Raw genomic sequence first — 57,671 nt, 5'->3', positions numbered from 1 at the left:
GCAACGCTGGAGCTAGACTTCGCAGAAGAACTGGAAGACCCTTCGGCAGGCTCAGGGGCCTTGGAGCTGGAAGATTTTGCAGAGCTGCTAGACGCAACAGAAGAGGAGGACTTTGCAGAGCTAGAACTTGCAGGTGTAGCAACAGCGGGCTTAATGGCAAGGCCATCGCAACGAACATCGTCAACGTAGAGATAGTCGGGAGAAGGCTGAGTTCCCTTCTGGTCGCCCTTCACTTCCCAAGTGAACTTGGCGATGCGCTTCTGAGAAAGAACCACTTCGTCTTCGGTCCAAGTGGGCTGCAGGAGCATATCCCAGGAAACATTCACCTGAGTCCAGGATGTAGAAGCAGACTTCTTGATGTAATGGTATGCATAATCCTTCACCGCAGTATCTTCAGCCTTGAAATTATGGGCAGCGCCCTTATACTTGTAGCTGATCGTCTTACAGCTGGAAAGATCGTAGGCAGAGTCATCAGCGTTCAGCTTTACGCCCATAGCCACATAGGGGTCATATTCGTAATCACCCTGATCCAGCTTGATGCCAGTCAGAGCGCCCATATACTTGCTGCCATTATCGCTGGTAACAACAACCTGGTAACCCGTGGAGTTGCCCTTCTTATCCGTAGTAGTCTTATTGGTGATGGAGGACTTTGCGCCATCATCCTTATCGGTATAAGCATACCAGACGCCACCGGTATAAGACAGGGAATCGCCATCTTCAAAGTCATCAATGTAATCAGTATAACCTGCAGGAACTTCAATACTGGAGCTAGAAGCAGCGGAGCCTCCAATCACAGGGATTAGTTCACCAGATGAACCTGAGCAAGCCGTGTAGGAAGTAGGCAGCTTGCTGAAGACATTGGAATTTACCCACTGACCGCTTTCGGAATAGTTCCAGGCGGATCCGTTGAAATAGGAAGCCGTTTCACCCTTAGCGGAAACAGACCAGTTTGCACCGGAAAGCTTATGCTGGTTCATCCAGGAAAGCCAGGTTTCATTATAGCTGGTGGTAAAGCCACCATTGCCGCTGGGAGCAGAAGTACCCCATTCCGTAACGAACACGGAAAGGCCACCGTTCATTGCCTGAACCGCATTGGCACCTTCCTTGGAGGTTGTATGGCGATAGGGGTCTTCGCCAGCGTAGAAGTGGAACGTATAGGCAACGTTCTTGTCGTTAATGGGATTGTCGAGAGCTTCGTTAGGATACTGGTCCCAGGCGCGAGTACCCACCACAATCAGGTTGTCGGAATAGGTACGGATAACGCTAATCACCTGATCCGCATAGGTCTTGATGGAAGACCAGCTGGTACCTTCAAGAGGTTCATTATAAATTTCGAAAATCACGTTATCGTACTTACCATACTTTTCAGCCATGGTCTTGAAGAACGTCTTTGCGTTTTCTACACCTTCGTGAGCATGGTGAGAATGGTAGTCGATGATGACATAAATGTCGTTATCGATAGCGGCCTGGACCACATTGTTCATGAGGCCCTGGTGATAATTCGTCTTGGTGAAGTAGTTACCTTCGCTCCAGTCTTCGTCCACGCCCATGGGGGCACGAATAATCTGGATATTCTGCTTCTGGACGAGACCATCTACGATATCCTTGGTCCAGTACTGACCACCATCAGCCTCGGAAATGGACCAGAAAAGGCTCATCCCCTGAACCTGGACTTCATTACCAGAAGTAACACCCTTACAGGCGCCGTAAATCTGGCCCTTACCGTTTGCGTTTTTACCAGCCTGAAGCTGACCGTACTGGCTCACAGGACCTACGCGGCCGAAAGCCATAGAAGAAAGGGCAAGAATTGCCATTCCTAATCCAAACATCTTCTTCATAAACAATTCCTCTTGTTTAATCCAATCGTTTCATCCACCAAAAAAGAATTTATATCCGAGCAACAAGAGCAACACCACCCGCAAAGTGAAAATCGTACACAACTGTGCCCACTGTGCTACAATTTCCAAGCCCAAAAGAAACAAAAGACCCCGCTTTCAAACCAAGCGAGGATCCAAAACAAGAGCAAGAAGAAGAAAGACGTCGGGGGAAAAGGGTCCAGGGGAAGGGGGGACGCTTCCCCCTTCCCCTGAATACAAGAAAGCCCCGCTTTTTTTAGCGAGGCGTTCTAAAGGGATTTCTTGTATTCCCTTAATTAGTTCTCATTATTACGCATTTCGGTCTGTTCGCGGTCCATGGTGTGCTGGAGGTATTCCTTGAAGTCACGATCGATGTTCACGCCATCGAAGTCGACATCATCGTTTTCCAACACGAACACTGCAGACGGGTTATCCAGCCAGCCCACGATGTCCTGGTCGTCCAAGGTCATGGACTTATCGCCAGCCTTCTGAGCAACGTATTCAATCTTAGACTTAGGAACCCAACCCTGACCGCAAGAACCCTTAACGAGCACGTCGGTATCAGCTTCCTTAATAATGGTCATTTCATCATTAAAGCCTGCGGTGCAGACTACAGAGGAACCGCCTTTTTCCTTGGTCAGTTCAACGTCGCCGAGCTTGGACTTAACCTTATTTGCAGCAAAGGACATGCTTACCAGCACAGCGAGAGCAATAAAGAGCACCTTTTTCATATCAATCCTCAGAAACAGGGTAAAATTTCAAAATGCAATAGGAATATACCTTTTATTTTTGCTTTTCGTCAAATTTTCTTTTAAATTTTTGCTCTATGAAGAAGATTTTACTTGTTTTAGCGCTTATTTTGGCCCTGGCAGCGGGTGCTTTCCTGTTTTACGTACAGCCAAACATGGACAAAACCTCCAATAACCAGGAAATTGTCCTCATTCAGGTCCCCAAAGGCAGCTCCCCCACCAAGGTTTTTCACATCCTCAAGGATAACGGAATTTGGGACGACGAACTGGCCTATAAGCTTATCAGCCGCAAGCTTAAACCGGCTCTGAAGGCTGGTTGGTTCGAAATCCCCCCGGAACAAACTCTTCCTCAGGTTTTCGCCATCATTGAAAGCGGCAAGAACGCCGTGAGAAAGGCAACCATCCCCGAAGGTCGAGCCTCCTGGGAAATGCCCGCCTACCTGAAGAAGGCATTCCCCAAGCTGGACGAGAACCGCTGGAACGCCCTGGTCCAGGACAGCAAGTTCGCCAAGTCCTTGGGTCTTGAAGCCAACACTCTGGAAGGCTACCTCCTTCCCGACACCTACCCCTTCCCCATCGACGCTACGGAAGAAACCATCCTGAAGCAGATGGTGGCAGCCAACCTGAAGCTCCGTGATGAGCTCAAGGAAAAGTCCAACGGCTCCATGTGGTCCACCCTAGGCAGTTGGCATAAAGTGCTGACACTTGCCAGCGTGGTGGAAGAAGAAACCGGCATTCCCTCTGAACGCCCTCTCATCGCAGGAGTGTTCCACAACCGTCTGCGCATCGGCATGCCTCTAGGCGCCGACCCCACGGTCAGGTTCATCTTCAAGAATTTGACAGGCCCTATCTACAAGAGCCAGTTGAACAGCGACAGCCCTTACAACACCCGCAAGTTCAAGGGCCTGATGCCCGGTCCCATTTCCAATCCTGGACGTAAGGCCATTGAAGCAGCACTTTACCCCGCTACTACGGACGCCCTGTATTTTGTGGCCAAGGACGATGGATCCATGACCCACTTCTTCAGCAGCACCCTGGCTGACCACAATAAGTATAAAGACGTAGCCGCCAAGAACCGCGGAGAACGATAGGCACAAGGGGACGGCAGTCCCCTTGCATCATTTAGTACACGTTATACAGTTGTATACAAAAGCATTCTTTTTTTAGCTAGCAGGAGAAATCCTGCATTTCTAATTTTAGGGCATGCAGAAGAATGTGCAAGTTAAAGATCGTTCCCTTTTAAGCCTTTCCTGGCCTCTATTTCTTACCTTCGGTATTGCAACTTGCCAGCCCATGATGGACAGCTGGTTCCTGGCCCGTACATCAGAAACGGCAGCGGCAGGTGTGGGTGCGTTGGGTCCCATTCTTGGCGCAATCTTCATGGCCATTACTGCATTCTCACAAGCAGGTGCCAGCATTGCCTCCCAGTTCATGGGAGCTGAACGTCCCCGCCAGGCTGGCACCACCCAGACCATGGTCCTGCTGGGAAGCCTCCTTCTGGGGATTGCCATCATGTTCATCACCCTCCCGCTGTCCCATAACATCGTCAGCTGGATGGGACTTACAGGAGATGCGGCTACCTACGGTTACGAGTTCCTGTACATCGTCTCCTTCGGGTTTGCCTTCAGGTCCCTGCAGACCACCCTCACGTCCTTGATTGCTACACACGGACTGACCGTCTGGAACCTGGTGGGAAACATCATTACCATCATTTCCAACGCCATCATGAACATCATCTTCCTGAATGGCTATCTGGGATTTCCCAAGATGGGCGTCAAGGGCGTGGCCATCGCCACCATGCTCTCCTGGCTGATTTCCAGCATCGTCCTGTATATCATTCTGAAGTTCAAAATCCACCATAAAATTCGTAACACGGACTTCAAGCGTTCCCGCGTGATTCTGCCGGACTGGATCCGCATTGGTGTTCCCGCCGCAATCGAGCCGGTAAGCTTTCAGATTTTCCAGGTGGTACTGACCGCCATTATTGTGCACCTGGGTATTACCGCCATGACCGCACGTATCTTTAGCGCCAACTTCGCCATGCTTGCGGTCATCCTGAGTGTGGGACTCAGTAGCGGAAACCAGATCCTGGTGGCCCATCTGGTAGGCGCTCACGATTATGACAAGGCCAACAGAAGGCTCCATCAAAGTCTTGCAGCCGGATGTAGCAGCGGTTTTATTGTCGCACTGATTGTGGCACTATGCGGAACAAAACTCATGTCCTTCTACACACTGGACCCTGAAATCCAGCGGCTTGGGCAAATCTGTCTTTGGTGTGATGTAGTGCTGCAGCCTTTCAAGGCGGCAAACATGACGATTACGGCAGCACTCCGCGCATCCGGAGATTCCAAGTTCCCTGCAATCGTTGGTTCCACCATGATGTGGACCTGCGGCTTAGGCACCGCATTGTTCCTTGGCTTTGTATTGGACTTGGGCCTTGCTGGCATTTGGCTTGGCATGGCGGCAGACGAATTCTACCGATCCATCGTGAATTACATCCGCTGGCGCCGAGGCAACTGGAAGACCCTTGGAGTCGTCTAGAATACTAGGCTAGTGTTCTAGAATTCGTATTCTCCAACGCGAATGAAATAAGTGTATTCCTTGAAGTTCTTCAGATCCTTCAGGTTGTTCTGATCCACAATACGGTTCATGCCAGCATAGATGCTGATGGACTTATAGTTGAATCGCAGGGCCGGTTCCAGAACAAACTTGTTGGGACGCAAGGTGGCGTAGGGATTCTCATTCAAATCATGGAAATAAGCGCCAAAGATCCAAAGGCCTAGATTCTTGTTGTGGAAAGAAACGCTTCCTCGCAGAAGTGCGTATCCGTGAGAAGAGAGTTCCGGATCGTTCCACTGGCTGGACCAGGGTGTTGCATTGGCGTGAAGCATGTACACCAAATCCAGCGGGGCATAGCCAAAGGACGCGGGAACCACATAGCCGTAACCATCTTCATGATAGCGTTCAAATCCGGCAGAGGCACTTGCAGTAAACGTCACGAATGGCTTGGGAGAACCTGTATAGCGAGCATCCAGAATGAACTTCCAGTAAATAGGAATCACGTCATTCACGCCGAAGTCAAAACTGACACTCTGTAAGCCGGCAATGCCCTCCAGGGAGAATCCTTCCGTAGAGAACCACCGGTTGTCTTCGCCCCGCTTGAAGCTATAGTGGAACGCAGGAGAAACAGGATATGTCTTGATGGGATCTCTTCCATAAAGAGACGTATCCATTTCAAAAATTCTCTTGCCGAAAAGGAAATCCACCGATGCAGTCTGTTCGCGATTCAAGCGATACACCAGGGACATGGTAAAGTCGTTTCGTTCCTCGCTGTTTATCCTAACGGTAGAATCGATATCGTTATTAAAAGACTTCAGCGGGCGCAGCTTCATCAAGTCGTAGCCAAACTGAACCGCCCAATGTTTATTCCAAAGTCTGGAAATATCAAGGCGAGGGGTAAATCCGTAGGAGGAACTGCCCCAGAATCCCTTCAAGGCCAGTTGAATTTCCATCTGGTCAATGTAGTTGACGGTAGCTTCCAGATAGCCGTTAGCGCCAATGGCATTGGATCCGAAAACGCCTGCAGCAAGATCAAAGGTAGGGTGAACCGCAGTGCCCACCAGCAATTCCCCATTGGGCATCATGGAGAAACGCAAGGAGTCATAGGCAGGATTTTCCGCAACGCTGAGGGCATAATTTATGGGCGCCACAAACCCCGTATCCGATTCCGTCCAGTGAGACTGTGCAGCGGTCATCACCTCCGCAGAAACTCCGTCAAAGGAGGGCGTAAAGCGGAACCAGGGAAGTGCCGACGGGTTGTGACGTTTAGAGTAATCCACCTTACGGCCAGCCAGTCGATCCATTTCGGGAAGCTTACGTTCCAGTGCGGTAAAGCCCGCCTGGATCCAGGCATTGCGGGAAGTATCCTGAACCATATGGGCGCGAATGATTACGCCAGGTTGAGTCGAAAGAGTAGCGGCAGCCTGCTTAAACAGCACTCCCTTGCGGGCATCGCCCTTGTATTCACTACGGAGAGGTTCCGCAACCGCAATGAGGGAAACTTCATCGGCGCGGTCTTCCAGAGGGACTGCATAGTGGGGGCAAATTTCCCCTGATATTGTCCCGGCAGAATTTGCTTCATCCCACAGGGGAAGGCTATTAATGACCGTCTCCACCTTATTATCTAGGACGTTTCCGTCACAGCCTTGTACCGAGAAAGGAATCACCTGCTTACCGCGCTGGCGGTAAAGCATTTCCTGAAAGCGAAGGCGAGCGATTGAACGTTGAAGATAGACGGAGTCCATTTCCAGAGGGAGCAGATTTCGCTTGACGTGACCCGCGGAGTCCACCTGAAGGGTGAAACGCTGACGCAAGGAGGAAATTCCCTTGGGGGAAACGGCAATTGGTTGACCTTCCTTGGAGTGCATTTTCTCGAGGGAAAGATCATTCCCCACGTAAGAAACAATAGACGGATGCAACAGGAGGCGCTGGATTTCATCTACTGCGATACCGCGGCTCCAGAGGGAACCTACCCAGGCGCCCCAGGACGTACCTACAATGGAATCTACGGGGACGCCGTATTCCTCAATAGCGTACAAGACCCCGAGATAGAACCAAGGGGAACGATCACCGCCCCCAAGATACAGGACGGATTTTATATCACTGGCGGAACGAGGTGCGGATTCATTTAAGGAGGCAGAATCCGCAAGAGAATCTGCGGGAGATTCCGTCACGGATTTTACAAGTGCGTCCAGAACCGGAACGTTTGCCGGCGCCGCAGAATCGGTCACCGCAGGTGTTTCTGCAAAAGCGGGTACAGCAAGAAGGGCTGCCGCAGCAACCCTCTTTGCAAAGGAAGTTAGACTATCCCAATACCGCAGGATTGGATACATACTTACCTGCCTCATCCTTGGAGACATAGCCGGACTGTACGAGGGAAGCCAGGCAGTCATCCATCAGGAGCATTCCCTCGGATGCAGAGGCAGATATAATGGAAGGCAGAGAGAACAGTTCGCCGGCGCGAATGCGGGAGGCCACATTCTGGGAACCGAAAAGAACTTCCCAGGCAGGGATGCTGGATTCGGCACCAGGCAGAAGACGCTGCACCACCACCGCCTTCAGGACAGAGGCAAGCATATTGCGTGCAAGGTCACGTTCTTCGTCGGCCACGTCTGCAAGCAATGCTTCCAGGGCGCCCACCGTATTGCCGGCAGTAACCGTAAGCACCACAAGCGCACCAGCTTCAGCCGCTTCCAGAATCGGAATCAGCGGGAGGCCTTCAAAATCGCCCATCCAGATCAAGTCAGAACCGCTACGAAGCGTCTGAGTCAACTTGTCCGTTACACCGCCATAGGAATCCTTCAGCAGCAGGCTTTCGCCGGTCTTGATGGGAAGTTCATTCACGGAAGAAAGATTGCTCACGCGAAGAATGGCAGACTGGCAAAGTGCGGATACATAGGCAGAAGCCGTAGTCGTCTTACCGCTGCAGGCAGGACCAGCAAAAACCACAATACCGCTGTTCAACCCAAGCAGGCTATCCATAGTGGCAGGGGCGCCCAGGGAGCCAAAGTCCGGACATTCTTCCAGCAGGGGGCGGAATACGGCGGCGTTGCCAAGTGCAGTCCTATTGTAGCGGACGCGCCAACGGGAACCGCTCCAGGGGCCCGCAAGTACGGAACCGCTTTCGCCATCCATGGAACCGACAAAACTACGCAAGGTGCCGGGCTCAATAGCGGGAGCATCTGGAATGGCGCACACCTTTCCGGAAAGGCGAACTGCGGAAGCAGCACCTTCGGAAACAATCAATTCACTGGCACCCACGTTCAGGGTGTATTCCAACAAGGATTCAATTTCTGTTGCCATAAATCCTCCCTACTTTGCAGGTCGATAGGAGGCAAAGCGCCTCGAATCGCAAGAACGTTTCCAGGCTTCCATGCCATCGATATAACCAGATTCCACGCACTTCTGCAGAGAGTCATCCAGAGTGATGCCCTGATCCTTCTGGCTACTGATGGCAGCGGTAATCTGGGAGATGCCGCCACGACGGAGCAGGTTCGCCATGGGAGAAGTCATACGCACTGCTTCAACCGCAAGAACCTGACCCTGGTTCTGCACCACAGGTACCAAGTGCTGGACCACAATGCCCTTCAGCTGGTCTGCCAGAGTGTTGGCAAATGCCACGCGGTTCTTTTCGGGAACGGAGCTCATGAGCCTAGACAGCAGGGAGTGAACATTGTTACCCGAGGCCACCGCAAATACGAGAGCGCCAGAGTTTGCAGCGTTCAGAAGGGCAGAAAGTTCCTCGTAGGTTTCCACATGGTCAAATAGAATCACGTCGGCGCCAGACTGCATGGCCAGAGAAATACCTTCCAGTCCCGTATGAACATGAAGTCCAACTTCACGCTGGGCAATGGCCCCATTGGGATTCTGGAGAATTCTTTCAATAGGCTTTTCAATGGTCTGGATATAGACGTTACGATTTGCCGCAATGGTTTCTGCAAAAGCAGTCATGGTGGTCGAGCGACCGCTAGCGGCAGGACCTGCAATCAGGACCAGACCGCTGTTCAGTTCCGTAAAGCGGTTGCAGAAAGGCGGCAGATACAAATTGTCGATGGAGGTGGATTCCGTAGGGATCACACGCACGGAAATGCTGGGAGTGGTATCATCCCAAGTCACCGTCACGCGGGCGCGACCTACGCCGGGAAGACCAATGGTCTTACTGAAATTCTTACCGACAACCACCTTATAGCCGTCAGAAAATCCCTTGGCGGCTTCGTTCAGACGGTCGCTAATTCGGGACAAGTCCAGAGACTGTTCGGATGCCACAAAGAGAACGCCGGACTGACGCATCACCACCGGGCGATCCGCAAACAGATAAATGTCCGTGGCATTGAACTTGCGGGCAAACGCAATCAACTGGGAAAGATTGGTCATGGGGCGAATGGTTTCAGGCGCTTCCACGGGAGTACCTTCTCCCGTAGCAAGAGCGAAACGTCGAGGCAACTTGCCATCTTCTTCATCACTTGCTTCAGCGCTTGCGTCCACCTGGACCGTGCCCATGCTGGTAGTTTCAAGACCTGCAACCGTTTCCACTTCCACACTGGAAGTCGAAGTGGAGTCTCCATAGGGATTGTTCCCCTCGATCTGGAATGCAGGCTGTTCCGGTTCCTTGGGAGCAGCAGGTGTAGCCTTCGGAGTCGCCGCTACAGAACTGCGAGCAGGAGCTGCCGTCGGGGCAGTTGCCGCGGGAGCCGGAGCCGGTTCTGCAGGAGCAGAGGCAGCCGCCTTGGCTTCAATATTCTTGACAAACGCAAGGACCTTGGCGTAAACGCCAGCGGAAATAAGCCCCGCTTCAACAAGTACCTGACCAATATCCTTTTGTTCAGAAGCCTGAGCCCAATGAGCGTTAATCTGGTCCTCGGTAACCATCTTGTTGTGGACCAGGACCTTAGCCATATATTGGTTTCTCATAGGAAATCCCTCCTGCTAAACCACCAGCTAGCAATTGCCAGGAACACGCCCACATAGCCTAAAGCGTAGACAGTATTCCAGAACAAGTACATATCCGGCAGAGCAACGCCGTGAACCACATAGTTGGTCACGTTGTAACGGTAAAGACCCGGGAAAACCGCATGAATGACAACAGCGGCCTTTTCGAAAATAGCACTGGAAGACTGATCCATTTCGCCCATTCGTGCAGCAAAGCGGACCTGTTCCAGAAGCTGGTTGCTCAAGTGGCCAGCCATGTAGACGCCCAAGGTAAACAAGGCGCTCAGCACGGTGCTGCTAAAGCTACTGAACAGCAGGGCCACAGCAATGACAACAGCCATTTCGCAGAAAATGAGATACACAGCAGTCAGCAAACTTACTGTAGGTTCAGACCCCGTAACCCACAAGGTCGCGTAAAAGATCAAGGTCAAAAGTACCAGATGAACTGCAACCACAGCAAGCAGACCAAGGTACTTACCCACAATGAAAGTGGCTCGAGAAATAGGCTTGGACAGCAAGGTCAAAACCGTACGTCTCTGGATTTCCTTCTGCACCAGGCTAATGCCCACGAAAATGGAAATCAGGAGACCAGACAGGCTCATGATGGAAAGTGTGGTAGACTTGATCACGTAAGCGCGGTCAAAGACGGACCATTCCCCAAGGACGATGCTGAACAAGGCAAGAGCCACAGCAAAGAAGCCGATGTTGTAAAGAATCTTGTCGCGAATGGATTCGCGGAAAGTATTCAGGGCGATGATATTGATATGCTTAAGCGTCTGCACGGGCAATCTCCTCCGTCAAAATGTCTTCGAGACTGGGGCGCTTGTGCTCCATGCGTTCGATGGAAATATTCTTGTCCAGGCAATACCTGAGCAGACGATCGCGGGCGGCATCGTCCTCGCAGATACATTCCTGCGGGTGGCCGGCGGGAGTCACGCCCTGGGGCAGATCCTGCAGGAGAATTCCCTGGCGGGTACGTACGTGGTATTCCACGCCGCAAGCGTTGGTAATTTCGTCTACGGTACCTTCACGGACAATGCGACCATCCACGATCATAGCCACACGATGGCTGATGGCTTCCACATCACTCAGCAGGTGGCTGGAATAGAATACGGTCACGCCCATCTGGTTCAGTTCCTGAATGGCACTACGGACATCGCGACGACCCACCGGGTCAAGACCACTCATGGGTTCATCCAGAATCAACAGCTTGGGCTTACCGAGAATAGACTGGGCAATACCCACTCGCTGCATCATGCCCTTGGAATAGGAACGGAGACGGCGGTCAATCCAGTCCTTGTTGGCGTGAAGCAGTTCCAGAGCCCACTGGATTCGCTTGTCCAATTCTGAACCCTGAAGACCCACTAACTTACCGTAAAACTTCAACAGTTCGCGGCCTGTCAGATAATCATAGAAGTAGGGTTGTTCCGGAGAATACCCCACAAAAGTACGGCTCTTCACTTCGCGAGGGCTCACCCCGTTCAGCAGCACCTTGCCGGAATCATAGCGCAAAAGGCCCGTCAGCACCTTAATGGTGGTAGACTTTCCAGCACCGTTAGGACCAATAAAACCAAAAACCTGGCCCGGTTCCACCTTGAAGCTCACATCCTTCAGAGCAAGCTTCGGCTTCATGAAGAAGCCAGACCGGTACGTCTTATGCAAATGTTCAATCTGAATCATTAGTTTTCGCCATCCTTGTGGAGGCCACCAAAGGCTCTTTCCTGAGCCTCTTCAATTTCGCGACGGCGGCGGTCCGCACGTTCCTTCTTGTTAATAAAGAAATAGGTCACTGCACCGGCCGCATAAATACCAATGCCGGTATAGAAAAAGGGATTAATCGTAGTTGCTCCGGGGAACAAGTTGGCAATCAAGCCCTGACCAAACAGACTTACAAGAATCAAGATAAAGCCCAAAGCTCTACAAACGTAAGTCGCAATAACCAATTTTCGCATGTGTATACCTCAAAACGACGCTCCCATAGGAGCGCATTTCCTTTTTTACGAAAAATACACTTTTCCAAGGAAATAGTTAACTCAATTTTACGAAATTAGGGCTAAATAAGCACGTATTAAAAAGAAAGGGCCCCGACATACGTCGGGGTCCCAAACTTTTAAGTTGACCTATGGTCTAGAACTTACTTTGCAGCTTCTGCGGGAGCGGCTTCAGCCTTAACTTCTTCAGCCTTGGGGGCTTCAGCAGCAACGGTAGCAGCGGAGTCAGCCGGCAGAGCAACGGTGCTATCTGCAACAGCGGATTCTACAGCAGCGCTTTCAGCTACGGGAGCGGCAGCGGCAGGTGCTTCAGCGGCAACGGGAGCTGCAACAGGAGCAGCTTCGGTGGGCTTCACAACGGGAGCGCCGAAGAACTGAACCTTAGCCAGGATGATCATCATGACCCAGGAGAGAACCAGGCCGAGGAGACCCATCACAACGCCGGTAATTGCCATACCCTTGGTATCGGTGTAACCGGTAGCGTGGGCAAGAGCGTTAGGCGGAGTGGAGATCGGCATGGACATACCGAGAGAAGAAGCGAAGGCAACAGAAACCAGGAGAGCAGTAACGCCACCGAGACCGGTGAGGTTGTCCTGGCAAGCAATGCCAACTGCGCAAAGAATAGGAACGAGAAGAGTTGCAGTAGAGGTATGGCTCATGAAGTTAGCCATGAACAAGCAGATGATACCGCAACCGACCATGAGGGCGATGGGAGACCAGCTTGCAAACGGGATGGTCTTGATCAAGTGAGCGGCAAGACCAGTAGCGTTGAGGCCAACACCCAGTGCGAAACCACCAGCAACCAGCCACAGAACGTCCCAGCTCATTTCGTTCAGGTCCTTCTTGGTGATAACACCAGTCAGGGCGAACACGGCCATAGGAATCATAGCAATAGCGTTATCGTTGATGCCATGGACACCCTTACCGGTAACCCACAGGAGAACGCAGAGAACGAAAGTGATGTAAACGATGATTGCCTTGGGGCTAGTATCGAACTTGCCAGCACCTTCAATGTTCAGAACCATCTGCTTCATCTTGATGGGGTAAATCTTCATGAGAAGAACCCATGCGATCACCATGAGGATGATAACGTACGGAACACCGAAAGCCATCCACTGACCGAAGGAAACCGGGTTTGCAGCCAGGTCGCCGCGAGCGATAGCGTCGTTCAAAGCACCAAGAGCGATAGCGTTAGGAGGAGTGCCGATCGGGGTACCCATACCACCGATGTTTGCACCAAGAGGAATAGCGAGAGCGAAAGCTGCTTTACCGCGGTCATCTTCGTCGAAGAGCTTGAGCACCGGAGCGAGGATGGCGAGCATCATAGCTGCGGTAGCGGTGTTGCTCATGAACATGGAGAACACTGCAGTGATGAGCATGAGGCCGAGAAGCACGAACTTCGGATTCTTGCCGAAGGGCTTCAGGAGCACGCGAGCCAAGTTCAAGTCCAGCTTGTACTTGGTAGCGGCAGCAGCCAGGAAGAAGCCACCCAGGAACAGCATGATGATCGGGTTAGCAAAAGTAGCCATCACAGACTTGTGGCTAATCATGGTAACACCGTCAACACGGAACGGAGAGAGGGCGGAGTCAGACATGGTGATGATCATAAGAACGATCACCAGCATGGAGGTGGACCAAATCGGGAACGGTTGGAGAATCCAGAAGAGAGCGGCCATGACGAATACGCCAATGACGCGGATTTCCAGCGGGTTCAGGATGCCCATGGGGCTTGCAGCGTCGAAACCGAGGGATTCGTACGGCAAGTAGAGAGCAACGATTGCGAGAATCGATGCGATGATGAATTTGATGAATTTAGCCTTTGTCATAGTGCGCGCAAATTTAGTAAAAGGCGAGCGTCGCGACAATGGTGCTTGCGCAAATTGTCATGACCGAGCCGCACTAAATGCAAGCGTAGCTTGCCAATTAGAATAAGTGGTACACTATGGCAATGTTTGTAACAATAAAAAAGACTTCCGATTTTTCGGAAGCCTTTTTTATTTAAAATTGGCGTTTTTCAGCTAATTTCGGCTATTTTGCCAGAAATTTACCCGCAGTCTGCTGACTTGCCACACGAACTCGGACATAATACAGACCGGATTTCGGGAGGGTCAGTCCAACTTCGTTCCTGCCAGAGGTCGCCTTGCCACGGCTGGAGGAGACCTTTTCGCCGTTCAAGCCAGCCACTTCTGCAATGTAGCCGCTGCCGGACAGTTCTGCAGGAACGTTGAAGGAGACATTCACCCTGTTACCCTGCTGAACCATCTTCAAGCCAGAAACGGACTTTGCCAGCTGAGCTTCGGACTTGACCACCTGAACCTTCACGCTCTTGGAGACGCTCTTGAGGGCCACCGGCAGCTTTTCGCCTGCAGAAAGTTCCACGGTGCGATCATCTACGGTAACAAACAGGCGGTAACCGAAGACTTCCACACGGTCCAGACCTTCGAAGCTCAGGTAGCCCCTACGGTTACTGGTGGCGGAAACTTCCAGATTCCAGGTATATCCATCTTCGGAAATCTGCTTCATGGACTTGGCCAGACGCTTGCGGCCTTCCATAATGGAGAGGCGAACATGGTTGCCCATACCTTCAGGAGGTTCCTCCATCATGTCAGTTTCACCTGCACCCAGCACGTTCCAGGAGTCAGTTTTACCCATTTCATCCTGAAGGACCGCACGAATAGACCAGTCAAACTTGTTGTTGGCCTTTGCGAGAACGCGACGCTTTGCAGCAGCCTTAACAGCGGTGGTATCAAACACAGGAGTCTTATCCAGAGCCAAAGAAGTATCGGAATCCACACGGACCCAGATTGCTTCGTAAGGCTTCAGGAACCAAGGCCTTGTGGTATCGTAGTCACACAGTTCAGAATTCCAGCGCCAGCTTTCCAGAGTTGTATCCGGATTGGCAATGGTCCAGCCATAGGGATTTGCCACCAGGTTCCATCCGCTATAGACATTGGAAACCTTCCATACTGCAGAATCAGGGACTTCCAGGTCTTCACGAAGTTCAATGGAGCGGCCTTCCAGAGAGCTGTACCAGCCACCCGTCACAGCATCCACTTCATCCCTTTCGCCATAAGCCTGATATTGCCAGTATTCACCTACGCTGGAAGATTCATCCCACCAGTAGAACACGGCATCTTCATCATTCCAATCCACAGACTTCTTGTCTATCACATCAAGAGCGAGCATCTGCCAGCCATCCATGGAGGCTGCGGCAATTTCACCAGTCACCACGAAAGACGTATCATAGGAAGCAGATTCCGCGGTATCATAAACCCTTACAGAAAGTTCATACTTGCCGGGTGCCAAGCCAACAGTATCCCAGGTGAATTCGTAAGGAGTCTTCTTTACGGAGTCTACAGAAATCGTCGTATCCCCGTTGCGAACCAGGATTACTTCTGCCAAGGCTTCGCGTTCCGCATTAAATTCGCTGGTAACGAAGTTCATGTGGGCAGCGCTTCCAGAGATACGGAATTCCGGATCCTGAGCAAAGGCAATGGAAATCGTATCTACGATAGTCGTATCGGTATCCACCACAGAGGTGTCCCCGTAAATAGTAAAGCTAGTATCAAAAGGAGCGGATTCCGTTTCATCAAAAACCTTCACGGAAATCTTATAGGATGCAGGAGCCAGGCCTGTAGTATCCCAGGAGAATACGTAAGGAGTCGTCTTGACGGTATCCACAGTCAAGAGAGTATCATCATCCGCAATAAAGAGCTTTTGAACAACAGCATGTCGATCCGCATCAAATTCACTGGTAGTGAATGCCAGGCTAAGCGTATCATTGGAAAGCTTAAACTTGGGCGTTTCAGCGAATTCAATCGGAGTCTTGTTGATCAAGACAAATTCAGCCTTCAAGACACTGGCATACAACTTCTCGCTGGGTAGGACATCGCCATTCGCAAGCTTAAGGGTATCGCCCTTTCGGCCACCGCGTGCATCGTCGTTGAAGAAGAGAATTGTTTCAGGAGCTTCGTAACCATCAGCGGCAACAATGTTGACCACATACCAGGTATTTTCAGCAACATGACCAGGGAACAGCATGCTCATGGATTCACCGAAGGCACGAGTACGAACCACGGAATCCTTGCCATCAGCATTCTTTGTCATCTGGACAATTGCAACACGACCGCCCTTGGCCCCAAGAACAAGACGGTTGTATTCACCAGCCACAGTATCCTTTTCAGAAGTTTCATTATCACAAGCTGCAACACCGCCCCAGACAGCTGTCAAGGTATTTTCGCCTTCCTTAACGGTACTGAAATCTTCCACATTAAAGGAAGTCAAGACTTTTTCGGAAGACCCGACTTTCCATCCAATCAAGCAGCTTTCACTGGTATAAAGGCCACTAGGATATGCAATGTTTTCAGATTCTACAGTATATTCACGTTTTTCAAGAGAAACACCATCATCAATAGCGCCTTCCTTAACGGCATTTTCAAAAGCAATCAGATAGGGAATCGGAGCAAAGTCTACCTTAAACTGAATGTTTTTCATTGCATAAGGTTCCAGCGCAACAACATCACCATCATTGAAAGAATAGGACTTAGACTGGCTTACTTGATCCACCAGCGTATCGAAGGAATATTCAGCAGTTTCTATTGCATAACCCTTCTCAACAGCGATCCTTGCCGTAAATTCATACACAGCACCATAAATGCTGGGAATCAGCATTTCGCCATTGGATTCGCCCACCGTAAAGCTATGGGAAATAGAGTCTTGTTTCCAAACCTTGTCATCCTTATCGCCGATAAACTGAACTAGACGAACCGCACTTGCAGCATCCTTGTTAAGGGAAATTGTTGCATTGGTCGCAGTTTCCTTTTCAAGAATCATATAGAGCGTATCGGTCTCCGTATAAAGGCCTTTTTCCATATTATCGGAAATGGGAGAATTATACATTACCGGAGAATCATTCTCACCCAACGTCCTAGAAGTATTCCAGCCCTTCGATGTCCCTGCAATAGAATAAATCAAGGGTACAGGAGTCTGATAGGTAACAGCATCAATAGTATAGATAGCTGTATCACGCCAATCCTTAGGATAGAACCATTCAGATCCAAGTTCACGAGTGAACTGGAAATGGTAAGGAATAGGCGCAAAGTTTGCCACCAGATAATGCTGATCCATACCACTTTCAATCGTAAGTGTGGTATCGGATTCACCAAACACCAAGTTTCCAACAGCAGCAGCTTCAACAGCAGGAGCCCTAGCCATCATCGGCTCAAGTTCTTCCTCTGCAGAAACAACAGAATCCTTCAAGAAGTTCAACCGGTAACCATTATTAGGTTTAGCCGTCACATGGAATGTCATGGATTCATCAATATTAGGAATATCCATGCTTCGGTATTCCCTTGCATAAGATTCACCTTCTGCATAATATGCATCTTCACCAAAGGAATGCGTTACCTTTTTGGATTCGTCATTAACAACATAGGTCTGGTACAATTCCACAGTTCCATTTAAATACACCAACGGAGTTCCTTCATCTTCCTTAGGTTCGCTATCAGGAGCCTGAGCAATCAAGAATAGAGAACGAGAAGTTTCTTCTTCCTTTTCAGTCCAATTGCCATAGGCATTGAACGCCCCGTTCGTAACAACCACCGTATCAAGAAGGTCAGAAGTAAGCCGACTATACTTATTATTAGATCTTTCAGACTGAGAATAACCCGTCCATCCAGCAAAATTGTAATGTGTAGAATATATCGTCGGAAGTTCATTTGACTCCAGAGAATATGTTCCACTATTTTTCCAAGAATTTGCAAAGAAAATCTCATTTTCTGCAGGATTTTCTACTTCAGGAAGGTGAGTTTCGTTAGGGATAAAACTTATAGTATAATTGTTTACCGACCCCTTAGGCGTAATATGCATATAAACTAGCGGACTACTAAATCCATTATTTACAACCCTGGAGAAAGCATTGATGAGACTCGCCATATCAATGGTTTCATTAGATTCAAGGCTGATAGACCACTTCCACACATTATCGCTAGCCTTTGCCATCAAGGAATCTGTCAAGCCATTTACAGAACCGATATTACGATCTGCTTCGGCCGCAATAACCTTATCCTTACAGAAATCCTTCGCAGAGGATTCATCGTAACAGCCATTGAAGTCCTCATAAGTATAATTACCTTCAAAGCCAACCAATAAATCAACCTTCCAGCCTGTAGTTGTAAAACCAGATGCTGTAGCAAGACCTATTTCAGAAGTCATCCCAGCATAATCAATGTCTGTAGGACTTGACGATCTTCCTCCAGAAATATCAACATGGGATCCTGCAGATGTAAAACCATATGTTGTCACATAAGCTTTAATCACAGATTCTGAATTAGCAAAATAAACTTTCGGTAAAGCCTCAACCGTAGGACCATCACTATCCTTTTTATAGATCAAGCGAATCGTATTTGAATATCCCGTAAAATCACGCGTTGCAAGTCCTGAAATCAATCTGGCAAAAGAGGAAACCACCGTTACATCAACGCTACCTTCAATCGGGTAACCTTCGCAAACACTCTCATCTTCACAGTCAATGATAAAACCATTTAATCTATAATCTCTGGTAACACCACCCACAGTTCGGATAGGCGGAACAAGATGTGCATCATTAAAACTCGTTTCATCAACTCTCGGCGTATAGAAATACAATTCACTGCCATCGTCATCAAACTTGTAATAATCAGATCCATCGTATGTATACCCATACGAGACGTTAAACTTCTTGTTTTCGAACATCGTGTAAGTCTGATCACCCGATTCAAGTTCCGTGCTCTCAGAGATTTCATTCGTCATTAGGTAGTCCCAATCCAGTTGTTTAAATGAGGCAACAAATTTCGGATCTATGACTTTATCATTGGAAGTAAATGCATTAAATTGATTTTCTGTCCCCGGGGAAATATAAGCAGCCATATCAGTTTTCTGAGTGGCAGTCATCTGGTCAGCAACTCGACTATAATCAACAGTCAACATATAAGGTGCATACGGAGTCATAAGTTCGTCATCAATATAGCGAGGATAGTTTACTCCATCACTCCACCACGAGTCATTCAAAACTATTGCGTCATTGGACGCCCCACCTCTTTTATTATATACACCAGAATTCAAGGCATGGGCAAAGGCAAAAGTCTTCATCGCTGTTTCGGGAAGAACTCCGTTATACAAGTATCCACTTTCCTGCAAAAATGCACCTGTAGTAAACACCCAATCTGCATCAGTTGCATCAAGGCCGCTTATAGCGTTACGATAATTAAAACAAATACTGGGAAAATCATAATCTATCGCATCCGCATAGACCTTATTCCAATCTTCAACCTCGTTATCACTTTCATCATCGTAACGACCAATAACATCGGAAACATCAACATCCTTCGTCCCAACATGGAAGTTTCCCGCTACAGAGAGGTTGTCATCCACAACACGTATATGTCCCGCAACAAAACCAGCCTGAGCCCCATTTGGAACAATAATGTCACTCTTTATGACATTATGGAAAACAGCCAAATCCTGATTTCCATGCATAGCATTTCCAATCAGCCCACCTACTGCAGCCTTTACAGTCGCAGAGACTTTAACAGTGCCTAAAACTTCATTACGATATACCCCAAAAGGGTAACCACTTTTCGAATAAACCAAGCCAGTTTCACCACCAACCAAGCCGCCAATTTGAGTCGAATCCGTAGCAGTAGAGAGGTCTGATATATTAGCGGTCACATAATCATTCTTCGCATCAATAGTAAGACTGTTTTTCAAAAAGCCAAAAAGGCCTCCCACAGCATGAGCACCATCGTTATATGCGGTTCCAACACTAAAATTAACAGTAACAGAATCCTTTTGAGACTTCATACTATAAAAATCGGATCCATAACCAACAAGTCCACCTACATACATTGTCTGAAGGGACGTTTCACCACAAGAGGAAACTGTTTTCCAATCTATTGTAAGAGATCCCTTGTTATTTTGAAACATCAAGCTTTTATCGGTAGATTGCCCCATAAATCCACCAATGTTATTATACTCTTCACATGTAGAAGTTATGGAAACCGTTGATTTCACGTTCTTCACATACGCATAACCCTCCAATGACGAACTACCAAACAAGCCTGCCATGCTGCTTCCACGTCCAAGAGTAACCTCAACAGACCCTCCCTCATATTCAAAGCGATCACTGGAAGCAATAGCATTACCAACAACGCCACCTTCAATTCGATTTTTGAAACCCCCAGATACATTTTCAGGACCATTAATGCTTTCAAAAACATAGGAAACACTTGTAGCATTATTCACGCCCACAGATACAGCCGTAAGGTTAATGTTACTGAATGAGTAAACATTAGAAGTTGCCGCTGCAACACCACCTAATTTTGAAGAACTAGAAATAGCAAGCACCGTTTTTGTCACACCGGTGTATTCAGGGAATACAGCGTCAGGCGTCGCCACATCAGTACTAGTCACTGTCACATTTTTAAAGGAACCACCGTTTGCAAAAGCCACCACAGAACCAACGTCCATACCATAGACTTTAGAGTTCTTTACAGTAACGTTTTCAAAAGCAACATTCTCACTCTTGGCAACAACTACAGCAGCAGTCGCTTCCGTAGCGTCTTGATTATCATCAAGTTTCGCCATTACATACGCGTTATCAAAGGTCACATCCTTAATAGACCCGTTTTTGAATTCCTTGAAGAAAGCAATATCGCTCTGACCTCTTTCCCCAATCAAACAAAAATTCTTGATAGTATGATTTGCGCCATCAAAATTATATCCAGCATTAACCCAGTCACTGGAGTAGAGTTGCGCATCATCAGTAGTAGAATTGGTACATGAGGCAGGGTCTGACGGGAGAGCATCGAAGGTGATGTCAGACTCAAGAGTAATGCTAATGCTTTTGACATCGCTCTCCTTCATGCTAATTTCATCACGGATAGCGAAAATCACATCACTCCAGGTTTCATACTCACCAGTCGCAGACTGGTAAACCGAGCAGTCAAAACTATAATCACCGTCCACTTCTTCTACAGATTCACACGCCACGTTAAACGGATCAGCAGCCTGACCTACACCAGCCAGTCCGAGGAGCAGTAAACCCATCAATTTCGAGATCTTTTCCATAAGAGTCTCCTTTGTAAACTTTTATTCCCAATGTGGGGATTTTAATAGCAATTTAACTATTTGTAAGAAAATTTTAAAGTATTCGGCAGAGTTCTATGGTGTTTTTTCGCGGGTGAATTTCATATGAAAAAGCCGCCCTTTCGGACGGCTTTCTTGGAAATTCAATTCCCTACTATTTTGGTTTACTTAACCATGACCTTTGCGGAGGCCATCTGGCTGCCGATCTTCATCTGGATGAAGTAGAGACCAGACTGGGGAACCTTCAGGTTCAGGCTATTGGTGCCTGCGGTTGCCTTGAAGCTGCCGGAAGCAATCTTCTTGCCGTTCACAGCAACCAGGGCGTAGCTTGCATTTGCGCCAGCCAGGCTTTCGGGAGCATCGAAGCCGATCTGGAGGCCATCGGCAACCTGAGCCACAGCAAAGCCGGTCAGCTTGTTGGAAGCAAGAGTTGCGGCAGGTGCCACACGGACAGTAGCCACGGTAGAATTCTTGGTCAGAGCAACCTTGACGGGGCTTCCGGCCTTCACTTCCTGAGTCTTGCCATTGATGGTCACGGTCATGGCAAGTCCAGCCTGATTCAGGGCTTCCACGCCATCGAAGGAGAGTTCAGCGTCTCTAGCAGTTGCTGCAGAAAGCTTCATATCCCATTCGTATTCGTCAGCAACAGCCTTCACGCTCTTGGAAAGCTTATTCTTTCCGTCCATAATGGCCAGGCGGATGTAATCGCCCATACCCATGGGAGCCTTATCCAGAGTTTCTTCCTGGGAGCCTGCGCCAATCATGTTCCAGGAGTCAGCCTTTCCAGAACGATCCTTCAGCACGGCAAGCACGCTCCAGTTCTTGGCGGAAGCCTTGCGAGCGGCGCCCTTACGAAGAGCGGCAACCTTCTGGGCAGAAGTCAAGTTCTTTTCTTCTGCGCCGAAGTAAGGAGTTGCATCCACAGTGACACGAGTCGGACGCTTGACCTGGACCCATACGGCTTCGTAGGGTTTCAGTTCAGTTGCAAGGTCATAGGCGCCAGTTTCGGCATTCCAGCTACGGACCTGAAGCACGTCTTCATTCTTCAGCACACCATTGAGGCTAACGGACCAGCCAGTAGGATTGGAAACCATGTTCCAACCAGAGTAGAGGCTATCCAGCTTCCATTCGAATTCAGAAGTAGCAACACCTTCGCGGAGAGCAATGGACTTACCCACGGAGGAGCCATACCAGAAGCCACGAGCAGATTCAAATTCGCCACCATCAAAGGCGCGATACTGCCAGTAGTCGCCAATAGCATTGCCTTCATCCCACCAGTAGATGCTCGTGCTAGAAGCAAGCTTTGTCAGATCCTTTGCATCAGCCAGAGAAATCATGTTCCAGCTCTTGGGAGCTACTGCGATTTCGGAAGCAACTTCAAACGTTTCTGCCTTTGAGGAAGCAGTCTTCACACCATTGGTAACCACCAGCTTCACGGAATTCTTACCCACAGGAGCCGGAGCGATTACAAAGGTATTTTCAACGCGTTCAGTTTCCAGGGAGTCTGCAATCGGATACTTCTTGGATTTACCCTTTTCATCAACCAGAACTGCATAGACTTCGGTCTTGCGAGCCACATTGCTCAGGTCTACAGCGTAAGTCAGAAGAACTGCGTTACCAGACTGCTTCAGAGATTTCATCATTGTCACAGATACATCTTCAGCAACAACAATTTCTTCGCTGGAGCTAGATTCCGGCTGTTCGATTGCGGAACTGCTAGAACTGGATTCCGGTTCAGAGGAACTGCTGGAAGCCACAATTTCACGTTCAGTAAACTGAGCCTTATAAGTTACAGGGGCCGTCAGATTCGTGGTAAATTCTTCATCCCAGCCGGTAAACTCATAAGTGAACTTTTCAGTTGCATCACGGGAAACAATCTTTGTTCCAACCACTTCCTTAACGTTGGTGCCATAAGGCAGCCAGGAAGTTTCGACGTCACCATCGGAAATCACATAGGTAACCAGGATGCTTGCGTCAGCAGTGATCGTCGTAGCCTGAGTAATCACGGCAGAAGTGTCCTTCCAGGAATTCAGTCGAACGCCTTCTTCAGCTTTGTATTCAGGCGGAGTAACCTTTTCACCGTACTTCACGGAAGCAGTTCCAAGGTCCCCTCCATTGTAATCCTTGAAGGTTACAACATATTCGTTCACAACGGAGTCAAACTTAGCCACATAGGTAATAGAGTCTGTCAGGACATCAAACTCCTGATTCCAGCCTTTAAAGATATAAGTGTACTTTTCCGTAGCCGGACGGGATGCGGTCTGTTCACCAACGTCAGTCATGTCGGATCCGTTGGGAACCCAGACTTCCTTCTCCGTCTCGCCGACAACGTAGATCACCTTAAAGCTGACTTCAGCAGTAATGGTCGTTGTCTGGGTGATTACAGCAGATGTATCCTTCCAGGATTTCAGCTTTACGCCATCCTTTGCGTTATAGACAGGAGGAGTAACCTTTTCGCCATACTTCACCAGAGTTTCGCCAAGAGGAGAGCCATCGTAATCCAGGAAGGTTACAGTGTATTCGTTCACAACGGAATCGAACTGAGCCACATAGGTAATGGAATCCGTCAGGACATCAAATGCATTATCCCAGCCAGTAAAGATATAAGTGTACTTTTCCGTAGCCGGACGGGATGCAGATTTTTCCCCAGCATCCTTCATGTTCGTACCGTTGGGCAGCCAGGTTTCCTTTTCTTCCCCAGCCACGACATACTTTACCTTGAAGCTCACATCAGCAGTGATTGTTGTCGGCTTGGTAATAACAACGGAAGTATCCTTCCAGGAATTTAGCTTTACGCCATCCCTACCCACATAGGGAATAGGTTCAGCCTTCATGCCATACTTCACCAGAGTTTCGCCAAGAGGAGAGCCATCGTAATCCAGGAAGGCTACAGTGTATTCCTTTCTTGTAGAATCATATACTGCATTAAACACCAAGTCCTTTGCAGGCATGGTAGCGAACACTTCGTCATTATCGGCCTTCCATTCCTTAAAGATATAAGTCATAGAATCATTTCCGGCCATAGTTCCTGCAGCAGGCAAATTAATTTCAGAGCCATACTTCACACCAATAGAACTATATGCTTCAGAGCCGTCCTGATTCATGAATGATACGGTATAAGTGATCGGTTTATACGCAGGACGAATTTCCAAGTCACTCTTAACACTCTCATATTCGTCAGTATCCCATCCAGCAAACTCCATGCCTTCCATGACATCGATGTATTCAGCATAGTCATCCTTATTGGGGGGGTATTCATAGGAACCATAGGGAACATTCTCATGAGAGACTAGCATCCATGTGAAGTCCTTTGTATACTTGTTATATCCAAAGAACGTAACCGTAAATGTCTGCTTGTTCAATACAGCATGTACATTCATGTCAGAGGTAACGTTTGTCAGATATTCAGCCTTATCCCATCCTACAAAAGTATACCCTTCAACAACAGGATTTTCCGGAAGATCAACAGCTTCTCCCTCAGCCGGGAATCTCTTTGCATAGCTAGTAGTTTCCTCATCATCAAGGTAGAATGTGACAGTATAGGTAGTCACATTGGTAACGGGCTTATCATTTTTACCCACAAGGAACGGCATTCCATCGTTGGAACCTGTTTCATAGTCCCATACATAGGGATCTTCCCTTGTACCGCTCAAGGGATCGTTCATCAACTTTGCAAAGCTCTTGCTTTGCATTTCAGAAGCCAAAGCGGTACCATTCTTGTTAGCATTTTCACCATAGGTGCTGGTCTCTCCATTGCGAATGGTGTAGGAAATACTTTCCTGAGTCGTCCAATCCGTAATTTCAGAGCCAATACTGCTTATATCGCTTTGGGTCAGGAAACCGAAAGCATCCACATCAGTGTCGGAACCAAAGTGATAGTTGGAAATGAACTTGTAGCTAGAGCCTAGACGACCTAAGCCCAGCAAATAGCCTACCTTAGTGAGGGTTCCGCTACCATTTACCACAATGTCACCCACCGTGCTGGTTTTCTGGATAACCATTTCAGCAACAGTATTTTCATAACGACCCACAAGGCCACCTACAAACAGGGAGTCGCCAACAAACTTGGATTCAGCCTGAACATTGATATTGCCATAAATGCTGATTTTTTCAGCATTGTTGATTTCTCGGCAATAGCCGCAAAGACCACCCAGACGAACACCCTTCTTCACGGATCCAGCAGGAGCTGATTCAGCCTTGGCACTATATGTAATCAGGTCACCTCTTTTAGAAGTTTCGGGATTCTTAGCGGAAACAGAAATATCCTTAAAACCAATGGGTTTGCCACCACTAGCTCCAAGATACAGACCAACAACACCACCTGCATAGATTTCGTTTAAGCTATCCTCCACGGCAATGCTCCCCGTAAAGGACAATACAGAAAGATTAATTCCCTTATTGTCACCTACATTCATGGAGCCAACAATACCACCTACAAACAGGGTATCATTAGTGGTCTTAATCTTGGAAACAATCTTTACAGAGGAAGTATCTTCCTTGAGAGCCTTGGCTTCCGCAGCAAAGCATGCAGCACCAGCAATGCCTCCCATGTAGGCCTTGGCATGAAGCCCCGACACAGCTACATCAGAACCAGCCAATTCCATAGAGCCCTTGGATACGGACTTTTCGATAGCCAGATAATCCTTGTCAGTAGCAGCACTTGTACAATTGCTACTGAAGCCCAGGATACCACCTGCAAAATAGCGATAGTTTCCAGCAGTAGTCAAGGAATCCTTAAGGGTAATATCAGCAACACTACGAGCAATATTGAGCTTTGTTTGGGAAACCACAGAATCGCGTCCCACCAAGCCGCCAATCGCAATATCATCCAAAGAAGAAGCATTGCCAATTTCGCCGGTAAAGGAGCTGTTTTCCAGTTTCAGAGTGCAAGTATCAGCAGCAATCTGCGAATTGTTCACATAAAGGATGGAAGAATAACCAACGATGCCGCCCATGGCGCTACCGCCAGAAATGTTGGTTTTTTCGTTATCTTTGCTAATTACGTGAATGCCAGTATAGGTATCCAGGCTAGCGAATATCATACCTACAGCGCCACCCAAGGCAGAGCGATGACCAGTCGCATGATCTTGAACAGTCACCAAGGCGGTATCAGCTTTCAAGGAAGCGTCGGCTTTGACCGCATTACTACGGGTAGATACACCCGCAATACCACCCAAGAACACACCATAAGGAGTTGCAAGATCAATCGTGCTGGATCCAGCGTAACCTGTGGTAATAGGCAGAGAGTTAGTAATGGAAACATTTTCTGTAGCACGAGAATTTGCCACGGTAGCATTAGACACCAAACCAACGATACCACCAGCAAAGGGTGCGTCAATAGAGACGTTGGAAACGGCAATGGAACCTACATTGGCGGAATCAATCACACCAGCCAAAGTTCCTACCGGGTAGTAATCCTTACCGTCCTTGCTAGTACCCTTAACGGCAATTTTTACCCCGTCGAAGTTAATATTGAGATAATTACCCTTTTTGATTTCAGAGATAAATCCCACTGCTCCGGTCATTTTGTCGGTTTCGTAGCAGAGATTCTTAATGGTATAGCCGTTACCCTTAATTCCCTTATCCACCACGGTCGGCAGAGGCTTATGAGGATTGACGCACTTTCCATCCTCATCAAAACCGGCCAAATCCAGATTGGAGCCAAGATTAAGATCCGTAATACTCCAAACACCCTGAGCGTCAATCCAGCTCGTCTTCAACAGAGAATAAAGATTTTTCGGAGTATCCTTAGCAGAAGCGGTACACCAACCAGACTTCAGCTCAGCTCCAGTCTTGCCATTGGTAACACCCATCGTATACCCAACCCCGTAGCCGGTGTTAGGATAAGGATTGGTATAAGCATAAGTAGTTAAGGTTTCTCCTAGAACGGAAACCTTTTGCGAGGCTACATTACAGGAATTAGCATCCTGAGTCAAATAATAAACACCACCGACAGAAATGAGATTGTAATATCCACTTCCGTTAACAGCGGATGCTGCACCGGCCAAGAGCAGCAGGGAAGCCCCAATAGTAGACAATCTTAATTTCATAGTATTCCTCATGGAAACAATTTTTTACAAAATAAAGATATGCTTTTTTCCGCAATTTATCACGTGACGAACGTCAAATGATATTCCATTGTGACATGGAACAACCCCAAAAGCCCCCTGCAACCCGCACAATTCCAAACAAATCGCCAATCCATTGAATATCAACAAGTTAGCAGGTTTGAATAATATCACATTTTTGTAACAAATACCTTGCAACCTGCAGGAACTAATATTAAATTGTAAACAGAACTTTAAATATCAACCATCCATCAAGGAAAATTATGTTCAAGAAGATCCTTATCGCAGCCCTCATGGTTGCAAGCTTCTCTTTCGCACAGATTAACTTTGGCGTACACGCCGCTGCAAATATGAGCACCCTTTGGGGTGACGATGCTGAAAACGCTGAAACAGGCATTGGTTTCAGTGCAGGCCTTGGCATGAAGATTTCCCTTCCCCTGTTGCCCATCACCGTAGCACCGGAAGTATTGATCGATATGCGTAACATGACCGACGATAACGACGCAACTCTCACCGAATGGGCATTGGAAGTTCCCGTTCTGGTCCGTCTCTCTCTCCTCCCCATCCTCTATGTGGAAGCAGGTCCCACCTTCGCACTCAACCTGAGCGTTTCTGGAGAAGACGATGATGGCAACGAAGTTGAATTCAACGACGACTACTTCAATACTTTTGAATTCGGCCTGGCATTCGGCGTTGGTACCGGCATCGTTCCCTTCGTAGACATCGACTTCCGCGTGAACCTGGGTCTTACCAACATGGTTGCCGACATCGAGAACCCTCTTGGCAAGGACGTCGAAGTTAACGCAAAGAACCTCCAGTTCGCTCTGGGCGCAACCTACTGGTTCTAATTTTACCAAATCCCTCAGAATTTTAATCCCAACATCTAAGGAGACATAAAAAATGATTAAGAAAATCGCACTTGCAGGCGCTCTCGCAGCAACCGCATCTTTCGCAACTTGGGACAAGTTCCCCGTTCTCGAAGCAAACAAGGGCCAGGCCAAGGTTGGCGTGAACTACATGATGCAGGGCGACTGGAGTGGCCTCGACATCTATGCAGGCGCTCGCTACACTGTCGTTCAGGGCTTGGAACTGGGCTTGAAGATTCCGTACCGCGTTATGTCCGACTATGATGGCAACGATGGCGCTGATGGCCTCCGTAACCTTCCGCTTATGGTTCGCTACCAGTTCATGCCCACCATGAACGCATTCGCCGACTTCATTCTCCCTGTTGGCGAAGAAGAAATTGACGGCGACGGCCTCGGCATCCACGCTGGTGTGCAGTTCTCTACCGGTCTCAACCAGATGATCTCCCTCGGTTCTGAAGCTGGCTTCAAGTTTGAAACCGAAGGCGACGACAAGTATACTCCGGCTTACGAAGTAAATGTTGGCGCAGAATTGGATTTCGCAGTTATGCCGCAGCTGACCCCGTACGTTGGCCTTGATGCAAACATCAAGGTTACCGATACTGAAGCCGGCAATATTGAATTCGATGATTCCGGCGATCTGGGCCTCTGGATCTACGTTGGTGCTGGCTACGCAGCTACCGAACAGATCGGTCTTGACCTTTCCTTCGGTTTCGGCGTAGGTGAAGACTACTACGGTAAGGACACTCCGATGTCCATCGACTTCAACGCTTCCTTCAAGTTCTAACAATTACAGAACTTAAGAAACGTAAGTTTTACAAGAAGCACTCGGCAATAGCCGGGTGCTTTTTCTAATTTGTTGGCATTGGAATTTATGGAGATTCATATGCTCAAGAAAATCGCAATTGCAGCAGCAATGGCTGCCACCGCATCTTTTGCAACCTGGGATTACTATCCCGTACAGGACGCAGGCAAGGCTTCCTTCAAGGGCGGCATTTATTATGACGCCGACGATGACTGGAGCCAGATGGGACTTAAGATTGGCGCACGTTTCAGCGTTATCAAGGGTCTGGAAATCTCCCTGCAGAATTTCGGTTACCAGTTCTGGGGCGAAACCGATTGCAGCGGCTGTGCCAACGGAGGCAACGGCCTGACGGACATGACCCTCGGGGTTCGTTTTGAAGTGGCCCCCATGGTAACCGCATTCCTGGACATCAACCTCCCCACCGGCAACGACGACTACGACGGCGTGGGCACCACCCGACCCACCAACGACGAACTTTCCCTCTATGGCGGTGCACAGTTCTCTCTGCCCACCGGTGTGCAGGGTTTTCAATTTGGCGTGGAAGGAGGTCTCTACTGGGGATTTGAACACGACAACCATGAACGCGGTCTGGACATCCATATGGGTGCAGAAGCCCGCTATGAAATTCCTACTGTAAAGGGTCTTGCTCCTTATCTGGGCCTCAAGATGAAGTATCGTCTGACCGAAAGTGAATACGAGAACGATCGTGACTCCCATGACTACGGCTATGACGATAACGGCACCACCCAGTTTAACCTGTGGCTGGGCGCCCAGTACGCCATTAACCCCATGATTACCGTGAAGGCACACCTGATCTTCCGTAACGAAGATTACGAAGGCGCCAACAACGACGGCAACATCCATCGTATGGACGGCGAAGCCACCGGCCTTTACATGGGCTGCGAATTATTTTTATAATGACGTAGGGGGGGGGCACCCCAAGACCCCCGAAAAAAAAGGACGAGCCTTCACAAGTCTTTGACTTGTTTAGCTCGTCCTTTTTCTATTTGAGGGGTGCTAAAGCACCTCCTCAAAGGATTATTTAATATCATAGGCGGGAATGGGCAGGTTTGAGCCTTCCTTCATGGCCTTGTCGAGGGCTGCGGACTTGGCGGGATCCAACCACCAGTAAACAGGGATGGCATCTTCGCGGTTGAAATTGTCCAGCACCTTTTCGGGCATGCCGTAGCGGTTCCAGTACAGGATGCGATGATGATCGCACTGCCACATGAGAACGTAGGGAACGATTTCAGAAAGGCGGTTATCCAGAGCCTTCAGGATTTCGTTGCGTTTGGCCAGATCGAATTCGGTCTTCTGCAAGTTAATGAGGCTATCCACCACAGCATCCTGGAGACCACTCAAGTTGTTGGTTCCCTTCTGGAGGGCAGTTTCAGAGGACCAGCTGGCTTCCGGATCGCGGAGACGGCCAGCGCCCCAGTTCACCCAGTAGAGGTCAAAGTCAGCATCGTCCAAACGCTTGCGGAGAGTGCTCTGGCTCATCTTTTCGATGGTAGCCACCACGCCCACCTTCTTCAAGTCTTCCTGGAAGAGAGTCAGGTGACGGAGGTCTTCACTGCTGGTGATGAAGTTAATCTTGAAAGGTTTGCCATCCTTTTCCAGAACGCCTTCGGCATTGACTTTATAGCCAGCTTCAGCAAAGAGGGCGCGTGCCTGGTCCGGATTGTAACTGTACATGGTTGCCGTCGGGTTGGTATTATTCGGCCACAGATCCGGATAGTAGCTGTTCTGCAGGAAGTACTGACCATACATGTACTTTTCGTTCATGGCTTCGCGATTCAGCAAGTAGTTCAAAGCCTTACGGACGCGAACATCCTGATATTCCGGCTTGCGCAGGTTAATCGCCATACCCTGGAACCCGATGGGTTCCTTGTTATAAATGCGCTGCTTGACGGCCCAACCCTTCTGGACGGCATCAAAATCAGTCTGCTTCATCCAGATGCTGCTGGTATAAATGGCGTAGGCGTTAAAGTCCTGCTTCTTGAAAGCTTCCAGAGCCTTGGTCTGGTCGTTCATGAAGCGGTAACGAATCTTCTGGAAGTTGTACTTACCGCGGTTCCAGTTCTTCTTGAATCCCCACCAGTCTGCACGGCGGGCCAATTCCACGTAACGATCTTCACGGAATGTCTTGATCTTGTAGGGTCCGCTGACCACAGGGAATTCGTAACGGATCTGGTTAAAGTCCTTGCCCTGCCAAACGTGCTTGGGGAAAGCCAGCATGCCGGCAGCTTCCCAGAAGTTACCCCAGTGAGTTTCCTTCGCCACCATCTTGATGGTCTGGGCATCGACCACTTCCGGACGGTCAAAGCGGGAGAGCCCCACCTTGAAAATGGGCGTGAGGTTCTTTTCGTCCATGATGACATCGTAGTAGAACTGGACGTCTTCGGCGGTGACGGGCTTGCCATCACTCCACTTGGCGCGAGCATCCACATGGAAGGTAAAGGTCCTGCCATCCTCCCCCACGGTCCAGCTGTCAGCCAGGACGCCCACTTCACGGTCTTCCGTGGTGTGGAGGGAAACCAGAGGTTCGTACATCATGCCCATGAGTTCTGCGGAGAAACTGTTGTAGTCTTCCCACATGTTAAAGGACTTAGGCATGGCGGAGCCCCACAAGGTAATGGAACCGCAGGGGCGAGCATCCTTGGAGGCAATGGGGTCAAATTCGCCGGTAGCTTCGGGATCATCAGCAAGAGCCGGGCAATCCGCTTCGGAAACGGAGGCACCCTTTTTCTTAGATTCCTTGGAATCGTTGCAAGCAGCCAGACCAAAAGCAAGAGTTGCTACGGCAACCAGGCCAATCACATTCTTATACATCTTCATAATCAGTCTCAAATAAAAACGTTTTCGCCAAAAGATCCTTCGACTACGAACCTTCGGTTCTTCGCTCAGGATGACATAGTCAGGCTAAACAATTAAGGAAGTCCAGCGTGGCGAGCTGCGGGTTTAACCTTTGCGGGAGCGGGTTTGTTTGCTTCTTCGGCAGCGGCAGCGGCGTCTTCGGCCAGGAGCATTTCCAGGCTTACGCGGGCAGCTTCCTGTTCTGCGGTCTTCTTGTTGGGACCTGCACCGCGGCCATAAGTCTTATCGTTGATATGGACTTCCGTGGTGAATTCCTTCTGGTGTTCCGGACCGGTCTCACCAATGAGGACATACTCCGGAGAAGTACGGCGCTTGCCCTGCAAGTATTCCAGAAGGGCGCTCTTGTGGTTCACGAAATCGTTTGCCACAATAATGTCCTTGATGCGGGGGAAGTGGAACTTATTCAGGATGGCACGAACTTCTTCCAGACCGCCATCCAGATACACAGCCCCGAGAACTGCTTCGTAGGCATCCGCCAGGATGGTTTCCTTACCGCGACCGGACATTTTCATCTCGGCCTTGCCGATGCGGATGTATTCGTCCAGGTCCCATTCCTTACTGGACTGGGCGCAGGCATGACCCGATACAATGGCACTCTTGCGCTTGGACAGGTCACCTTCGGGGTCGTTGGGATAGTTTCGGTACAGATACTCGGTGGTCAACATGTTGAGCACGGAGTCGCCCAGGAATTCCAGACGTTCGTTGTTATTCTCGTAGGGCAAATCCTTGCCCATAAGGAATGAACGGTGGACCAGAGCGTGAGCCAGAAGTTCCGGATCTCTGAATCTGTACCCAAGCTTTGCCTCAAGCCCGCCTTCGGACTTCTGGCGAAACCAGAGCTTTAAAACCTTATGCAATAAGTTTTCGTTTTCCAAATTTGTCTCCTATGAGTCAGCAGGAACATCCCGCTTGTGATTATAAAGGAAAGTTAAAAAATATGCGTCACTGGATCCTTCACTTCGTTCAGGATGACGTCTTAAAAAAACAGCCAGATTCCCGGTCAAGCCGGGAATGACATCTAAAAAATAAAACGGCCCCGGTTAGCACCAGGGACCGTTTTCAATTCCTCAAAATCGGGAAGCTTAAAAATTAAGCCTTCTTGGATTCGATGAAGGCAACAACGTCGGAAACCTTCTGGAACTTTTCTGCATCGGAGTCGAGGATTTCGACTTCGAATTCGTCTTCGAGAGCCATAACCAGTTCGACGCGGTCGAGAGAGTCAGCGCCGAGGTCGTTGCTGAATTCGGATTCAGGCTTCACATCTTCAGCCTTGACTTCCAGCTTGGCAACGATAACGTCGGTTACCTTCTTAAAAATTTCTTCGTTCATTGTATACTCCATTTTTGGATTAAGTGTTTGTGTTAAAATTTAATAAAAAATCCTTAAGCGTTCAAGCCCCCGTCAACGCCCAATACCTGTCCGGTAATGTAGGATGCGTCGTCGGATGCCAGGAATGCTACAGCCTTAGCCACGTCTTCCGGGTTGCCAATGCGCTGCAGGGGGATAGATGCGGCGTACTTTTCCTTAGTTGCGTCGTCCATCTTGGCGGTCATGTCGGTGCCGATAAAGCCAGGAGCCACTGCGTTCACGGTAATGCCGCGGGAAGCGAATTCCATAGCGTTGGACTTGGTCATACCGATAACGCCAGCCTTAGCACCGGCATAGTTGGCCTGACCAGCCTGACCGCGGATTGCGTTAATGCTGGTAATGTTCACGATACGGCCGGTACGCTTGCCCATCATGGTGCGAGCTACGGCGCGAGTGCAGAGGAACACGGAGCGGAGGTTGGTCTGGATGACAGCGTCGAAGTCTTCGTCCTTCATGCGCATCAGGAGACCGTCGCGGGTAATGCCGGCGTTGTTCACCAGGATGTCCACGGTACCCATGTCAGCAATGATCTGCTTGAAAACTTCCTGAACAGTTTCGGAGTTGCCCACGTCGCAAGCATAGCTCTTGACCTGCACACCCAGTTCGGCGGAGAGCTTGGCAGCCAGTTCTTCCTTGACGGAAGTGGAGAGGATTGCCACATCGGCACCCTGGCTAGCCAGTTCAGTTGCAATAGCCAGACCGATACCACGGGAGGCACCAGTGACAATAGCCTTCTTACCAGTTAATTTACCCATAATTTGTTCCCTCTGTTAATTAGGCCTTGAGAGCCTGAAATGCTTCGATAGTTTCTACCGGAGTGACCTTCACGTCGCGGCTGATCTTGCGCATGAGGCCCATGAGGACCTTGCCGGAACCCACTTCGACGCCCTGAGTAACACCCAGGGAAATAGCCTTGTTCATGCAGTCGTTCCAACGGACCGGAGATACCAGCTGGCGAACCAGCAGGTCTGCGATTTCCTTGCCGGAGGTGACAGGTTCGGCAATCACGTTAGCGATGACCGGCTTAGCCACATCGTTGAAGGTAGTCTTTGCAATAGCTTCTGCCAGACCCGGCTGAGCGAACTGCATCAGCGGAGAGTGGAAAGCACCGGACACTGCCAGAGGAATAGCCTTGATACCAGCAGCGGCGCAGTTTTCCACCAGCTTTGCAACGCCTTCCTGAGCGCCAGACACAACGATCTGACCCGGGCAGTTGATGTTTGCAGGAACCACGACGCCAGCATCCTTGACGGCTTCGCAAAGTTCCAGAATTTTGTTTTCTTCCTGGCCCATGATAGCGGCCATGGCACCCGGGTTCTTGGAACCAGCGGAAGCCATCAGTTCGCCACGAGTGCGAACCAGGCGGAGACCGTCGGCGAAGCTGAATCCGCCGGCAGCGTAGATAGCAGAGTATTCACCCAGGGAGTGACCTGCCACGTAATCAAATTCAAAGCCTTCTGCCTTGAGGATTTCCATGACCATTGCGGACACGGTGAAGAGAGCGGGCTGAGTATTGTCAGTGCTCTTGAGGACATCTTCCGGACCTTCAGCCATCAGCTTGGACAGAGAGAAGCCGAGGATTTCGTCTGCTTCCTGCATGATCTTCTTAGCAGGTTCAAAAGTAGAAGCGAGGGTCTGGCCCATACCGACGTACTGTGCGCCCTGGCCAGGGAAGAGAAGAATAGTCTTGGACATTGTTATTCCTTAGTGTAAACAATTGTTCGTTTTTAATCGGTACAAACTTACAAAAATATTAGCGGACTTAAAAGACCAAAGGGTAAAAACCTACTTACAAAAAGATAACGAAAGACTTACACCGAAGGACAAACGTAACTTATTGAGAATCAACAAGATAGCACGGTCCGGAATTTTGAAGGGACATGAAAAAAGACAGGATTTTGGTCCTGTCTTTTGCAAACTCGAATTGCTAGATCCCCGGTCAAGCCGGGGATGACAAAAAAGTTTTTATGCCTGAGCGGGAGCTTCGGCGGCTTCGTCCTTGATTTCGGCGAGACGTGCGTTCACGTTCTTAGCCACACCGAGGCGAGCATACTTAGCGGCAACTTCCACAGCCTTTTCGATAGCCAGAGCGTCGGAACGGCCGTGAGCGATAATGCCAGTACCATTGAGGCCCAGGAGCAGAGCGCCACCGGTCATGCGGTAGTCCCACATGTTATCGAAGTTGCGACCAGCTTCGGTATCGATGGAACCGAACATCTTGTGGTGCATTTCGTAGAAGCCTTCGATCATCTTGAGGATGACGTTACCGGTAAAGCCGGAGGTCACAGCCACGTCGGCCTTGGACATGATCAGGTCTTCACCTTCGATGTTACCGATGAAGTTCACGGGAGCGTTCTTGAGGAGCTGATAGGTTTCCTGGAGAACTGCGGGGCCCTTGTGTTCTTCTTCGCCCATGTTCACCAAGCCAACCTTCGGCTTTTCGCGACCGAAGTAGGTTTCAGCAAATGCAGAACCAGCGATGGCGAAGTCAACCAGAACGGAAGCGCGTTCGTCAACGTTAGCACCAGCGTCCACGAGAACGATGGGCTTTTCGGCGGTGGGAATCACGCAACCGATAGGCGGACGAGCGAATTTGTCTGTAGTCTTACCCAAGAGCATAAGGCAGCTAGCCATCATGGCGCCGGAGTTACCAGCACTGACGGATGCGTCTACCAGACCCTTCTTCTGGAGGGCAACGCAAGTGACCAGACCAGAGTTGGGCTTCTTCTTGAGGACCATGACAGGATGTTCATCCATGGCAACCGGCTCCGGTGCATCGACCACGGAAATACCGGTACCGGTATAACCGCGCTTGGCGAGACCAGCCTTGACCTCGGCCTCAGGTCCGCACAAAACGATGTGCAGATCGGCATCCTTGTTGGCAGCGTTAATAGCGCCATCGATCACAACGTCGGGAGCAAAATCGCCACCCAGAGCATCCAAAGCTACTTTAACCATGGTAGACTTCCTTATACAACAAAACTTTTGACCACGAGGGTCTTATCAAACAAAAAAGGTAAGCTCCGGGTACACCAGAGCTTACCTTAATATAGTCTAAAAATTAGGCTTCTGCCTTCATGTCGACAACTTCTACACCATTGTAGAAACCGCAAACCGGGCAAACGCGATGCGGACGCTTCACGGAACCGCAATGATCGCAAGTAGCCATAGCGGGCACTTCCATCTTCCAGTGGGTACGACGCTTGTCACGACGAGCGGTGGAAGTTTTTCTTTTAGGTACAGCCATTTTTAACTCCTGTTATTCTAGTTGCCCTTGGACATTTTGTCTTTGAGGGCCTTGAGTTTGTCCCAGCGGGGATCCGTCGGCTTTTCGCCAGCTTCATCCTCTGCCGGATTGTTGTTTGTTACAAAGATAAAATCTTCGTCAGGATTTTTCACGGGTGCTTGGGGTTCCTGAAGCAAAATAAGCTCACGAACGCACTCGGAAACATCTACGAAGTACTGCCCCTGGGGGATCTTGTAGGCATAGACGTCAACGTCTTCCTCGTCAAGTTCCTGTTTTGCAATCTGAATTCGTTCAACTTCGACCACGATTTCAGTGGAGAAGGGTCGGTCAAACGGTTCCAGAGAGCGGGAGCAGGTTAGCGTCTGCACGCCGGAGATCGTACCAGTCACAAGCCACTTGTTGTCGCCTTCGGGGCTAACCAGCACCTGAGCTACCAGATCGCCCTTTAGGTGCAGTTCGTCGAAGAGTTCAGGGGCATCGGCATGGGACCAGACCACCTGGCGGTCTTCGGGTTCAGAAAGTGTTTGTGCAATATCGATTCTCAAAGTAGCGCAAATTTAGTAAAACGTGAACTTTAGGTCAACGATTGCTGGACCTTTTTATAGACCAGTTCGGGGGGCAGATAATGCAAAATCATCTTTTCCAACTGGGCCCCACGTATGGGTTTTGCCAGAATGTCGTCAAAACCGGCAGCCAGGTACATTTCCTTGGCTCCCACCACGGCATTGGCGGTTAGGGCAACAATTCTTGCGGTGGCGGACTTATTTTCGGTCATTTCATGGAGGCGTCTTACGGTTTCCATGCCATCCATTTCCGGCATCATGTGATCCATAAAGATGATGTCGTAGCGGTTGGTTTCCACCTTGTTCAGACATTCCTGGCCACTCATAACGGTGTCGATCTGCATTCTGGAATGCTTCAGCAGGCCCTTCACCACCATGAGGTTCATCTTGTTGTCATCCACCACCAGGATTCTAGCCTGGGGCGCCTCGAAACTTTCGCGGTACACGTCCGCCTGCTTTTCCTTGCCTTCCAGCTGTTTCTGGAGGTTTCCTATGGGAGTCGCGTCCACCACGTCCTGAACCAGACGGAAGCTAAAGTCAGAACCTTCCCCGTAGTTGCTTTCCAGTTCCAGGGAGGAGCCCATCAGTTCCAATAGCCTGAGGGTAATGGATAGACCAAGCCCGGTGCCCTGAATACTGCGGTTGCGGGACTCATCCACACGGCGGAAAGATTCAAACAGACGCTGGCGGTCTTCTTCCCGAACGCCAATACCCGTATCCTTGACGGACACGTAAAGAATGCACTTCGGGCCTTCTACCTCGCTCCTTACCGTCAGGGTGACGGAGCCCTTGTGGGTATACTTGATGGCATTGGACAGAAGGTTGGAGATAATCTGACGAATACGGACGTCATCGCCCCGCAATACGGAAGGCACATTTTCCATGATGTCCGTTTTTAATTCCAGGCCTTTTTCCACCACACGGGGATTAAACATGGTGACCAGGTCGTTAATCATGGAAGAGGGCTTATAGTCCGCAGGAATAATATCCATCTTGCCGTTTTCAATTTTGGAGAAGTCCAGCACATCGTTAACGAGGGACAATAGCATATTGCCGGCCTGCTTGATGTTGCGGGCGTATTCTGCAGTTTCTTCGGCAGATGCCCCACGAAGAATCATCTCGTCCAGACCCAGAATGGCATTGATGGGAGTACGGATTTCGTGGCTCATGTTGGCAAGAAAATCACCCTTGGCCTTGTTGGCGATTTCCGCCTCACGCTGAAGCTTTTTCTGTTCCCTGTAAGACTTTTCCAGAGCATTTTGTTCATCGTAATAAATGTTCTTTTGATACACGACCGTCACCACCACGGTAAGTCCCACCACAAAGGCAGATCCCATAGTACTGATGTAGGAGTCCAGGAGATTGGTAAAGGTGTAGACATGCTGCGGGCAGTAATAACCAAAGATATAGCAAGCCCCGTCCAGCAGGGACGCAGCCCCCATGGCAATCAGCATTCTACGGCCCTTCAGGGCAAAGGCGATATAGAAGAACTCGTAGACAAACCAGATATTTACGCCACTGTGAATGCCACCGGAAAAGAGCCAAATGGTAGGCATGGCAATCAGGATACCCGCCACCAAAATCCAGAGGCCCAGTTCTTCGTGGCCATTCCGTCTTGCCACAAAGGAAGCGCCAATCATGCCAATGATAACACCACCTACCGTTAGAATTCCCACATAGTCTACGGAGGCCGCAAGACAAATCAGCAAGCCCAGGAGGGACCCGATAATTCCCGTAATCATGAACATGAGATTCATACGTTTTTCCAGAGGAACACTGTGATCGTACATGAAGCTCACGGGAGTGAATATGCAGGTGGACCAGTAAAATACAATGGCCGCAAAGCTACAGGCGAGGGCGGAGTAATCCATTCTCTGTCCGCCGAAAAAATCCGGGAAAATGAAGGTGGCAAGATTCAGGAGGATGACCGCAAAGATGGACGCCGCCACATAACCGTACCTGCGCTTGAAACCATCAGAAACGATGGACCACTTACGTACGAGAAGTATCAGGGACAGCACCACCAGGGAGCTGCTGAAAACCACATGATAATAGAACGGGGCGTGAATGACCAGACGGAACTTGTTGTACAATGGGCTAGGAACAAAACCCGTCCAGATTTCCAAGAAAGGATTTATTAAAAAACCTACGGAATCAATGGCGGCAAGGGCAATGAGAGCAAAAGCCGCAGCACGATAAACCGTCGATTTTTTCAGTTCCACCAGGTTCGCCACAAAGCACGTCATGAACAGAAGCATCACGTCCATGCCTATATAGTAGGCGCTGGTAAGCCAGGAGAATAAGGTTTCGTGGGAAACGCAAATGCGGAGGAGATAGACAAATACCAGATAACCACAGCCAAAGCTGGTAAAGGCAAGCTTTTTACCGAGGAACCCGCCCTTGCGGATGGCCATTATGGAAATGACAACATCCATAAGCCCTAAAATCAGGGATGCAGCAACAAATACAATCAAAAACACGGACACTAGATAAAACCTCTATCCTGAACAGTACCTTGTTTTCCGCAAAAACCCATCCAAAACGTAATAAAAAAGAAACATTTCTGCGGATAAAATCCCGATTACACCCTTAATTTAGGAGAGGCTCCGCATTATTAAAATTGGTTTTATATCTATTTTTGCGGCGGATTATGGTATTCACTACGGTCACATACGTTGTTATCGGGCTGTTGTCAGCGTTCTGTCTGTTCTACGCCTACCTGGAGTTTAGGTTCTTCAGGGCGTTGGGAACCGTACGTAAGGGCAACTCCGACGTAGAGCAACCACCTAAGGTAAGTATCCTGATTGCCGCCCGTAACGAAGAGGCTGGCATTCGGGAGACTCTGGATTCCGTGATGCAGCAGGATTACCGCGGATTCTGGGAAGTCTGGGTAGCGGATGACCGCAGTACGGACAGCACCCCCAAGATTTTGGAAGAATACAAGGCCAAGTATCCGGAAAAATTCAATGTTCTGACCATCAAGGAAATTCCGGAAGGAGCTAGCCCCAAGAAATTCGCCCTGAGTCAGATGATTGAAGCCTGTAACGGCGAAATTCTCTGCCTGACGGATGCAGACTGCATTGTGAAGCCCACCTGGATTACAGGCATCGTGGCAGAATTCGAGCCGGGTATCGAGCTGGTGGCAGGTCATTCCTACATTCCTACCGTGAAAGGCAAGTCCAGCGTGCTGATTTGCATGCAGGCGGTGGAGACTCTTATATATAGAGTGGCGGGAACGGCAGGACTTGCCATGCACCTCCCCCTGACCAGCACCGGAAACAACCTGGCTTACCGCAAGAGTTTCTTCAAGAGCGTGAAGGGTTTCGAAGGCGTCCTCAAGATTCAGAGTGGAGACGACGACCTCTTGATGCAGAAGCTGGCAGCGGACCGTCCCTGGGCCATGCGCTACTGCATTTCCGAAAGCACGTTCGTGACCACCAACGGCAAGGAAACATTGAAAGAACTTTGGGAACAGCGCAAGCGCTGGGCCTCCAAGACCGTCTATTACACACCGAAAATTGTATTCGTGCTGAGTATGGTATTCCTGTTCCTGCTCATGCAGTGTGTTGCGGCGGCACTTTCCCCCTTTAGCTTTACTGTTTTTGCGGCCACTGCGATAACATTCGTGATCAAGTGTGCCGGCGACCTGATTTTAATACTCCGAGGGTTACGTGTATTTAGGCAGGAACACCTGATCAAGTGGTGCATTCCTGTGGAATTCATACACGCCCCTTTTACAGTCCTTGCCGTTATTTTCGGCGTGCTGGGACGCTTTAAATGGAAGTAAGATATGGCAACTGCAAAGACCACACCCAAGACTTTGATTATTGCAGAAAAACCTAGCGTAGCCCTGGACCTGGTGAAGGTCCTTGGCCAGAAGAACTTTACCAAGGGCAACGGCGTCTACGAAAGCGACACGACCATCGTGAGCCACGCCATCGGCCACCTGGTGGAAATTGCCGATCCCAAGGAAATCGACGAACGCTATAAGAAGTGGGAAATGAGCACGCTGCCTATGCTGCCGGAAAAATTTCCCCTTTCCGCAAACCCGCAGACCAAGAGCCAGCTTTCCATACTCAGCAAGTTGATCAAGCGCAAGGATGTGACGACCCTGGTGAACGCATGCGATGCGGGCCGCGAAGGTGAACTGATTTTCTTCTACATCCTGGACTACGTCCTGAAGGGTAAGCTTGCGGGCAAGACCATCAAGCGTCTGTGGATGCAGAGTATGACTCCTGCGGCAATCCAGGAAGCTTTTGACAATATGCGCGACGGCGCCGACATGGAAAACCTGAAGGCAGCGGCCATTTGCCGTAGTGAAGCCGACTGGCTCATTGGCATGAACGGTAGCCGCGGCCTGACCGCTTACAACAGCTCCATGGGCGGTTTCCAGATTACACCCTGCGGTCGAGTGCAGACCCCGACGCTGGCCATCATTGTGAACCGCGAGGAAGAACGCCATCAGTTCGTACCCAAGAAGTTCTGGACCATTGACGCCGACTTCGACAATGACGGAAACAACTACCAGGGTAAGTGGTTCACGCCCAACGGGGACAGCAAGCAAAAGCAGATTTTTGACGAAAAGACGGTTCAGGACATTCTGAAAAAATGCAAGGGCAAGACAGGCTCCATCGAAGAGACTACCGCCCCCAGTTTCCAGAAATGCGGCCAGCTCTATGACCTGACCACCCTCCAGCGAGAAGCCAACAACCGTTTCGGCTTTAGCGCAAAGACCACCCTTTCTATCGCACAGGCACTGTACGAACGCCATAAGGCAACCACCTATCCTCGTACTGACAGTCGCTGCCTGCCGGAAGACTACGTTGGCCCTGTGAAGACTACCCTAGGAAAGATTACCGGAAGTCTCAGTACCTTCGCGCAGACCGCCCTGAATAACAACTGGGTGGTGAAGACTCCTAAGGTTTTCGACAACAAGAAGATTTCCGACCACTTTGCCATTATCCCTACAGGCGTGATGCCCACGGACCTGAGCGAAGCCGAACAGAAAGTGTTTAACATGATCTGCCAGCGCTTTATCGCAGTGTTCTTCCCGCCTGCAAAGTACCTGAACACCACCCGCATTACCACCGTAGAAGGCGAAACCTTCATTACGGAAGGTAAGATCCTGGTGGAACCGGGCTTTAAGGCCGTATACGGCAAGGATGCTGACGACGAAGCCAATATCCCGCAGCTGAAGGGCGATAAGGCAAAGGCTGTCGAAGTCACCTCCAAGGAAGACTTTACCAAGCCTCCTGCACACTACACCGAAAGCACCCTCCTTTCCATGATGGAAAGTGCAGGTAAGCTGGTGGAAGATGAAGAACTCCGCGACGCCATGAAGGAACGTGGCCTCGGCACCCCTGCTACCCGCGCCGCCATTATTGAAAAGCTTGTAACGGACAAGTACGTGGTCCGCGACGGCAAGGACATGATCGCCACAGCCAAGGCATTCGACCTGATCAAGGTGCTGAAGGCCATGGACATCGAAGCTCTCACTAGCCCGGAACTGACCGGCGAGTGGGAATACAAGATGGAACAAATTGAAAAGGGCAAGGAAACCCGCGAAAACTTCATGAATGGCATTGTGGAAATGACCCGCACCATGGTGAAGAACATCAAGGGATTCAAGGAAGAAAGCACTACCGGCGAAGCAAGCTTTAGCCCGGTGAACGGCAAGAAGGTTTTCGAGACCGTCAGCCGTTACACTACCGAAGACGGCATTGTCATCCGCAAGATGGTTGGCGGCAAGCGTCTTTCCAATGAAGAAATTGTAGAACTTCTTACCAATCGCAAGATTGGACCTCTCACGGGGTTCCGTAGCAAGAAGGGCGCTGAATTCTCCGCGGTTGTGATCATCAACGACCAGAATAAAATCGAGTTCGTCTTCGACGACAACAAGGAAGGCGCTGAAATCGAATTGGGACAGCAGGTAGGCAACTCCCCGCTGGACAATTCCGCCGTGTACGAAACCATGACGGGTTACGTCAGCGACAGTTACGTGAAGAAGGAACCTAGCGGTTTGCAGCTTCCCAAGATTCTTTTGGGTAAGGAAATCCCGCTGGAACAAATCCAGAAGATGCTAACTGGCACGGACGTAAAGACAGACCTGATCAAGGGTTTCCGCAGCAACAAGACTCACCGCTCCTTTGACGCCTTCCTGTACATCGACAAGAAGGGCAAGCTGAAGTTCGATTTCCCGCCCAGGGAATTCAAGCCTCGCCGCTGGGGAGCCAAGAAGACATCCGCTGATAAGGGCGCCGCTGAAGATTACGTTCCGTAATGAATCTTAGAGCAACTGTTACATTGGTGTTTGGAATGTTCTGCGCAGGACTTGCGCAGGATTCTTCTGCTACGCAGGAAGTTGCAATTCCTACTGCTCTGGATAGCGCCGTTATGCAGGTGCAGCCTGATACTGCAGGCTCTCCAGAGTCAACCGCCAGCACGGAAGAATCCGCGGTCAGCGAATCCGTCGAGGGGAATAACGTCGCGGAAAATAACGTCGCGGCCACTGCGGATTGCAACGAGGCAGAAACGCCTTACAACCTTCCCTGCGAGCTGATGCCCTTATGGAATTCCATGACCATCAAGCAGAAGGCTGCCCAGATGGTGATGGTCTACATGACCCCTGCCGACTTTATGCTGAAGCACGAATTTGGCGGCTACCTGGTGATGAAAAACCACTTGAAGGATCTGGAAAAGTTCAAGAAGAACATTGAGACCGTCAATCGTGAAATGAAGATTCCTCCCGTAGTTGCCGTAGACCAGGAAGGCGGCCGCGTGAATCGAATCGGAAACATCGATCCTAAGTGGGAACGTACCCCTAGCGCAAAAGCCATGCGCAAGATGAGCGAAGATTCCATTCGAAATATCGCAGCACAAATTGGGCAGGAGCTTCACAAGCTGGGTATCAACATGAACCTGGCTCCGGTACTGGACCCGTCCAAAGACAGCCGCGGGAAGCAGTCCTTTATGGAAGAGTCCCACAGGTCCTGGGGTTTTGATACCACAAATGCACCTAAGGTTAGAGCCTTCGTGCAGGGCATGCGAGAAAGCGGAATCATTTGCGTGTCCAAGCATTTCCCGGGATATGACTCCTGGACCAATAGCGACCACCAGATTGCCATTAGTGCCACTCCCAAGAAAAGCATTTCCAAGAACATTGCTTTTTTCAAGACGTTGGCCAATGATATTCCCGTCACCATGATGAGTAGCGTGCGATTTGTCCGCGTGTCCAATCGTCCTGCGGTGTTTGAACCGCAAATCGTGAAGCGCGCCCGCATGATGTCTCCCGAAACCGTAATCCTGACAGATGACTTGTGGGGCGTTTCCCTGCGAGCTTGGATTAGCGGGACGGAACGAGTGAAGGGAAAGAATTATCCGGCTAAAGACTTCAAGAAACTGGTACAGACGGCGCTTACCTCTGGAAATGACATGTTCATGACCACCTTCCCCAAGAAGGGTGTGGATATGATCAACTATTTATCTGTGATGGCGCTGCAGAATGCGAAGTACCGCAAGCGGGTGGAGGAATCCTGCGCTCGCATCCTCAAGATGAAGCATAAAGCAGGTTTAATATGATGCAAGGGGGCCGGGCCCCCTTTTTTGTTTGTGGGACGCTAAAGCGTCTCCACAAAATATATCTAGATATGCAGGCAGGAAGTATTTGGATGCAAGGGGCTCTGCCCCTTGGAACCTGATGGTTAAAGCGTTTTACCCTTAGGGATGTTGCGGATTTCCTTGCGGAGTTTTTCGGGGCCGACTTTCTGGAGGCATAGCTTCAGAATTTCTGCGGCGGCCATAGCGTCTGCTAATGCGCGGTGATGATTGAAATCCGGAAGTTCCAGAGATTCTATGAGATTGTGCAAGCTGTAGCTGGGGAATCCCGGGAAGAACTTGCGGGAAAGTTTGACGGTGCAGAGGCGGGGCGGATTCAGCTTGATGCAGGCCCGACGCATTTCCGCACAAAGGAACTTGCAATCGAACTGCACATTGTGCGCCACGAAGATTCGATCCTGAATCAGTTCCGCGATTTCTTCTGCCACATCGTTAAACTGGGGCTGGCCGGAAACCATTTCATCCGTAATGCCGGTGAGTTTTACCACAAAGGGCTGGATGGGCATTCCCGGGTCCAGCAATTTCTGGTAGGTTCCAACAACTTCAAAATCATCCAACAGGACAATACCCACTTCGGTAATGCGTCCATTTTCAGGAGTACCGCCAGTGGTTTCCAAATCGACTACGGCGAATTTCATTACTTCACCGGAATGTCAAATTCGAGAGTGGAGCGAGTGCTTTCGCTAATGACCTTAGCCTTTAAAACTGCAGACTTGGGCTTTGCAAAGAGAGGCACTACCAGCAAATTAGAGATGCCCTTGTCTTCGCTGGGAGTAGCTTCCGTATCCCTGGCGGACTTGGAAAATACAGGATTTTTACCCTTGTCGTATATGTAATAAGTCAAATCGCGGGGCATGCCCGGTTTAATCTGGTTGGTGGGAACCTGGAAATAGACGATGCCGCCCTTGGGCACGGAACGCAGGCTATCCTTGATTTCTTCTTCGGTTGCAAATTCCGCATCCATAGCCATACGGATATCTTTCTTCAGCTTATCCACGCTTTCGTAGGCGATGGAAATTTCAAACTTGGCATCTTCCGGAATGGAGGTGGGGCGAACATCACGAACGTTCTTGTTGTTCTGATAATATTCCCAGCGACCATTATCGTGAAGAATTACAGCTACGCCAGAAGACGTGGTAGCAACAATATCCACAGCAAAAGCGGCGCCTGCAAATAAGGAGGCGGTCAACAAAGCGCCTGCAAATGTACGGAAAGAAAAAATACGAGACATAAAAACCTGATAAACCTTTTTCACAAATATAACCACAAAATCCCTAAACAAAGCAGGAGGCCTTAAAAGACCTCCTTATTTTTTTATTGCGTGATTCGGGATTTCCTAGCGGAGCATGTCGCAGACTTCCGGGCCAATTTCACCATTCTGGATGGTGGTCACCAAAAGGCGCTGCTCAATGTCTCCCGCGGGATCACGGGGGCCCAGGAACTTGTCACCACGATTCAAATCTTCCAGCAGGCGTTCTGCAAGAGCCGCATGGAGTGCAAGACTTGCATCAATGTACTTCAGGTGAGTGGGCTCTTCCAGAATGAAATTCAGAGGAGCCTTCCTGTTCAGCACGCGGAATGCAGAAACCAAGGTTCCGTATTCATCTTCCACGCCCATATTGGCGCAAACCACCTTCGTATTGCCTTGGAGGAATTGAACCACAGAAAGAGTCAGAGCGCTCTTGATGCCCGTTGCAGTAACCATGTAGTCAGAATTTTCCACCGATTCCAGCACGGCCTTTTCATTCTGATAATCCACGATAGTCACGTCGTTATTTTCCAGCACATGGGAAAAGTCTGTACTGGAATTGCGATTCTTTGTATCCGTAATGGTGGTCACCTGCATTCCACGACGAACACCCTGGAGAGCAATTCCGCAGCCCACCTTACCGCTACCGAAAACCACCAGCTTCTTATTTTCGAAGTCGTGATAATTCAACTGTTCCAAAGCCCTGAAATAGCCATCGCCAGTACCAAGCGTTGTTTCAATTCGCTTGACTATACCGCTATCGGCCACATAAACCGGGAACTGGGATTTTTCAAAGAACTGCACGCCACTGCGGGTCAATTCCACAAAGCCCTTTCGAGGATTGCAGAAGGAGAACTGGCCGGCACAATCCAGAATCAAGTCGAAATCATCGGCAACGGAACCGTTCTTTACGTCTTCGGCATTCACCACAGCCACCCCATTTTCCTTCAGGCAGGAAATGATCTTTGCATCATAGGGCATGACAGAGGAATAACCAACGAACACCTCGGCACCACCTGCCATGAGTGTACGGTACTGCAAAAGGGTGTTTCGATAAATCGGGGTACCTACCAGAACCTTCAAGCCCTCAAAGGGACGGTTGCGAACCCACAAATCAGCAAGATACGCCAACGCGGGATATTCACGAGGCTCATAATGTTCGTTGATAATATCTTCAAAAAGCATGGGAGCAATATTAGTAAAACTAAACAGATACTATATTTCACAAAAAAATAGAAGGACTAAATATGAAACGCCTTGTAAAGAAATGGGTTGAGCTCAGCCTCATTATCCGAATTGTCGCCGGTCTCATTCTTGGCGCTACACTTGGATTGTTGGCACCGCAAATCAGCGCCATCGGCATTCTAGGCACGATCTTTGTCGGCGCACTAAAGGGCGCAGCCCCAATTCTTGTTTTCGCCTTGGTAGCAAGTTCCATCGCTGGTGCCGGAGATGGCATCGGAAGTCGTTTCCGCCGAGTTATCATCCTTTACATCATCAGTTCCCTTAGTGCCGCCGCCATCGCCGCTCTTGGCAGCGAGATTTTCCCCGTCAGCATGAAACTTTCCATTTCCGCAGCAGAAGGTGCAGCCCCAAGCGGCATAGGAGAAGTACTCACCAATCTAGTCAAGAACTGCGTACAGAACCCCGTTGCGGCTCTTGCAGGAGCAAACTACATCGGTATACTCTTCTGGTCCATTGTATTCGGATTCGCCTTAAAGAAACTCCCCGCCGACCACTGCATCACCGTCATTACCGATACATCCGCCGCAATCACCCAAGTCATCCGCTGGATTATCCAGATGGCACCCTTCGGCATTATGGGCCTGGTATTTTCTTCTGTTTCCGAAAACGGTATGAGCATCTTCGCGGACTATGGTAAACTGCTTGCCCTGTTGGTAGGCTGCATGCTGGTTGTCGGCCTGATTCTAAATCCCCTCATTGTCGGGATCTACCTACGCAAGAATCCCTATCCGCTTGTTTTCCGTTGCCTCCGCGACAGCGGCATCACGGCATTCTTCACCCGCAGTTCGGCTGCAAATGTTCCCGTAAACATGGCACTCTGTGAACGTCTAGGCCTGGAAAAAGACTTCTATTCCGTTTCTATTCCCCTAGGCTGTACAATCAACATGTGCGGCGCTGCCGTAACCATCGCAGTCATGACACTGGCTGTAGCAAACACCTTGGGAATCCACGTTGATTTTCCCACCGCATGCATCCTTTGCATCATGAGTGCCTTCGGCGCCTGTGGAGCATCTGGTGTTGCCGGCGGATCCCTGTTCCTCATTCCCATGACCTGCTCCATTCTTGGAATCAGCGGAGACATTTCCATGCAGGCCGTTGCCGTAGGCTTTATCCTGGGCGTTGTACAGGACTCCATGGAAACCGCCCTGAATTCCAGCAGCGACGTCATCTTTACAGCCACTGCAGAATACCGTCACCGACAGAAACAGGGTAACAACATCTAAAACAAACCGTTAGATCTTAATCACTCTGGAAGCGCCTTAACCGGCGCTTCTTTTTTTCGACCCCGCCTTGACAATATACCAATCGGTATACTAAATTATTATACCGAACGGTATAACACTTTTTCAAGGAGTGAATCATGAGGCCAAACCATATTTACCACGTTTTCCCTCTAGGGGCTTTAAGGAACGGCAACATCCGCGAACTCACTAGCATCATCCCCCACATGCAAAGTCTGCGAATGGATTCCATTATGCTGGGGCCCATTTTCAAGAGCGAAACCCACGGTTACGACGTGACGGATATGTACCAGGTCGACCCGCGCCTGGGAAACAACGAGGATTTGAAACAGATGGTCCGCGACTTCCATGAGGCGGGTTTCCATGTGTATCTGGATGCGGTATGGAATCATTCCTCCCGACATCATTTTGCTTATAAGGACCTGCGGGAGAAGGGGCGAAACTCTCCCTACGCCGCCTGGTACAGAAACCCAAATTTTGACAAGCCCAACCTTTGCGGCGATACATTTACGGTAGACTGCTGGGCCGGTTTCCAGGAACTGCCCGCGTTCAACCTGCAGAATCCCGAGGTGGAGCGGGAGCTGATCCATTGTGCGGAATACTGGATGGACGAATTCGACATTGACGGAGTTCGCCTGGACGCCGCCGAGAATATGGACCTTGGATTCCTGAAACATCTGGCTGACGCTTGCCACCGGAAGCGACCCGATTTCTGGATGATGGGAGAAGTTGTATTCGGCGATCCCACGCGATGGCTAGACGCCGGCCTGAATTCCGTCACCAACTACCAGACTTACAAATCCCTCTGGAGTTCCATCAACGATGGAAACATGTTTGAACTGGCTTACAACCTGAATCGATTCTTTGATGATAAGAGCGGAATCTGCAGGAATTCCAGGCTCCAGTTATTTAACGAGAATCATGACGTGAGCCGCATTTACAGCGTACTGAAAAATAAGGCGGACAACTACCTGCAACACTTTTTATTCTATACGCTGCCAGGCGTTCCCACGCTCTACTATGGCGAGGAATTCGGGCTGGACGCAACGAAAGGCGGGAGCGATGACTGGAATTTAAGACCCGCCATGCACGTAGAGAATGGCAACATTCTGTTCGAAGGCTCCCTCGGGGAAACTCAGGCCAAGTCCCGTCCCGGCAAGGAAAATCTTCTTGCAGTTATACGCCATCTGGCAAGCGTCCGGCAAGATTCCAGCGCCCTTCGGGAAGGCGGCTACCAGCAGGAATTTGTACATTCGCGACAGCTGGCTTTCTGGCGCACCCATCAGGACGGAGACGTTCTGGTTGTCGCCAACCTGCAGGATGCGCCCGTCCAATTCGAGATAGACCTGCGGAAGCATTTCGGGTGCGGCAGTATTCCCCCGAAATGGGCGGACCTCATGAATCCTCACAAGACCTTGATTCCCAGCGGGGGTTCAAGCACTCGCATTCTCACCCTGCAAATTCCGTCCAAGTGGGGATGCATCCTTATACCTAGTGGTATATAAAGGTATATTGTAGGTCATGAGTACGAAAGAAGTTTTGTTACAGCAGGCCCTGATCCTTTTCCGTAAGGAAGGTTACGACGCTACCGGCGTGCAGAAAGTTGCGGACGCCGCAGGCGTTGGCAAGCCCACGCTGTACCATTACTTCGGGAACAAGCGAGGTCTCCTGAATGCCGTACTCACCACAAACCTGGAAAGTTTCTGGAACCAGTTCAACGCCGCCGTCACATACGATCACGATATCGTCAAGACTCTGGAAAACGTCGCTCGCGTCTACTTCGATCTGGCCAAGCGAAATCCCGAATTTTACGCCTGGTTTTCCACCATGGTGAACACGCCTGACGAAGGGGACATCCACGACGAAGTGAAGCCTCTTTACGAAAAACAGCTGAACGCACTGATGGAACTGTTCCTTGCCGCAAGTCAAGATCACGGCAACATGAAAGGCCGCCACCAGCGTTACGCCTACTCTTTCCTGGGAGTCATCAACTCCAGCGTGCAGGCCCATCTAAACGGGCTCATTAAACTGACAGACCGCGAAGCCTTCGACATCTGCCATCAGTTTATGTACGGAATTTTCTCCTAATCCCACCCTACATAATTGAGGAGGTACTTTAGTACCCCTCAACAACAAAGAAAAAGCCAAACAAGCTTCGCTTGTGATGGCGCATTTCTTTGTTCGGGGTTCCAAGGGGCAGAGCCCCTTGCATCACTTATCCACGCTGATGAGCTGGGCAGGGCCACGGCCAGGCAGGGGCTTGAAGATTTTCACCCAGGCAGGCATTTCCTCACCGAAGGCTTTCATATTGCAGGTGAAAACGTAATTCATCCCAGCAACCACCTGAGATGCAACGCTAATGGGCGTTAAGTTCAAGTAGCCATAATCCTTCGTAGCTTCCGCAAATACAGCCAGATCTTCTTCGGAGGGAACACGCAAGTCGCCATAAGCGCCTACGAAAGCTTCCTCATCCGTACCGGCACGAACTGCAGCGATGTGCTTTTCAATTTCTTCAGCCAAATTCACTTCGGGATTATTAGCGCGGCGATTGGAAATACCATAGGAAAGAACCACATTGGCATTGGGTTCCAGAGCCTTTAACTCCTTGGCACTAGCCAGACGGCCGCCGCTTCCGTAAGTGCAGAAAGGCACCACCACCTTTCCACTCAGGTCATTGGAATCCAGGAAGGTGTACATGGGCGGCGCATAGAAGCCAAACATGATGGGAGCGCCCACGTAGATGGTATCGTAAGCGGCAAGGTCCACCTTGGGATTCTGAAGAGCGGGCCACTGTTTGGATTCGCGTTCCCCGCGGACAGCCACAATGGTGCTGTCATAAGTGGAGGGATAATCTTTCACCAGCTTCAACTCCACAGAACCCGCGTTCAGCTGCTTGGCAAATTCTTCAGCCACCTTCTTGGTGGTTCCACCCTGCGAATAGTAAATCACGAGATTCTTGGAAGATGCAGGTTGTGCAGCATCCATCTTTTGAGCAGGTTCTGTTTTCTGTTCGTTGCAGGCGGTAAGGCATGCGGCAATAGCGATGGATCCAAAAACACTGAAGAACTTTTTCATAACGACCTCTTTGTTCATTACAAGTATAACAAAAGCCCTCCCGCATTCACGGGAGAGCTCGGATGGATGGATACAAGTTTTTGAGGACTATTTGTACATGTAGCTTACGCCATTGGGGAATTTGATTTCAGTCATGCCGGAGGTTTCCACCTGAGCAACGGACTTTACGTCACCGCCATAGATTACCATGCTGCCGGAACCCTGTGGCTTTGCGGCTGCGTTAGAAGCGCCATAGTAATTGCTGCTGGTGTAGCTAGTAGCAGAACAGCTGGGATATTCTTCAGTACGGCTGCCGAAACCAATCAGGACACCGCCCGTAATGGTAAAGCCGTTATCCGTATCGATCAAGCCGCCGGCCATATTGGTAGAGCAGCCAGATCCAGAGCTACTGCCACCCCAATTTCCGCCCGGAGCCATCTGCATGCCGCCACTGGTGCTAGTGGGAATTTCAAGAATCAATACGCCACCAGTCTGAGTTGCAGTTCCATTTGCATCCAGCACGTCGATGTCGTTACCGGAAGCGCTAATGTAGTGATAGCCACCGCTTACCACAATGTAGCCCTTGGAGGAGCTCATCATGCCGCCACCGCCCATGGCCCAGCCCTGGTTACCCGTATTGGAGGAATTATTGTCAGTGCCACCTGCTGCATTCCAGCCGTCATCGGTGCCGTAGGTAGAAGTAATGCCAGCCTGAGCGCGGATGTAGAATGCTTCCATGCCTTCGTAAGCAGTCTTCACATTGACAGTGGAGCCGTTCAGATACAAGGTGGAGTCAGCGTGAATGCCATCGTCCTTAGTAGAGATCGTCACGTTACCGGCGTTCATCCAGATGTTCAAACCAGAGTGGAGGCCATCATCCGTTGCGTCCACCGTAACGGTACCGCCGTTCATATAAACCAGATTGTCCGAAACGATGCCCTTGCCCGTAGACTTGACGCTAACAGTTGCAGCCTCCGTAGAGTCGCTGACCATCACGTAGTTGTAAGCCTGAATGCCGTCATCGCCGGCGTTCACGGTAATGTTGCCGCCGGAGATTACTACAATGCCCTTACCGTCTACAACGCCGGTGCAGTTGCCGTTAGCATCTTCGGTACATTCATCACTTTCAAGACCGTCGCCGGACTTTGCGGTAATATTCAAGGTACCACCGGAAATCACCAGGCTACCCTTACCCTTCAGGCCATTCTGGGCGGCTGTCACCGTGATGTCACCGTTCTTGATCCTGAGATCATTGCTGCTCTGAATGCCGTTATTGTAGTTTGCGGTAACGGTCAATTTGCCGGAGCCCTTGATTTTCAAATCGTCCTTGGCGTAGATGGCAGCCTTTGCAGTATCCTGAGTGCCGTTGACCTTTTCGAACAAATGAGCACTCGCATTGGAACCATCTTCCACAGAGTTTACCGTACCCTTCACCAGATGGAGAACGGTCTTGTCAGCATTCTTCACCAGGATGGGAGCGCCAGAGCTCTTGAGAGTTGCGTTATAGAGATAAAGACCTGTATTGCCTTCGTTTTCAATACCCGGAGTATTCACCACCACCTGGAAATCGGTGGAAGTACCGGTGATGTAGTAATCTGCAGGGCAGGTAATCGTTGCAACGCTTCCTTCCACAGTAACACAGCCATTGTTATTTTCAACGGTAGCGGTAGTGCCAGCAAGCTTCAACATGATTTCGGAACCCGTCAAAGTCTTTGCATCTTCCAGATCCGTATCGTCATCATCGTCGGACGGAATGACCACAGGAGTAGAAGAGGATCCGCTGGATGCAGGGTTCTGCGATGCACTGGAACCGGGATTTACAGCAGCGCTAGAGCTAGAACGCTTCGAGGTCTTCTGAGAACTGCTAGAAGCAGGTTCAATCTGCGGGCAGAGCGCCGCATCTTCAACTACGGAGCCGTCAGCGCAGGTAATGGTAGTAGTCACCACAGAATCTGCAACACCAGAAACTTCTTCACCGGTAGTAGGATCCACTACTGTGGGGCAAAGGGATGCATCATCAACTACGGATCCATCCGTGCAAGTATATGTGGTGACAGAAACCTGGGTGTAGTTTTCTGCAGCGTCGTTCACTGCGTTGTTGGAATCAACAGTGTCAGAGCAAGCGGCAAGAGCCATAGCGGCAGACGCAACAATCAGGGGAAACTTTTTGGAATTCATGATAAACCTCGCTTTTCCAGTAAAGTTACCTTCCGAGGTTCCTGTCCAAAAGTCAAAAAATGTGCTTTGAAAAAAAACTTGAATTTATTTGCGGAACGAAAAATCCCGACCGAGTGAAAGAGTTTCAATTCTTTTTTGAGGCATTTGCCCTTCGAAACAAAGCGTTCCGATTTTTCGAAACTTATTCTGGCCACACGAAGGTGGAATTCAAATCATTCTCGCCGTTATCGATAAGAATATCCTGACCGGTGCAGTTCTTGTTTACGACCGTGAGGAAGTAAACCCACTGGGCTATATCTTCGGGAGATGCCCAGCGTTTTAAAGGCGTCACATCCATAATGCGCTGCCACAATTTTGCATCGTCCATAACAGGGCGGTTCAATTCGGTAGTGACGCCACCCGGCGAAATACTATTGCAGGTAGCGCCAAACTTCGCGAGGCGAATAGCGGCATTCTTCATGTAGGAAAGAAGCCCGCCCTTAGAGGCGGAATATTCCGGAAATTCCGCGCCGGAATGAGCCGAAGCAGAAGCTACCAGCAGAACAGACTTGATGGAACTCTGGAAGGCATACTTCTCCACAAAATTGATGGAGCCCTTCAGATTGATTTCGATGTCACGACCGGAATCCTGGACGCCTGCGTTACTAATCACGATGTCCATGGTCTGTTCTATTTCGGGCAGGGACGACTTATTCGAAACGTCTGCAACGAAATGAAAATATTCAGGATGGTGGATGGAGGATTCCTGAACGTCGACGCCAAAAACCTTAAAGCCGTTCTTCAGGAACAGTTCCGCAATGGCGCGACCAATCCCCTGGCTAGTTCCACTGATCAGGACATTCATTTTCCAGCCTTCATGTTCAAGTATTCACGACCTACGTCATGCTTTTCCCAGCTGCACACCATCTTGTAGCCAATAGGACTAATGACGATTTCGCAAAGCAGTTCCATGATGGAACCTGTAATGGAGCAGACAATCACCTGGGTCATAGTCCAGCCAAAGAATACGTGGCTTACCACCATGGCGAAAATGAAGTTGTCCACAAACTGGGCTACCGCGGTAGAAACGTAGGAGCGGAGAGCAAAATTCTTGAAACCCGTCGTCTTGGTTGTCTTCGCAATCAAATAGTTCACAATGGAATTGACACCGGAGGACGTGAACATGGCCAGGGCGGAGCCCAGCACCACATACCAGGATCCGCCAAAGGTTGCGTTCAGCGAGGCGTTGGCAACGCTTGCCGCATCGGGATTGGAATCGATGTAGCTGTAGAATTCGCCCCACATGCCGGGCGTGCGGGAAAGGAGCGCGAAGAGGCCGCAGGTAACCAAGTTGATGAACAGCGCCACCATGGAAACCTTCATGGCAGCCTTAGGCCCGAACCGTTTGCATATCATGTCCATGCAAAGGAAAGAGAACCAGCTCAAGGTAAAGCCGCAATCCAGGGCCAGATATTCTGTGGAGAATAGCTCCTTGTTGGCGAGCAAGTTCATGCACACCACAGAAAGGACGAAGAAGGTGACTGCGAGAGAGGGGATGTTCCTCAGGAGAACAACGAGGTCTTTCACCTCGTACTTAATCTTTTCAATCATAATAGTTGTTTTTTAAAGAAGGTTAGACAATGACTTCTGTTTACGTAAAATGTAGAAAAGTTCCCCGTCCAATCCAATAGCATTCTTTTAGAGGGACCTATAAGTATTTCCTGTTAGTCAAAACTACCTGTTTTTTCTAAATTTGCCCCCCGAAAGGCGCAGGTCGCGCCGAAATTTAACCGGAGGCTCAAATGGCACTTCAATTCTACAACACCGCATCACGCAAGAAAGAGATCTTTACACTTCCCGAAGGCGTTCCCGCCGTGCGTATGTACTGTTGTGGCCCTACGGTGTACCACTTCGCCCACATCGGCAACCTCCGCACCTACATTTTCGAAGACTTCCTGGTTCGCACCCTGAAGTACTACGGCTACGCAGTAAACCACATCGTGAACATTACCGACGTGGGCCACTTGACCAGCGACGCAGACTCCGGTGACGACAAGATGGAAAAGGGCGCCGCCCGCGAAGGCAAGTCCGTTTGGGACATCGCAAAGTTCTACACCGACGCTTTCATGGCTGACTGGCACCGTCTGAACATTCAGGAACCCACCCGCTGGACTCCTGCCACCCAGCACATCAAGGAACAGATCGAACTGGTCCAGAAGCTGGAAGAAAAGGGCTTTACCTACCGCACCAGCGACGGCATCTACTTCGATAGCCTCAAGTTCCCCCGCTACGCAGACTTCGCCCGCCTGGACGTTGAAAACCTCCGCAAGGGCAGCCGTATCGACATGGGCGAAAAGCATGCCGCTACCGACTTCGCTCTCTGGAAGTTCAGCCCCACCGACAAGAAGCGCGCCATGGAATGGGATTCCCCCTGGGGCGTAGGCTTCCCGGGCTGGCATATCGAATGCTCCGCCATGGCCATGAAGTACAATGGCCCCACTCTGGACATTCACTGCGGCGGTTCTGACCATATCCGCGTGCACCACACCAACGAAATCGCGCAGAGCGAATGCGCCAACGGCGTTCAGTTCTCCCGTTTCTGGATGCACGGTGAATTCCTCCGTACCGCCAGCGAAGAAAAGCTGGAAGACGGAACCACTCAGCAGACCTTCGGCAAGATGAGTAAGTCCAGCGGCGAATTTTTGACCGTTACCTTGCTCATGGACCGCGGCTACAATCCGCTGGACTACCGCTACTTCGCACTGGGCAGCCACTACCGCAACTACCTGAACTTCACCTGGGACGCCCTCACCGGCGCCAAGGAAGCCTTCAAGAGCCTTCACAAGAAGACCGACCCCCTGATCGGCAAGGCAACTGAAATCAAGAGCGAAGCTGCAAAGGCTTTCCAGGAAGAATTCAAGACCGCTATTGGCGACGACCTGAATATGCCCCGCGCCCTCGGCATCCTGAATACCATGCTCAAGTCAGACATCGATGACGGCGAAAAGGCTGCTCTCGTGATGGACTTCGACAAGATCTTCGGCCTCAAGCTGGATCAGCCCCGCGAAGACTACAAGAAGAAGGCAGAAGAAGGCGCCGCAGGCGTTGACGTTGCCAAGGTGGAAGAACTGCTGGCCGCCCGTAAGGAAGCTCGCGCCAACAAGAACTGGGCAGAAAGTGACCGCATCCGCGACGAACTGGCCGCCATGAACGTGGTGATCAAGGACTCCAAGGAAGGCACCACCTGGAGCATCAAGGAATAACATTCCCTACGTCATCCCCGACCTGATCGGGGATCTAGCAGTCCAAAGCATTAAAAACCGTCCGGCAAACACCGGGCGGTTTTATTCGTTTGTACTTATTTTTTCATTCGTTTTAATTTCGCAGCATCAATCGAATCTCGAATTGAACCACAGCAATTCCGCACTGAACAAGGGTTGACAAGGGAATCCACCAACAACCATGTCATTTTGTTTTAAAGTAGTTTATCTTTGCGAGTGATTAAATAAGCTTTCAAGCTTTTGGTAATCAACAGTCCCAATCTTCTTATCGGGCATACCCCATTGATCACAAGGGATTATACCTCCACTGTTACAACCGCAAACGCAACCTTTAGACATAAGAAGACGTTCTTTGATGTTGTAGGTTTTTACCATGATAAATTCATCTTGTGGTTTTGAAACATCAAAAAATAACACATTGTAGTTTTGTTTAACCACCAAAATGTCACGAAGAGTGGGATTCCCTACCATCCTTGGTAAGGAATCCGTTTCGTTAGAACTGCAAGCCACGAAAGCAAAAATTGCAGAAAGAATCAAATGTCTTATTGATTTAGACGTGATTCCATACCTCTTACAAATTTATGATGATTTTACTTGGCGTTTTTAATCTTATCCGCCAGTTCCTGGACCTTTTCTGTGGGGAGCTTGAGAACGCGAGCCACACGTTCTACAGAATCCCCTTCGCGAAGAAATGCCTCGGCGGCTTTGAGCAGGCCTTTATTCTCTCCTTCAACATGAGAAAGGAACAGGCGTCCGATCTGTTCGTCAATACTGATTGTACAGGCCACTTGATCCTCCAGGATTTTCTTATCGCGTTCGGTGTTTACGGTGA

At 49.9% G+C, this 57,671-nt stretch carries 40 protein-coding genes and 1 pseudogene (1 of these 41 running past the window's edge); 12 read left to right on the top strand and 29 right to left on the bottom strand.

Annotation, left to right across the window (positions count from 1 at the left end; genetic code table 11):
* On the bottom strand, positions 1-1,838 hold the 5' portion of the coding sequence (locus BUB59_RS11720; protein ID WP_073230182.1) for a cellulase family glycosylhydrolase. 574 nt of this gene lie to the left of the window's left edge; the window shows 1,838 of its 2,412 coding nt (coding positions 1-1,838); its start codon is at positions 1,836-1,838; its stop codon lies beyond the left edge, outside the window.
* A 314-nt stretch (positions 1,839-2,152) separates the two neighbouring features.
* The gene (locus BUB59_RS11715; RefSeq protein ID WP_073230180.1) at positions 2,153-2,587 is read right to left on the bottom strand and encodes a hypothetical protein; all 435 of its coding nucleotides are present in this window, start codon (positions 2,585-2,587) and stop codon (positions 2,153-2,155) included.
* A 95-nt stretch (positions 2,588-2,682) separates the two neighbouring features.
* On the opposite strand from BUB59_RS11715, the gene mltG reads away from it, so the two are divergent.
* Positions 2,683-3,696: an endolytic transglycosylase MltG gene (mltG, locus tag BUB59_RS11710; RefSeq protein ID WP_234980040.1), complete on the top strand. Its 1,014-nt coding sequence runs from the start codon at positions 2,683-2,685 to the stop codon at positions 3,694-3,696.
* 112 nt (positions 3,697-3,808) lie between these two features.
* Positions 3,809-5,146: an MATE family efflux transporter gene (locus BUB59_RS11705; protein ID WP_073230177.1), complete on the top strand. Its 1,338-nt coding sequence runs from the start codon at positions 3,809-3,811 to the stop codon at positions 5,144-5,146.
* Between the two features lie 17 nt (positions 5,147-5,163).
* On the opposite strand, the gene BUB59_RS11700 is transcribed toward BUB59_RS11705, so the two are convergent.
* From BUB59_RS11700 to BUB59_RS15040, 9 genes are all read right to left on the bottom strand, one after another.
* Positions 5,164-7,497, bottom strand: coding sequence for a patatin-like phospholipase family protein (locus BUB59_RS11700; protein WP_083540306.1), 2,334 nt, complete (start codon positions 7,495-7,497; stop codon positions 5,164-5,166).
* Positions 7,469-8,467 carry an ATPase, T2SS/T4P/T4SS family gene (locus tag BUB59_RS11695; protein ID WP_073230175.1) on the bottom strand — a complete coding sequence of 333 codons (999 nt, stop codon included), beginning with the start codon at positions 8,465-8,467 and terminating at the stop codon, positions 7,469-7,471. Before BUB59_RS11695 ends, BUB59_RS11700 begins: the two co-directional genes overlap by 29 nt.
* A 9-nt stretch (positions 8,468-8,476) precedes the next feature.
* Positions 8,477-10,075, bottom strand: coding sequence for a type IV pilus twitching motility protein PilT (locus tag BUB59_RS11690; protein WP_083540305.1), 1,599 nt, complete (start codon positions 10,073-10,075; stop codon positions 8,477-8,479).
* Positions 10,072-10,875: an ABC transporter permease gene (locus BUB59_RS11685; RefSeq protein WP_073230171.1), complete on the bottom strand. Its 804-nt coding sequence runs from the start codon at positions 10,873-10,875 to the stop codon at positions 10,072-10,074. The genes BUB59_RS11690 and BUB59_RS11685 overlap by 4 nt, the downstream gene beginning before the upstream one ends.
* On the bottom strand, positions 10,862-11,773 hold the full coding sequence (locus BUB59_RS11680) for an ABC transporter ATP-binding protein (RefSeq protein WP_073230169.1): 912 nt from the start codon (positions 11,771-11,773) through the stop codon (positions 10,862-10,864). The genes BUB59_RS11685 and BUB59_RS11680 overlap by 14 nt, the downstream gene beginning before the upstream one ends.
* Positions 11,773-12,045, bottom strand: a complete 273-nt coding sequence (locus BUB59_RS11675; protein WP_143160369.1) for a hypothetical protein — start codon at positions 12,043-12,045, stop codon at positions 11,773-11,775. Before BUB59_RS11675 ends, BUB59_RS11680 begins: the two co-directional genes overlap by 1 nt.
* Positions 12,046-12,227: 182 nt before the next feature.
* Entirely contained in the window at positions 12,228-13,910 is a 1,683-nt protein-coding gene (locus tag BUB59_RS11670; protein WP_073230165.1) for an SLC13 family permease, read from the bottom strand.
* Positions 13,911-14,112: 202 nt separating this feature from the next.
* Complete coding sequence (locus BUB59_RS11665; RefSeq protein ID WP_073230163.1) at positions 14,113-21,189, bottom strand: autotransporter outer membrane beta-barrel domain-containing protein; 7,077 nt, start codon at positions 21,187-21,189, stop codon at positions 14,113-14,115.
* A gap of 182 nt (positions 21,190-21,371) precedes the next feature.
* On the bottom strand, positions 21,372-27,257 hold the full coding sequence (locus BUB59_RS15040; RefSeq protein WP_159433368.1) for an InlB B-repeat-containing protein: 5,886 nt from the start codon (positions 27,255-27,257) through the stop codon (positions 21,372-21,374).
* A gap of 281 nt (positions 27,258-27,538) precedes the next feature.
* Between BUB59_RS15040 and BUB59_RS11645 the strand changes: the two genes are divergently transcribed.
* The 3 genes from BUB59_RS11645 to BUB59_RS11635 all read left to right on the top strand — a co-directional run bounded on the left by BUB59_RS11645 (position 27,539) and on the right by BUB59_RS11635 (position 29,861).
* Complete coding sequence (locus tag BUB59_RS11645) at positions 27,539-28,123, top strand: porin family protein (RefSeq protein WP_073230160.1); 585 nt, start codon at positions 27,539-27,541, stop codon at positions 28,121-28,123.
* Positions 28,124-28,175: 52 nt separating this feature from the next.
* Positions 28,176-28,925, top strand: coding sequence for a hypothetical protein (locus tag BUB59_RS11640; protein ID WP_073230158.1), 750 nt, complete (start codon positions 28,176-28,178; stop codon positions 28,923-28,925).
* A gap of 99 nt (positions 28,926-29,024) precedes the next feature.
* Positions 29,025-29,861, top strand: a complete 837-nt coding sequence (locus tag BUB59_RS11635; RefSeq protein ID WP_073230156.1) for a hypothetical protein — start codon at positions 29,025-29,027, stop codon at positions 29,859-29,861.
* 120 nt (positions 29,862-29,981) lie between these two features.
* On the opposite strand, the gene BUB59_RS11630 is transcribed toward BUB59_RS11635, so the two are convergent.
* The 9 genes from BUB59_RS11630 to BUB59_RS11590 all read right to left on the bottom strand — a co-directional run bounded on the left by BUB59_RS11630 (position 29,982) and on the right by BUB59_RS11590 (position 39,484).
* Entirely contained in the window at positions 29,982-31,781 is a 1,800-nt protein-coding gene (locus BUB59_RS11630) for an extracellular solute-binding protein (RefSeq protein ID WP_073230154.1), read from the bottom strand.
* Between the two features lie 92 nt (positions 31,782-31,873).
* Complete coding sequence (gene rnc / locus BUB59_RS11625; protein ID WP_073230151.1) at positions 31,874-32,695, bottom strand: ribonuclease III; 822 nt, start codon at positions 32,693-32,695, stop codon at positions 31,874-31,876.
* Between the two features lie 214 nt (positions 32,696-32,909).
* Positions 32,910-33,149, bottom strand: a complete 240-nt coding sequence (gene acpP / locus BUB59_RS11620; RefSeq protein ID WP_073230149.1) for an acyl carrier protein — start codon at positions 33,147-33,149, stop codon at positions 32,910-32,912.
* Between the two features lie 53 nt (positions 33,150-33,202).
* The gene (fabG, locus tag BUB59_RS11615; RefSeq protein WP_073230147.1) at positions 33,203-33,943 is read right to left on the bottom strand and encodes a 3-oxoacyl-[acyl-carrier-protein] reductase; all 741 of its coding nucleotides are present in this window, start codon (positions 33,941-33,943) and stop codon (positions 33,203-33,205) included.
* A 19-nt stretch (positions 33,944-33,962) separates the two neighbouring features.
* On the bottom strand, positions 33,963-34,883 hold the full coding sequence (gene fabD, locus BUB59_RS11610) for an ACP S-malonyltransferase (protein ID WP_073230145.1): 921 nt from the start codon (positions 34,881-34,883) through the stop codon (positions 33,963-33,965).
* Positions 34,884-35,153: 270 nt separating this feature from the next.
* The gene (plsX, locus tag BUB59_RS11605; protein ID WP_073230143.1) at positions 35,154-36,146 is read right to left on the bottom strand and encodes a phosphate acyltransferase PlsX; all 993 of its coding nucleotides are present in this window, start codon (positions 36,144-36,146) and stop codon (positions 35,154-35,156) included.
* 103 nt (positions 36,147-36,249) lie between these two features.
* Positions 36,250-36,435: a 50S ribosomal protein L32 gene (gene rpmF, locus BUB59_RS11600; protein WP_073230141.1), complete on the bottom strand. Its 186-nt coding sequence runs from the start codon at positions 36,433-36,435 to the stop codon at positions 36,250-36,252.
* A 17-nt stretch (positions 36,436-36,452) separates the two neighbouring features.
* Entirely contained in the window at positions 36,453-36,980 is a 528-nt protein-coding gene (locus BUB59_RS11595; RefSeq protein ID WP_073230139.1) for a YceD family protein, read from the bottom strand.
* Between the two features lie 29 nt (positions 36,981-37,009).
* Complete coding sequence (locus BUB59_RS11590; protein ID WP_073230137.1) at positions 37,010-39,484, bottom strand: ATP-binding protein; 2,475 nt, start codon at positions 39,482-39,484, stop codon at positions 37,010-37,012.
* A gap of 164 nt (positions 39,485-39,648) precedes the next feature.
* Here BUB59_RS11590 and BUB59_RS11585 point away from each other — a divergent pair, with 164 nt between their 5' ends.
* Genes BUB59_RS11585 through BUB59_RS11575 form a run of 3 tightly spaced genes read left to right on the top strand, consistent with a single transcriptional unit; the run spans position 39,649 to position 44,576 of the window.
* Positions 39,649-40,785, top strand: a complete 1,137-nt coding sequence (locus BUB59_RS11585) for a glycosyltransferase (RefSeq protein ID WP_073230134.1) — start codon at positions 39,649-39,651, stop codon at positions 40,783-40,785.
* 3 nt (positions 40,786-40,788) lie between these two features.
* The gene (locus tag BUB59_RS11580; RefSeq protein ID WP_073230132.1) at positions 40,789-43,278 is read left to right on the top strand and encodes a DNA topoisomerase III; all 2,490 of its coding nucleotides are present in this window, start codon (positions 40,789-40,791) and stop codon (positions 43,276-43,278) included.
* Complete coding sequence (locus BUB59_RS11575; RefSeq protein ID WP_083540303.1) at positions 43,278-44,576, top strand: glycoside hydrolase family 3 N-terminal domain-containing protein; 1,299 nt, start codon at positions 43,278-43,280, stop codon at positions 44,574-44,576. Before BUB59_RS11580 ends, BUB59_RS11575 begins: the two co-directional genes overlap by 1 nt.
* A gap of 122 nt (positions 44,577-44,698) precedes the next feature.
* Here the strand turns inward: BUB59_RS11575 and BUB59_RS11570 are convergent, their stop codons facing one another.
* The 3 genes from BUB59_RS11570 to BUB59_RS11560 form a co-directional block, all read right to left on the bottom strand.
* Entirely contained in the window at positions 44,699-45,250 is a 552-nt protein-coding gene (locus BUB59_RS11570; RefSeq protein WP_073230127.1) for a 3'-5' exonuclease, read from the bottom strand.
* Positions 45,250-45,843 (bottom strand): hypothetical protein, encoded by a 594-nt coding sequence (locus BUB59_RS11565; RefSeq protein ID WP_073230125.1) that lies wholly within the window; start codon positions 45,841-45,843, stop codon positions 45,250-45,252. The genes BUB59_RS11570 and BUB59_RS11565 overlap by 1 nt, the downstream gene beginning before the upstream one ends.
* A 105-nt stretch (positions 45,844-45,948) precedes the next feature.
* Positions 45,949-47,046, bottom strand: a complete 1,098-nt coding sequence (locus BUB59_RS11560; RefSeq protein WP_073230123.1) for a hypothetical protein — start codon at positions 47,044-47,046, stop codon at positions 45,949-45,951.
* A gap of 62 nt (positions 47,047-47,108) precedes the next feature.
* Between BUB59_RS11560 and sstT the strand changes: the two genes are divergently transcribed.
* From sstT to BUB59_RS11545, 3 genes are all read left to right on the top strand, one after another.
* Positions 47,109-48,329: a serine/threonine transporter SstT gene (sstT, locus tag BUB59_RS11555; RefSeq protein ID WP_073230121.1), complete on the top strand. Its 1,221-nt coding sequence runs from the start codon at positions 47,109-47,111 to the stop codon at positions 48,327-48,329.
* Between the two features lie 137 nt (positions 48,330-48,466).
* On the top strand, positions 48,467-49,852 hold the full coding sequence (locus BUB59_RS11550; protein WP_083540302.1) for an alpha-amylase family glycosyl hydrolase: 1,386 nt from the start codon (positions 48,467-48,469) through the stop codon (positions 49,850-49,852).
* 16 nt (positions 49,853-49,868) lie between these two features.
* Positions 49,869-50,435, top strand: a complete 567-nt coding sequence (locus tag BUB59_RS11545) for a TetR/AcrR family transcriptional regulator (protein ID WP_073230117.1) — start codon at positions 49,869-49,871, stop codon at positions 50,433-50,435.
* Between the two features lie 123 nt (positions 50,436-50,558).
* Here the strand turns inward: BUB59_RS11545 and BUB59_RS11540 are convergent, their stop codons facing one another.
* The 4 genes from BUB59_RS11540 to BUB59_RS11525 form a co-directional block, all read right to left on the bottom strand.
* Positions 50,559-51,422 (bottom strand): flavodoxin family protein, encoded by an 864-nt coding sequence (locus tag BUB59_RS11540; protein ID WP_073230115.1) that lies wholly within the window; start codon positions 51,420-51,422, stop codon positions 50,559-50,561.
* Between the two features lie 87 nt (positions 51,423-51,509).
* Positions 51,510-53,579 carry a carbohydrate-binding domain-containing protein gene (locus tag BUB59_RS11535; RefSeq protein ID WP_073230113.1) on the bottom strand — a complete coding sequence of 690 codons (2,070 nt, stop codon included), beginning with the start codon at positions 53,577-53,579 and terminating at the stop codon, positions 51,510-51,512.
* 181 nt (positions 53,580-53,760) lie between these two features.
* Positions 53,761-54,423 (bottom strand): SDR family NAD(P)-dependent oxidoreductase, encoded by a 663-nt coding sequence (locus BUB59_RS11530; protein ID WP_073230111.1) that lies wholly within the window; start codon positions 54,421-54,423, stop codon positions 53,761-53,763.
* Positions 54,420-55,169, bottom strand: a complete 750-nt coding sequence (locus BUB59_RS11525; RefSeq protein ID WP_073230109.1) for a VUT family protein — start codon at positions 55,167-55,169, stop codon at positions 54,420-54,422. The genes BUB59_RS11530 and BUB59_RS11525 overlap by 4 nt, the downstream gene beginning before the upstream one ends.
* Positions 55,170-55,360: 191 nt before the next feature.
* Between BUB59_RS11525 and cysS the strand changes: the two genes are divergently transcribed.
* Complete coding sequence (gene cysS, locus BUB59_RS11520) at positions 55,361-56,821, top strand: cysteine--tRNA ligase (protein WP_073230107.1); 1,461 nt, start codon at positions 55,361-55,363, stop codon at positions 56,819-56,821.
* A gap of 222 nt (positions 56,822-57,043) precedes the next feature.
* Here cysS and BUB59_RS11515 read toward each other — a convergent pair whose 3' ends face one another.
* Positions 57,044-57,376 (bottom strand): hypothetical protein, encoded by a 333-nt coding sequence (locus tag BUB59_RS11515; protein WP_143160366.1) that lies wholly within the window; start codon positions 57,374-57,376, stop codon positions 57,044-57,046.
* A 53-nt stretch (positions 57,377-57,429) separates the two neighbouring features.
* Positions 57,430-57,671: pseudogene (locus BUB59_RS11510) on the bottom strand (hypothetical protein); the annotation flags it as partial.

This window comes from Fibrobacter sp. UWEL, assembly GCF_900142535.1.
GTDB lineage: Bacteria > Fibrobacterota > Fibrobacteria > Fibrobacterales > Fibrobacteraceae > Fibrobacter.
Note: the sequence above shows the minus strand (reverse complement) of the source record. Positions and strands in the feature narration are given on the sequence as shown.

Bases quoted from the DNA above. Each gene is read 5' to 3' on its own strand.
- BUB59_RS11715 (WP_073230180.1), bottom strand. From the start codon at position 2,587: ATGAAAAAGGTGCTCTTTATTGCTCTCGCTGTGCTGGTAAGCATGTCC.
- mltG (WP_234980040.1), top strand. From the start codon at position 2,683: ATGAAGAAGATTTTACTTGTTTTAGCGCTTATTTTGGCCCTGGCAGCG.
- BUB59_RS11705 (WP_073230177.1), top strand. From the start codon at position 3,809: ATGCAGAAGAATGTGCAAGTTAAAGATCGTTCCCTTTTAAGCCTTTCC.
- BUB59_RS11700 (WP_083540306.1), bottom strand. From the start codon at position 7,497: ATGTATCCAATCCTGCGGTATTGGGATAGTCTAACTTCCTTTGCAAAG.
- BUB59_RS11695 (WP_073230175.1), bottom strand. From the start codon at position 8,467: ATGGCAACAGAAATTGAATCCTTGTTGGAATACACCCTGAACGTGGGT.
- BUB59_RS11690 (WP_083540305.1), bottom strand. From the start codon at position 10,075: ATGAGAAACCAATATATGGCTAAGGTCCTGGTCCACAACAAGATGGTT.
- BUB59_RS11680 (WP_073230169.1), bottom strand. From the start codon at position 11,773: ATGATTCAGATTGAACATTTGCATAAGACGTACCGGTCTGGCTTCTTC.
- BUB59_RS11675 (WP_143160369.1), bottom strand. From the start codon at position 12,045: ATGCGAAAATTGGTTATTGCGACTTACGTTTGTAGAGCTTTGGGCTTT.
- BUB59_RS11670 (WP_073230165.1), bottom strand. From the start codon at position 13,910: ATGACAAAGGCTAAATTCATCAAATTCATCATCGCATCGATTCTCGCA.
- BUB59_RS11665 (WP_073230163.1), bottom strand. From the start codon at position 21,189: ATGGAAAAGATCTCGAAATTGATGGGTTTACTGCTCCTCGGACTGGCT.
- BUB59_RS15040 (WP_159433368.1), bottom strand. From the start codon at position 27,257: ATGAAATTAAGATTGTCTACTATTGGGGCTTCCCTGCTGCTCTTGGCC.
- BUB59_RS11645 (WP_073230160.1), top strand. From the start codon at position 27,539: ATGTTCAAGAAGATCCTTATCGCAGCCCTCATGGTTGCAAGCTTCTCT.
- BUB59_RS11640 (WP_073230158.1), top strand. From the start codon at position 28,176: ATGATTAAGAAAATCGCACTTGCAGGCGCTCTCGCAGCAACCGCATCT.
- BUB59_RS11635 (WP_073230156.1), top strand. From the start codon at position 29,025: ATGCTCAAGAAAATCGCAATTGCAGCAGCAATGGCTGCCACCGCATCT.
- BUB59_RS11630 (WP_073230154.1), bottom strand. From the start codon at position 31,781: ATGAAGATGTATAAGAATGTGATTGGCCTGGTTGCCGTAGCAACTCTT.
- acpP (WP_073230149.1), bottom strand. From the start codon at position 33,149: ATGAACGAAGAAATTTTTAAGAAGGTAACCGACGTTATCGTTGCCAAG.
- fabG (WP_073230147.1), bottom strand. From the start codon at position 33,943: ATGGGTAAATTAACTGGTAAGAAGGCTATTGTCACTGGTGCCTCCCGT.
- fabD (WP_073230145.1), bottom strand. From the start codon at position 34,883: ATGTCCAAGACTATTCTTCTCTTCCCTGGCCAGGGCGCACAGTACGTC.
- plsX (WP_073230143.1), bottom strand. From the start codon at position 36,146: ATGGTTAAAGTAGCTTTGGATGCTCTGGGTGGCGATTTTGCTCCCGAC.
- rpmF (WP_073230141.1), bottom strand. From the start codon at position 36,435: ATGGCTGTACCTAAAAGAAAAACTTCCACCGCTCGTCGTGACAAGCGT.
- BUB59_RS11585 (WP_073230134.1), top strand. From the start codon at position 39,649: ATGGTATTCACTACGGTCACATACGTTGTTATCGGGCTGTTGTCAGCG.
- BUB59_RS11580 (WP_073230132.1), top strand. From the start codon at position 40,789: ATGGCAACTGCAAAGACCACACCCAAGACTTTGATTATTGCAGAAAAA.
- BUB59_RS11575 (WP_083540303.1), top strand. From the start codon at position 43,278: ATGAATCTTAGAGCAACTGTTACATTGGTGTTTGGAATGTTCTGCGCA.
- BUB59_RS11570 (WP_073230127.1), bottom strand. From the start codon at position 45,250: ATGAAATTCGCCGTAGTCGATTTGGAAACCACTGGCGGTACTCCTGAA.
- BUB59_RS11565 (WP_073230125.1), bottom strand. From the start codon at position 45,843: ATGTCTCGTATTTTTTCTTTCCGTACATTTGCAGGCGCTTTGTTGACC.
- BUB59_RS11560 (WP_073230123.1), bottom strand. From the start codon at position 47,046: ATGCTTTTTGAAGATATTATCAACGAACATTATGAGCCTCGTGAATAT.
- sstT (WP_073230121.1), top strand. From the start codon at position 47,109: ATGAAACGCCTTGTAAAGAAATGGGTTGAGCTCAGCCTCATTATCCGA.
- BUB59_RS11550 (WP_083540302.1), top strand. From the start codon at position 48,467: ATGAGGCCAAACCATATTTACCACGTTTTCCCTCTAGGGGCTTTAAGG.
- BUB59_RS11545 (WP_073230117.1), top strand. From the start codon at position 49,869: ATGAGTACGAAAGAAGTTTTGTTACAGCAGGCCCTGATCCTTTTCCGT.
- BUB59_RS11540 (WP_073230115.1), bottom strand. From the start codon at position 51,422: ATGAAAAAGTTCTTCAGTGTTTTTGGATCCATCGCTATTGCCGCATGC.
- BUB59_RS11535 (WP_073230113.1), bottom strand. From the start codon at position 53,579: ATGAATTCCAAAAAGTTTCCCCTGATTGTTGCGTCTGCCGCTATGGCT.
- BUB59_RS11530 (WP_073230111.1), bottom strand. From the start codon at position 54,423: ATGAATGTCCTGATCAGTGGAACTAGCCAGGGGATTGGTCGCGCCATT.
- BUB59_RS11525 (WP_073230109.1), bottom strand. From the start codon at position 55,169: ATGATTGAAAAGATTAAGTACGAGGTGAAAGACCTCGTTGTTCTCCTG.
- cysS (WP_073230107.1), top strand. From the start codon at position 55,361: ATGGCACTTCAATTCTACAACACCGCATCACGCAAGAAAGAGATCTTT.